General features: G+C 61.7%; 71 protein-coding genes, 1 tRNA gene and 2 pseudogenes (1 of these 74 only partly in view). 46 read left to right on the forward strand and 28 right to left on the reverse strand.

The window, feature by feature from the left end; translation table 11 throughout:
• The 3 genes and pseudogenes from AUL28_RS23015 to AUL28_RS12495 form a co-directional block, all read left to right on the forward strand.
• A pseudogene (locus tag AUL28_RS23015) lies at window positions 1-344 on the forward strand (hypothetical protein); the annotation flags it as partial.
• 175 nt (window positions 345-519) lie between these two features.
• The gene (locus AUL28_RS22105) at window positions 520-1,356 is read left to right on the forward strand and encodes a Crp/Fnr family transcriptional regulator (RefSeq protein WP_192843455.1); all 837 of its coding nucleotides are present in this window, start codon (window positions 520-522) and stop codon (window positions 1,354-1,356) included.
• A gap of 127 nt (window positions 1,357-1,483) precedes the next feature.
• The gene (locus AUL28_RS12495) at window positions 1,484-1,876 is read left to right on the forward strand and encodes a MerR family transcriptional regulator (protein ID WP_062233045.1); all 393 of its coding nucleotides are present in this window, start codon (window positions 1,484-1,486) and stop codon (window positions 1,874-1,876) included.
• Between the two features lie 37 nt (window positions 1,877-1,913).
• On the opposite strand, the gene AUL28_RS12500 is transcribed toward AUL28_RS12495, so the two are convergent.
• Complete coding sequence (locus AUL28_RS12500; RefSeq protein WP_062233047.1) at window positions 1,914-2,867, reverse strand: heparan-alpha-glucosaminide N-acetyltransferase; 954 nt, start codon at window positions 2,865-2,867, stop codon at window positions 1,914-1,916.
• A gap of 97 nt (window positions 2,868-2,964) precedes the next feature.
• Between AUL28_RS12500 and AUL28_RS12505 the strand changes: the two genes are divergently transcribed.
• A complete protein-coding gene (locus tag AUL28_RS12505) occupies window positions 2,965-3,795 on the forward strand; it encodes an aldo/keto reductase (RefSeq protein ID WP_062233049.1) in 831 nt (276 codons plus the stop codon).
• Window positions 3,796-3,876: 81 nt separating this feature from the next.
• On the forward strand, window positions 3,877-4,695 hold the full coding sequence (locus AUL28_RS12510) for a YdcF family protein (RefSeq protein WP_062233051.1): 819 nt from the start codon (window positions 3,877-3,879) through the stop codon (window positions 4,693-4,695).
• Here AUL28_RS12510 and AUL28_RS12515 read toward each other — a convergent pair.
• Both AUL28_RS12515 and AUL28_RS12520 read right to left on the reverse strand, forming a co-directional pair.
• Window positions 4,665-4,928: a DUF3253 domain-containing protein gene (locus tag AUL28_RS12515; protein WP_062233052.1), complete on the reverse strand. Its 264-nt coding sequence runs from the start codon at window positions 4,926-4,928 to the stop codon at window positions 4,665-4,667. The two genes, AUL28_RS12510 and AUL28_RS12515, sit on opposite strands and share 31 nt — an antisense overlap.
• Window positions 4,925-5,638 carry a DUF599 domain-containing protein gene (locus tag AUL28_RS12520; RefSeq protein ID WP_062220187.1) on the reverse strand — a complete coding sequence of 238 codons (714 nt, stop codon included), beginning with the start codon at window positions 5,636-5,638 and terminating at the stop codon, window positions 4,925-4,927. Before AUL28_RS12520 ends, AUL28_RS12515 begins: the two co-directional genes overlap by 4 nt.
• Before the next feature lie 109 nt (window positions 5,639-5,747).
• Here AUL28_RS12520 and AUL28_RS12525 point away from each other — a divergent pair, with 109 nt between their 5' ends.
• Complete coding sequence (locus AUL28_RS12525) at window positions 5,748-6,179, forward strand: DUF1489 family protein (protein ID WP_058635314.1); 432 nt, start codon at window positions 5,748-5,750, stop codon at window positions 6,177-6,179.
• 58 nt (window positions 6,180-6,237) lie between these two features.
• On the opposite strand, the gene AUL28_RS12530 is transcribed toward AUL28_RS12525, so the two are convergent.
• Window positions 6,238-6,465 carry a hypothetical protein gene (locus AUL28_RS12530; protein WP_156419986.1) on the reverse strand — a complete coding sequence of 76 codons (228 nt, stop codon included), beginning with the start codon at window positions 6,463-6,465 and terminating at the stop codon, window positions 6,238-6,240.
• Window positions 6,466-6,622: 157 nt separating this feature from the next.
• Complete coding sequence (locus tag AUL28_RS12535; protein ID WP_062233054.1) at window positions 6,623-8,074, reverse strand: D-alanyl-D-alanine carboxypeptidase; 1,452 nt, start codon at window positions 8,072-8,074, stop codon at window positions 6,623-6,625.
• A 308-nt stretch (window positions 8,075-8,382) separates the two neighbouring features.
• Between AUL28_RS12535 and AUL28_RS12540 the strand changes: the two genes are divergently transcribed.
• The 5 genes from AUL28_RS12540 (at window position 8,383) to AUL28_RS12560 (ending at window position 13,046) form a co-directional block, all read left to right on the forward strand.
• Window positions 8,383-8,742, forward strand: a complete 360-nt coding sequence (locus AUL28_RS12540; RefSeq protein ID WP_058598392.1) for a phasin family protein — start codon at window positions 8,383-8,385, stop codon at window positions 8,740-8,742.
• A 231-nt stretch (window positions 8,743-8,973) separates the two neighbouring features.
• A complete protein-coding gene (clpS, locus tag AUL28_RS12545) occupies window positions 8,974-9,342 on the forward strand; it encodes an ATP-dependent Clp protease adapter ClpS (RefSeq protein ID WP_058598465.1) in 369 nt (122 codons plus the stop codon).
• 8 nt (window positions 9,343-9,350) lie between these two features.
• The gene (clpA, locus tag AUL28_RS12550; RefSeq protein ID WP_062233057.1) at window positions 9,351-11,867 is read left to right on the forward strand and encodes an ATP-dependent Clp protease ATP-binding subunit ClpA; all 2,517 of its coding nucleotides are present in this window, start codon (window positions 9,351-9,353) and stop codon (window positions 11,865-11,867) included.
• Between the two features lie 52 nt (window positions 11,868-11,919).
• On the forward strand, window positions 11,920-12,678 hold the full coding sequence (locus AUL28_RS12555; protein ID WP_244493514.1) for an AzlC family ABC transporter permease: 759 nt from the start codon (window positions 11,920-11,922) through the stop codon (window positions 12,676-12,678).
• Window positions 12,675-13,046: an AzlD domain-containing protein gene (locus tag AUL28_RS12560; RefSeq protein ID WP_062220197.1), complete on the forward strand. Its 372-nt coding sequence runs from the start codon at window positions 12,675-12,677 to the stop codon at window positions 13,044-13,046. The genes AUL28_RS12555 and AUL28_RS12560 overlap by 4 nt, the downstream gene beginning before the upstream one ends.
• A 4-nt stretch (window positions 13,047-13,050) precedes the next feature.
• Here AUL28_RS12560 and AUL28_RS12565 read toward each other — a convergent pair whose 3' ends face one another.
• From AUL28_RS12565 to AUL28_RS12580, 4 genes are read right to left on the reverse strand one after another with little or no spacing between them, the layout of a single operon-like run.
• Complete coding sequence (locus AUL28_RS12565; protein WP_062233063.1) at window positions 13,051-13,476, reverse strand: HIT family protein; 426 nt, start codon at window positions 13,474-13,476, stop codon at window positions 13,051-13,053.
• Window positions 13,477-13,534: 58 nt separating this feature from the next.
• Window positions 13,535-14,752, reverse strand: a complete 1,218-nt coding sequence (locus tag AUL28_RS12570; RefSeq protein ID WP_062233066.1) for a GNAT family N-acetyltransferase — start codon at window positions 14,750-14,752, stop codon at window positions 13,535-13,537.
• Window positions 14,753-14,775: 23 nt separating this feature from the next.
• Complete coding sequence (locus AUL28_RS12575; protein WP_062233497.1) at window positions 14,776-15,492, reverse strand: glycerophosphodiester phosphodiesterase; 717 nt, start codon at window positions 15,490-15,492, stop codon at window positions 14,776-14,778.
• Window positions 15,493-15,506: 14 nt separating this feature from the next.
• Window positions 15,507-15,971: a RidA family protein gene (locus AUL28_RS12580; RefSeq protein WP_062233069.1), complete on the reverse strand. Its 465-nt coding sequence runs from the start codon at window positions 15,969-15,971 to the stop codon at window positions 15,507-15,509.
• 100 nt (window positions 15,972-16,071) lie between these two features.
• Between AUL28_RS12580 and AUL28_RS12585 the strand changes: the two genes are divergently transcribed.
• The 3 genes from AUL28_RS12585 to tsf all read left to right on the forward strand — a co-directional run bounded on the left by AUL28_RS12585 (window position 16,072) and on the right by tsf (window position 18,888).
• A complete protein-coding gene (locus AUL28_RS12585) occupies window positions 16,072-16,878 on the forward strand; it encodes an EipB family protein (protein WP_062233072.1) in 807 nt (268 codons plus the stop codon).
• Between the two features lie 186 nt (window positions 16,879-17,064).
• Complete coding sequence (gene rpsB, locus AUL28_RS12590; RefSeq protein WP_058598383.1) at window positions 17,065-17,853, forward strand: 30S ribosomal protein S2; 789 nt, start codon at window positions 17,065-17,067, stop codon at window positions 17,851-17,853.
• Window positions 17,854-17,961: 108 nt separating this feature from the next.
• Complete coding sequence (gene tsf, locus AUL28_RS12595; protein WP_062233075.1) at window positions 17,962-18,888, forward strand: translation elongation factor Ts; 927 nt, start codon at window positions 17,962-17,964, stop codon at window positions 18,886-18,888.
• Between the two features lie 69 nt (window positions 18,889-18,957).
• Here the strand turns inward: tsf and AUL28_RS12600 are convergent, their stop codons facing one another.
• The 15 genes and pseudogenes from AUL28_RS12600 to AUL28_RS12665 form a co-directional block, all read right to left on the reverse strand.
• Complete coding sequence (locus AUL28_RS12600) at window positions 18,958-20,094, reverse strand: tyrosine-type recombinase/integrase (protein WP_062233079.1); 1,137 nt, start codon at window positions 20,092-20,094, stop codon at window positions 18,958-18,960.
• 14 nt (window positions 20,095-20,108) lie between these two features.
• Window positions 20,109-20,264: pseudogene (locus AUL28_RS23295) on the reverse strand (helix-turn-helix domain-containing protein); the annotation flags it as partial.
• Window positions 20,264-20,641 (reverse strand): beta barrel domain-containing protein, encoded by a 378-nt coding sequence (locus tag AUL28_RS12605; protein WP_062233082.1) that lies wholly within the window; start codon window positions 20,639-20,641, stop codon window positions 20,264-20,266. The pseudogene AUL28_RS23295 and the gene AUL28_RS12605, both read right to left, overlap by 1 nt.
• Entirely contained in the window at window positions 20,638-21,090 is a 453-nt protein-coding gene (locus AUL28_RS12610; RefSeq protein ID WP_062233084.1) for a hypothetical protein, read from the reverse strand. Before AUL28_RS12610 ends, AUL28_RS12605 begins: the two co-directional genes overlap by 4 nt.
• A gap of 219 nt (window positions 21,091-21,309) precedes the next feature.
• A complete protein-coding gene (locus AUL28_RS12615; protein ID WP_062233087.1) occupies window positions 21,310-21,495 on the reverse strand; it encodes a hypothetical protein in 186 nt (61 codons plus the stop codon).
• Complete coding sequence (locus AUL28_RS22660; protein WP_156419987.1) at window positions 21,492-21,719, reverse strand: hypothetical protein; 228 nt, start codon at window positions 21,717-21,719, stop codon at window positions 21,492-21,494. The genes AUL28_RS12615 and AUL28_RS22660 overlap by 4 nt, the downstream gene beginning before the upstream one ends.
• The gene (locus AUL28_RS12620) at window positions 21,716-22,270 is read right to left on the reverse strand and encodes a hypothetical protein (protein WP_062233089.1); all 555 of its coding nucleotides are present in this window, start codon (window positions 22,268-22,270) and stop codon (window positions 21,716-21,718) included. The genes AUL28_RS22660 and AUL28_RS12620 overlap by 4 nt, the downstream gene beginning before the upstream one ends.
• The gene (locus AUL28_RS12625) at window positions 22,270-22,575 is read right to left on the reverse strand and encodes a hypothetical protein (RefSeq protein ID WP_062233091.1); all 306 of its coding nucleotides are present in this window, start codon (window positions 22,573-22,575) and stop codon (window positions 22,270-22,272) included. Before AUL28_RS12625 ends, AUL28_RS12620 begins: the two co-directional genes overlap by 1 nt.
• Window positions 22,572-23,681, reverse strand: a complete 1,110-nt coding sequence (locus AUL28_RS12630; RefSeq protein ID WP_062233094.1) for a hypothetical protein — start codon at window positions 23,679-23,681, stop codon at window positions 22,572-22,574. The genes AUL28_RS12625 and AUL28_RS12630 overlap by 4 nt, the downstream gene beginning before the upstream one ends.
• A complete protein-coding gene (locus AUL28_RS12635; protein WP_062233097.1) occupies window positions 23,674-24,357 on the reverse strand; it encodes an HNH endonuclease in 684 nt (227 codons plus the stop codon). The genes AUL28_RS12630 and AUL28_RS12635 overlap by 8 nt, the downstream gene beginning before the upstream one ends.
• A complete protein-coding gene (locus AUL28_RS23165; RefSeq protein ID WP_202814887.1) occupies window positions 24,354-24,722 on the reverse strand; it encodes a hypothetical protein in 369 nt (122 codons plus the stop codon). The genes AUL28_RS12635 and AUL28_RS23165 overlap by 4 nt, the downstream gene beginning before the upstream one ends.
• A gap of 2 nt (window positions 24,723-24,724) precedes the next feature.
• Window positions 24,725-25,060: a hypothetical protein gene (locus AUL28_RS12645; RefSeq protein WP_062233100.1), complete on the reverse strand. Its 336-nt coding sequence runs from the start codon at window positions 25,058-25,060 to the stop codon at window positions 24,725-24,727.
• Between the two features lie 73 nt (window positions 25,061-25,133).
• Window positions 25,134-25,448 carry a hypothetical protein gene (locus AUL28_RS12650; protein ID WP_062233103.1) on the reverse strand — a complete coding sequence of 105 codons (315 nt, stop codon included), beginning with the start codon at window positions 25,446-25,448 and terminating at the stop codon, window positions 25,134-25,136.
• A 311-nt stretch (window positions 25,449-25,759) separates the two neighbouring features.
• The gene (locus tag AUL28_RS12655; protein ID WP_062233106.1) at window positions 25,760-25,966 is read right to left on the reverse strand and encodes a hypothetical protein; all 207 of its coding nucleotides are present in this window, start codon (window positions 25,964-25,966) and stop codon (window positions 25,760-25,762) included.
• A 471-nt stretch (window positions 25,967-26,437) separates the two neighbouring features.
• Complete coding sequence (locus AUL28_RS12665) at window positions 26,438-27,145, reverse strand: XRE family transcriptional regulator (RefSeq protein ID WP_244493515.1); 708 nt, start codon at window positions 27,143-27,145, stop codon at window positions 26,438-26,440.
• 274 nt (window positions 27,146-27,419) lie between these two features.
• Here AUL28_RS12665 and AUL28_RS22665 point away from each other — a divergent pair, with 274 nt between their 5' ends.
• Window positions 27,420-27,950 carry a GIY-YIG nuclease family protein gene (locus AUL28_RS22665; protein WP_156419988.1) on the forward strand — a complete coding sequence of 177 codons (531 nt, stop codon included), beginning with the start codon at window positions 27,420-27,422 and terminating at the stop codon, window positions 27,948-27,950.
• The gene (locus AUL28_RS22670; protein WP_156419989.1) at window positions 27,947-28,084 is read left to right on the forward strand and encodes a hypothetical protein; all 138 of its coding nucleotides are present in this window, start codon (window positions 27,947-27,949) and stop codon (window positions 28,082-28,084) included. The genes AUL28_RS22665 and AUL28_RS22670 overlap by 4 nt, the downstream gene beginning before the upstream one ends.
• A gap of 2 nt (window positions 28,085-28,086) precedes the next feature.
• On the opposite strand, the gene AUL28_RS22675 is transcribed toward AUL28_RS22670, so the two are convergent.
• Window positions 28,087-28,266 carry a hypothetical protein gene (locus tag AUL28_RS22675; protein ID WP_156419990.1) on the reverse strand — a complete coding sequence of 60 codons (180 nt, stop codon included), beginning with the start codon at window positions 28,264-28,266 and terminating at the stop codon, window positions 28,087-28,089.
• A gap of 47 nt (window positions 28,267-28,313) precedes the next feature.
• Here AUL28_RS22675 and AUL28_RS12675 point away from each other — a divergent pair, with 47 nt between their 5' ends.
• The 14 genes from AUL28_RS12675 to AUL28_RS12740 all read left to right on the forward strand — a co-directional run bounded on the left by AUL28_RS12675 (window position 28,314) and on the right by AUL28_RS12740 (window position 38,447).
• Window positions 28,314-28,793 (forward strand): hypothetical protein, encoded by a 480-nt coding sequence (locus AUL28_RS12675; RefSeq protein WP_062233117.1) that lies wholly within the window; start codon window positions 28,314-28,316, stop codon window positions 28,791-28,793.
• Window positions 28,790-29,293, forward strand: coding sequence for a RusA family crossover junction endodeoxyribonuclease (locus AUL28_RS12680; RefSeq protein ID WP_062233120.1), 504 nt, complete (start codon window positions 28,790-28,792; stop codon window positions 29,291-29,293). The genes AUL28_RS12675 and AUL28_RS12680 overlap by 4 nt, the downstream gene beginning before the upstream one ends.
• Before the next feature lies 1 nt (window position 29,294).
• Entirely contained in the window at window positions 29,295-30,104 is an 810-nt protein-coding gene (locus AUL28_RS12685; RefSeq protein ID WP_062233123.1) for an ATP-binding protein, read from the forward strand.
• Window positions 30,105-30,115: 11 nt separating this feature from the next.
• Window positions 30,116-30,637, forward strand: coding sequence for a DUF669 domain-containing protein (locus AUL28_RS12690; protein ID WP_062233126.1), 522 nt, complete (start codon window positions 30,116-30,118; stop codon window positions 30,635-30,637).
• 106 nt (window positions 30,638-30,743) lie between these two features.
• Entirely contained in the window at window positions 30,744-31,052 is a 309-nt protein-coding gene (locus AUL28_RS12695; RefSeq protein ID WP_156419991.1) for a hypothetical protein, read from the forward strand.
• Complete coding sequence (locus AUL28_RS12700; protein ID WP_062233132.1) at window positions 31,052-31,246, forward strand: hypothetical protein; 195 nt, start codon at window positions 31,052-31,054, stop codon at window positions 31,244-31,246. Before AUL28_RS12695 ends, AUL28_RS12700 begins: the two co-directional genes overlap by 1 nt.
• A complete protein-coding gene (locus AUL28_RS12705; RefSeq protein ID WP_062233135.1) occupies window positions 31,246-32,211 on the forward strand; it encodes a hypothetical protein in 966 nt (321 codons plus the stop codon). The genes AUL28_RS12700 and AUL28_RS12705 overlap by 1 nt, the downstream gene beginning before the upstream one ends.
• A complete protein-coding gene (locus AUL28_RS12710) occupies window positions 32,208-32,660 on the forward strand; it encodes a dCTP deaminase (RefSeq protein ID WP_062233138.1) in 453 nt (150 codons plus the stop codon). The genes AUL28_RS12705 and AUL28_RS12710 overlap by 4 nt, the downstream gene beginning before the upstream one ends.
• Window positions 32,657-32,875: a DUF3310 domain-containing protein gene (locus AUL28_RS12715; protein ID WP_062233141.1), complete on the forward strand. Its 219-nt coding sequence runs from the start codon at window positions 32,657-32,659 to the stop codon at window positions 32,873-32,875. The genes AUL28_RS12710 and AUL28_RS12715 overlap by 4 nt, the downstream gene beginning before the upstream one ends.
• Window positions 32,872-33,519, forward strand: coding sequence for an FAD-dependent thymidylate synthase (gene thyX / locus AUL28_RS12720; protein WP_062233143.1), 648 nt, complete (start codon window positions 32,872-32,874; stop codon window positions 33,517-33,519). Before AUL28_RS12715 ends, thyX begins: the two co-directional genes overlap by 4 nt.
• On the forward strand, window positions 33,516-34,154 hold the full coding sequence (locus AUL28_RS12725) for a GcrA family cell cycle regulator (RefSeq protein ID WP_062233146.1): 639 nt from the start codon (window positions 33,516-33,518) through the stop codon (window positions 34,152-34,154). The genes thyX and AUL28_RS12725 overlap by 4 nt, the downstream gene beginning before the upstream one ends.
• Complete coding sequence (locus AUL28_RS12730; protein ID WP_062233149.1) at window positions 34,154-35,797, forward strand: DEAD/DEAH box helicase; 1,644 nt, start codon at window positions 34,154-34,156, stop codon at window positions 35,795-35,797. The genes AUL28_RS12725 and AUL28_RS12730 overlap by 1 nt, the downstream gene beginning before the upstream one ends.
• Window positions 35,794-36,156 (forward strand): hypothetical protein, encoded by a 363-nt coding sequence (locus AUL28_RS22680; RefSeq protein ID WP_156419993.1) that lies wholly within the window; start codon window positions 35,794-35,796, stop codon window positions 36,154-36,156. Before AUL28_RS12730 ends, AUL28_RS22680 begins: the two co-directional genes overlap by 4 nt.
• Complete coding sequence (locus tag AUL28_RS12740; RefSeq protein WP_082640443.1) at window positions 36,156-38,447, forward strand: bifunctional DNA primase/polymerase; 2,292 nt, start codon at window positions 36,156-36,158, stop codon at window positions 38,445-38,447. The genes AUL28_RS22680 and AUL28_RS12740 overlap by 1 nt, the downstream gene beginning before the upstream one ends.
• A gap of 62 nt (window positions 38,448-38,509) precedes the next feature.
• On the opposite strand, the gene AUL28_RS12745 is transcribed toward AUL28_RS12740, so the two are convergent.
• Window positions 38,510-39,343: a hypothetical protein gene (locus tag AUL28_RS12745; RefSeq protein ID WP_062233159.1), complete on the reverse strand. Its 834-nt coding sequence runs from the start codon at window positions 39,341-39,343 to the stop codon at window positions 38,510-38,512.
• A complete protein-coding gene (locus AUL28_RS12750) occupies window positions 39,340-39,579 on the reverse strand; it encodes a hypothetical protein (RefSeq protein ID WP_062233162.1) in 240 nt (79 codons plus the stop codon). Before AUL28_RS12750 ends, AUL28_RS12745 begins: the two co-directional genes overlap by 4 nt.
• A 312-nt stretch (window positions 39,580-39,891) precedes the next feature.
• Here AUL28_RS12750 and AUL28_RS12755 point away from each other — a divergent pair, with 312 nt between their 5' ends.
• From AUL28_RS12755 to AUL28_RS12830, 15 genes are all read left to right on the forward strand, one after another.
• Complete coding sequence (locus AUL28_RS12755; RefSeq protein WP_062233165.1) at window positions 39,892-40,236, forward strand: hypothetical protein; 345 nt, start codon at window positions 39,892-39,894, stop codon at window positions 40,234-40,236.
• A gap of 62 nt (window positions 40,237-40,298) precedes the next feature.
• A complete protein-coding gene (nusG, locus tag AUL28_RS12760) occupies window positions 40,299-40,877 on the forward strand; it encodes a transcription termination/antitermination protein NusG (protein ID WP_062233168.1) in 579 nt (192 codons plus the stop codon).
• A gap of 122 nt (window positions 40,878-40,999) precedes the next feature.
• Window positions 41,000-41,076 (forward strand) — tRNA-Met (locus AUL28_RS12765).
• Between the two features lie 767 nt (window positions 41,077-41,843).
• On the forward strand, window positions 41,844-43,133 hold the full coding sequence (locus AUL28_RS12775; protein ID WP_062233174.1) for a PBSX family phage terminase large subunit: 1,290 nt from the start codon (window positions 41,844-41,846) through the stop codon (window positions 43,131-43,133).
• 158 nt (window positions 43,134-43,291) lie between these two features.
• Window positions 43,292-44,677 (forward strand): anti-CBASS protein Acb1 family protein, encoded by a 1,386-nt coding sequence (locus AUL28_RS12780; protein WP_062233176.1) that lies wholly within the window; start codon window positions 43,292-43,294, stop codon window positions 44,675-44,677.
• Window positions 44,678-44,692: 15 nt separating this feature from the next.
• On the forward strand, window positions 44,693-45,823 hold the full coding sequence (locus AUL28_RS12785) for a hypothetical protein (protein WP_062233179.1): 1,131 nt from the start codon (window positions 44,693-44,695) through the stop codon (window positions 45,821-45,823).
• Window positions 45,824-45,826: 3 nt separating this feature from the next.
• A complete protein-coding gene (locus tag AUL28_RS12790; protein ID WP_062233182.1) occupies window positions 45,827-46,273 on the forward strand; it encodes a hypothetical protein in 447 nt (148 codons plus the stop codon).
• Between the two features lie 11 nt (window positions 46,274-46,284).
• Window positions 46,285-47,328: a major capsid protein gene (locus AUL28_RS12795; protein WP_062233185.1), complete on the forward strand. Its 1,044-nt coding sequence runs from the start codon at window positions 46,285-46,287 to the stop codon at window positions 47,326-47,328.
• 10 nt (window positions 47,329-47,338) lie between these two features.
• The gene (locus AUL28_RS12800) at window positions 47,339-47,737 is read left to right on the forward strand and encodes a hypothetical protein (RefSeq protein WP_062233188.1); all 399 of its coding nucleotides are present in this window, start codon (window positions 47,339-47,341) and stop codon (window positions 47,735-47,737) included.
• Window positions 47,738-47,741: 4 nt separating this feature from the next.
• On the forward strand, window positions 47,742-48,161 hold the full coding sequence (locus tag AUL28_RS12805) for a hypothetical protein (RefSeq protein ID WP_062233191.1): 420 nt from the start codon (window positions 47,742-47,744) through the stop codon (window positions 48,159-48,161).
• Window positions 48,154-48,552 carry a hypothetical protein gene (locus AUL28_RS12810; RefSeq protein ID WP_062233194.1) on the forward strand — a complete coding sequence of 133 codons (399 nt, stop codon included), beginning with the start codon at window positions 48,154-48,156 and terminating at the stop codon, window positions 48,550-48,552. The genes AUL28_RS12805 and AUL28_RS12810 overlap by 8 nt, the downstream gene beginning before the upstream one ends.
• Entirely contained in the window at window positions 48,552-48,788 is a 237-nt protein-coding gene (locus AUL28_RS12815) for a hypothetical protein (protein ID WP_062233197.1), read from the forward strand. Before AUL28_RS12810 ends, AUL28_RS12815 begins: the two co-directional genes overlap by 1 nt.
• Window positions 48,788-49,840: a phage minor head protein gene (locus tag AUL28_RS12820; RefSeq protein ID WP_062233200.1), complete on the forward strand. Its 1,053-nt coding sequence runs from the start codon at window positions 48,788-48,790 to the stop codon at window positions 49,838-49,840. The genes AUL28_RS12815 and AUL28_RS12820 overlap by 1 nt, the downstream gene beginning before the upstream one ends.
• Entirely contained in the window at window positions 49,837-50,055 is a 219-nt protein-coding gene (locus AUL28_RS12825) for a hypothetical protein (RefSeq protein WP_062233203.1), read from the forward strand. The genes AUL28_RS12820 and AUL28_RS12825 overlap by 4 nt, the downstream gene beginning before the upstream one ends.
• Window positions 50,055-50,510, forward strand: a complete 456-nt coding sequence (locus tag AUL28_RS12830; protein WP_062233206.1) for a hypothetical protein — start codon at window positions 50,055-50,057, stop codon at window positions 50,508-50,510. The genes AUL28_RS12825 and AUL28_RS12830 overlap by 1 nt, the downstream gene beginning before the upstream one ends.
• On the opposite strand, the gene AUL28_RS12835 is transcribed toward AUL28_RS12830, so the two are convergent.
• Entirely contained in the window at window positions 50,488-50,685 is a 198-nt protein-coding gene (locus tag AUL28_RS12835) for a hypothetical protein (protein WP_062233210.1), read from the reverse strand. The two genes, AUL28_RS12830 and AUL28_RS12835, sit on opposite strands and share 23 nt — an antisense overlap.
• A gap of 21 nt (window positions 50,686-50,706) precedes the next feature.
• Between AUL28_RS12835 and AUL28_RS12840 the strand changes: the two genes are divergently transcribed.
• Window positions 50,707-50,880 carry the start of a DUF4128 domain-containing protein gene (locus AUL28_RS12840; RefSeq protein WP_062233214.1) on the forward strand. The gene runs 234 nt beyond the window's last position, so only the first 174 of its 408 coding nucleotides appear in the window; it begins with the start codon at window positions 50,707-50,709; its stop codon lies beyond the right edge, outside the window.

A 50,880-nucleotide genomic window follows, 5' to 3' on the forward strand; every position in this document is an offset into this window, starting at 1 on the left:
GCCGTGAAAGCGCGCCTCCGCCGCGTGAACCGCTTAAAGTAGATGATCGAATGGCTCAGCGACGACGGCTCCGGCACTATCGCCGGCGAACCAAGCACTTGGCACGCGACGCCGGACCGGACCTTGGGGTCGCGCCCGTGGAGAACCCGGAATTCAACGGCATGGCCAAGGCCATCGCGCGCATGATCGAGCGCGATTATGTCCACGTCTCGTGCCTTCCGAATGCTCGAACCGTCATCGATACCGTGCCGATCTGGTTCGAACACGACGATACCGCTCACCCGCACAAGGCGCTCGGTATTCTCTCACTGCGCGAGTTCATTGCGCCCCGACAAGCCCCCTGATCCTGTCGGGTCGTTCCGGACATTAAAAATTCTCTGTTCGGCCTGCCTATCATATAGGTCGCTTTACGAAACTCCATGTCACCTGCCTTCCATTTGGGTTTCGAGCGGACATGTAATCCACTTGAATAGCGGACGTGTCGCCTGCGGGACGCCGCTGCCGTTTCGAGGCCAGACGATGTTCCTCGACGCTCAGGCAAACGGGTCTGGCAGGGCAGGCCCTGTGCTACCAGCTCGCCGCGAGGGCGGAGAAAATCAGATGGGGGGCGAGAACGTGAGTACCGTAATCAATCGATCCGATGATGCCAATGATATGCTGGCGAGACGGTTGCGCGCCGCAGGCTCCCTCAGCACGATGGACGAGGTGATGCTGTCGCGTTTGCATTGGGATGTTGTCGACATTCCCGCAAAGACCGACTTCCTCAACGAGGGAGATCGGCCGAACCGATGCTGCCTGTTGATCGATGGTCTGATCATCCGCTCCAACTTCACACAGGCCGGCGAACGGCAGATCCAATCCGTTCATATTCCCGGTGATATGCCGGACCTCCAGAGTCTCCATCTCAAGCAGATGGATCACTATATCGGAACCGTTTCCCCTTGTAGGGTGGCGTTCATCAGCCACGATGCCATTTTATGCACGCTTGAACGATCCAAGGATCTGACTGCTCGGTTTTGGCGTGAGACGCTGATCGACGCGGCTCTCTATCGCGCCATCATCGTGCGCAACGCGCGCCTTGGATCAACCGAGCGGCTGGCACATTTCATCTGCGAGATGTGGTGCCGCTTCGATGCGGTTGGGCTGACCGACGCTTCCGGCTTTCCCTTTGCGATGACACAGGAAATGGTGGGTCAAGTTCTCGGGCTCAGCATCGTGAGCGTGAACCGATCCATGCAAATGCTTCGTGCGGAGGGTCTTGTGGTCTGGGATCGTGGTCGCATCGACATTCTGGATTGGAATCGGCTGGCTGGTCTCGGACAGTTCGACCCGACCTTCCTTCATCTCAACGATTGATCGGACCGCAAGACGTCTCTAACGGAAGTGCGCTCGATCGGGCCGAACACAGCGGCTTGACACGGGGCCTGCGGATTGACTCGGCCGCGTCCCCACGTCAGACAAAGGGTTCATTCGGACGATTTTCATGCGCGATTATTATACGATCACGGAGCTGACTCGCGAGTTCGACATCTCGACGAGGACGATCCGTTTCTACGAGGACGAAGGGCTGATCGCGCCGATCCGGCGCGGGCGCACGCGTCTGTTTCGCCATTCGGATCGTCATCTTTTGCGCATGATCCTGCGCGGAAAGCGCCTCGGATTTTCGATCGCGGAGATCCGCGAGATCATGGGGATGTACAAGACGCCGCCGGGCGAAGCGGGACAGTTGCGGGCCATCGTCAAGCGTGTGGCGGACAAGCGCTCGGAACTTGAACAGAAGCGCCGCGATATCGAGGATTTACTGGCCGAACTGGATCAGGCGGAAGAAGCCTGCCTGACGCGTATGGCCGAACTCGGAATTTCTCCTTCCAGCTGAGTTCGCGCGCCCGGGGCGATGCGGGCGCAACGACGCCCTATGGCTGCGCGTTGAACGAACAATAATTGACGGTCTCGCTGACGCGGCCCGTTTCGGCCTCGGTTAACTGGCTTCGAAGAAGCCGATCCAGCAGCTGCGCCTCTTGAAGCTTCTGTTGCACGCATCCGCAATAAGCCACACAGAAACTGGCATCCCGGTCTCTCTCGCAGGTCTGGCGGCAGCTTTGCTGAAAGGCCGCAGTCTGATCCGGCGGGGCGATGAAGGCCGCGGCGGCGACCACACCGATCGATATCGGCTGGTGCAGGAGATAGAACAGAAGGGAATGTCGCCCGAGCTTCGAAAGGGGCCATAAGGGGCGGACCGCGCCATTCAGTCCCTCCAGCTTCTTCCAGATGCCAAACCGAGCGAAGGCCTGAGCGATCGCCATGCCGATCAGGATCGGCCCGAACCAGGGAAAGAGAGGAACGAAATCGTTGGAAAGCGGTGGATGCGCTGAAAAGCCGATCCACGCCAACCATCGACTGTCCGTCAACGGGGTCGTAAAAATGAGGGGGAGCGCGATGACGGCTGCGGCCATGGCTGCCGTCAGCCAGAAGGGCAGCCGTAGAAAGGTAAGCGCCAGCAGGCTTCCTAACGCGATGAGATGCAGGATGCCGAAAAACACGAAGCCTTGGGGCGTGAAGGCCAGCGTGGCCGCTGTGATGGCGGCTGCACCCGCGGCGATCTGAAAACAGCGTTTGCGAAACGATGGCCAGCGAATGCCCTCGCCATGGGCCAGAACGAGACCGACGCCAACGAGGATCAGGAAGCTGGAGGCGATCGCTCTGGCGAAAAGCTTCCAGCCGCCCACCTGAGCATAGCCTGGCGGCAGATAACCGAAAAACTCCAGATCCCAGGTGAAATGGTACACGAGCATCGCGATGAGCGCGCAGCCGCGCGCCACGTCGAGACATTCGATCCGGCCGATCGCTCTGTTTTGCGATGTCGTCATGACGCTTCCACTGGTTCGCTGCCCGTTTCGCCTATCTCAATCCAAGATCAAAGGCGACCCGCATAGCGGACAGCCTGACGCCGAAAGAGATCCACGTATGAAGATGATCGAAGCATCGGGCGCTCGTATTCCCGCCCTGGGATTTGGAACCTACAAACTCACCGGCGATCTTTGCGTCCGAATGGTGGAGAAAGCGATAGAAGCCGGTTATCGGCATATCGATACCGCGCGAATGTATGGCAACGAGCGCGAGGTCGGGCAGGGCATTCGAAACAGCGGTCTCGCGCGCAGCGAAGCGTTCGTGACCACGAAGGTCTGGTTCGAAGATATTGGCGCAGATCGACTCGCGCAGTCGGCCGCCGAGGCTGTCGAAGCGCTGGATGTCGGGCCCGTCGATCTCCTGCTGATCCACTGGCCGAACGCAGCCATCCCGCTGGAGGATTCCATCGGCGCGCTGAACGAGGCGAAGGAGAAGGGACTGACGCGTCATATCGGCGTCGCGAATTTCCCTAGCACCCTGATGGATGATGCCGCGGCGATGAGCTCGGCTCAGCTCGTCTGCAATCAGGTCGAATATCATCCGCTCCTGTCCCAGGAGGCGATCCTGCACGCCTGCGAACGCAATGACATGGCGCTGATAGCCTACTCGCCGATCGGCCAAGGAGGCGAGTTGCTCCAGCATCCGACCGTCACGGGTATCGCGAACAGGCTCGGGCGGACCCCTGCTCAAGTCATCTTGCGTTGGGAACTCGATCAGCCTCGCGTGGGCGCCATTCCTCGAACATCCAATGAAGAGCGCCTACAAGAAAATTTCGACGTCTTCTCGTTCGAGCTGTCTGATACCGACCGCCAATCCTTGAACGCGATGACGCAGCAGCGCAAGCGATTGGTGAACCCCAGCTTCGCACCGGCTTGGGATCGGATCTGACACGCGCAGGATCGCATCGCGGGGCAGCGCGTCGATGCCTGTGCCATCCTTGCGTTGACGCTGAAAGGTTTCAACCGACCCATGTTTTTCGCGGTTTCCAAACTGGGCTGGTATCTCGTCCAGCCCCTTGTCGCCATCCTTCTGGCTTTCGGTGTCGGCTTTCTCTGCCTCGCTCTGAAGCTGCCGCGAACCGGCATCACGCTTCTGGCGATCGGATTCGCGAGTCTCGCCATTTTCAGCCTGTCGCCACTCGGGCTCCTCATGCTGGCTCCGCTCGAGAACCGATTTCCCAAGCCGGTATTGCCCGAGCGCGTGACCGGCATCGTGGTTCTCGGCGGCTCGTTCGATACGCTCGTCGCCCGAACACGCGGCGAGCCGGAGCTCAACGACGCGGCTGACCGCATCACGACGACACTCGCCCTGTCTCGCCTCTACCCGGACGCCAAAGTGATCTTCAGCGGCGGGGCCGCGGCGATGTTCGAGGAGGATGTGACCGAGTCCTCGGTTGCCCAGAAGCTGTTTGCCCAACTCGGGCTGGCACCCGAACGCCTCATTCTGGAGGACCGTTCCCGCAACACGATCGAGAATGCGCGCTTCTCGAAGGAGTTGGCCTCGCCGCAGCCAGGTGAGACCTGGTTGCTCGTCACCTCCGCGGCTCATATGCCTCGGTCGGTCGGCTGTTTCCGCACAGCCGGCTTCGACATCATCCCATATCCAACCGACTATCAGACACCGGGCGGCGACATGAAATACCGGCCTTCGACGGCCACGGTGCGCAATCTGGAAAAGGTGCATTTTGCGATACGCGAATATCTGGGCCTATTCGCCTATTATCTGACGGGGAAGACCGATGCCTGGATCCCAGCGCCTCACGCGCCATCCGGTAAGGCCAATCTGTAGATTCCCTTGAAATCGTCCGGATCCACCGGCCGTCCCTTACGCAGGATGCGAACGTCGCCGGCCTTCGCCATTCTGACCGCCTCCGCCCGGATCGGGGTCATCATCCGGCGCCAGACCTTTTCATCCGATCCTGCGAGGCTGCGCGCGATTTCCGAGGGGCAGACGGTCTTGTCCGCGCCCCGCTCCATGACCGCCGACGCGATGGCCTGTTGGATGGCTTCTTTCGACATCATCGAAGTTCCTCCGAGTCAGGGGCCAGACAATCGTTCGCTTCCGAGAAGAACTGGCGACGGGCAAGAATCAGGATGACGATCGTCGTCGTCAGCATCAGCACTTTCGGGCCTAGAAACCAGCCAAGATAGGCCATGCCGAAAAAGATCGCCCTGAGTCCGGAATTGAAGTGGCGAGCCGCGATCTGGTTCATGCGGATCGCGCGACGCACAGCCCGCTCGGCCGCGTCCTGATCGGCCTCGGCCTCTCGCGCCATCGGAACGGCACCGATCAAAATCGTGCAGTAATTGAACAGGCGGTAGGCCCAGCCGAATTTGAAGAAGGCGAAGATGAAGATCGTGACAAGGCCGAGAAGCTTCGTTTCCAGGAGCGCCCGGTCGAAATTGCCTTCCAGCGGAAGGTCGGTGACGACCGAGGCGATATGATCGGCCGCACCGATCAACGCGAAACATCCGCCAATGGCGAAAATACAGGCCGAGGCGAAAAAGCCCGTGCCTTGCTGGAGCCCGGTCATGATGGCCGTGTCGATCATGCGTAGATCGCGCTTCAGCATCGTCCACATCCAGATCTCGCGCTGGCTGTTCATCCGGCGGCTGAGGCCATGGCTGGAGAGAGCGGTGCCGTCCACCGCGAAAGAGTAGATGGCCCAGCCCAGACTGAAGGTGACGAGCGCCAGAAGATTCTCGACATCGAAGATCTGCTGGAAAGGCATGGCGGAGATCCGACGCTGAAGAAGGGTGGCAGCGCTTGCCCCCTAGCATGTTGTGGGAGCGACGTCAGGCGGTCTTGACCTGATCGGTTGTCAGGCGGATGGAGGTTTCATGCCGCTTCATATGATCAAGCTCTGCGTCGGGGTCGAGACAATCGAGGACCTCCAGACGCATGTCGAACATCGTCTGCTCGCTCAGCGTCTCGCTGGCCAGCCGGAAGAGCAGTTCCATGTCACCCGAGTCATGCCTAAACGCGCCGATGACATTGTCGCCGGCGGCTCCCTTTACTGGGTCATTCGCGGGCAGGTTCAGGTTCGTCAGCCCGTCTTGCGGTTCGACCCATTCACCGCCGAGGACGGGATCGAGCGTTGCCGGATCGTTCTCAGGCCTGAGTTCATCGCCACGCAATGGCAGCCCAGGCGCGCCTTTCAGGGCTGGCGCTATCTCGTCTCGGACGATGCGCCGGCCGACCGAGGGGCCGAGGAGGGCGTAGGTCTTCCCCAGCAGCTTCAACGCGAGTTGGCCGATCTCGGCCTGCTCTGAGGGGAAGAGCCGATGCCAAATCCGCGCGGGATCAACTGGAAGCTTCGTCCCCCAGTTCTCAACCGCGCGGGCTGCGCCCACAGGAGATGCGCACGGCTGGCGTGCCGGCAGGTCCGTCGACCTTGAGGTAGATCAGGCCTTCGGGCTGCGCGGCGCGCCAAGCCCGAGCGCCATGGCACAGGAGTAGACCCACCAAGTCCTTCGCGCGAACCCGCGTCTTGCCATCGCGATAGTCGCCCAGACGCGAGGCCGCTTGCTGGAGCGGGTGAAGACCGATCGAAGACACGTTCGAGGCCTTTTCCCCGGCGGACGTGTAACCAAGGATTTCCTGCTCAACCGACATGGGAACCTCGAACTGACTCGTAACAAACTGGCGGGCGAAATAAGGTGAGCGATCGACTGCGAAACCAATACGGATCGCGGCCGAGCCGGTTCAGCGTTGATCAATCAGCGCCGATTGCATAGCAGGCGTAGGAGCGGGCCTTCAGAACGTCACAGGCCGCGTTGGCGGCGGCTTTCGTGTCGAAACCCGCAAAGCGCGCTCGATAGAGGGTCTGGGAACCGCTGGCAACCGCTTCCGTGAACGGCTTGGCGCGGGCGAGCGCCGACCCGCCACGCTGCTTGGCTTCGGCGAGAATATCCAACGCGGTCGACTCGGCCGGCGTGGCCGCGATCTGGACGATCCAGCCTGAGGAGGCGAGGGATGCCGTCGCCACAGGTGGAACGGACGCTCCCGGAATGGCCACGCGCGGACGCGGCGCCCCCGCCAAGGCATTCGAGGTCGGAATTTCGAGAGCGTCCTGACCTTTCTGCCCCATGGCGGCTCGCAGCGCATCCCGGCCAATCGCGGATCGTTCGGGCGCCGTAATGGCGTTCATCGCCCCGGCCGCGTTGGAGCCGTAAGCCTGCGCCACACGCTCGTTGATGGACGAGGCCCGGCGCGTCGGCAACGGGACGCTCTGCGGGACTTCGGCGACGTGTGACGATACGGACGGACCGCGAACAGCCGGCGAATAGGCCGCGATCAAAGGCTCGCTGCCACGCGTGCTCACGTCAGGAAGATATTTGTTGACGAGCTCGACCATGTGATCGTCGCGCGAGCGGGCCGTGCGCCCGCCCATGACCACCGCCACCAGCTTCTTGTTGCCGCGAACGACCGAGGTGACGAGGTTGAAGCCGGATGCGTTGATATAGCCGGTTTTGATGCCGTCGACACCTTGAACACGTCCGAGAAGCCGGTTGTGATTGCCGATCACCTGGCCACGGAAGTTGAAGGAGCGACGGCTGAAGTAGCTGTAATATTGCGGGAAATGCTCACGAAGGGCGATGCCGAGCGTCGCCATGTCGCGCGCGGTCGTCATCTGGCCGGGATTGGGAAGACCGTTGGCGTTCTGAAAATTCGTCCGCGTCATGCCCAGCTTGCGAGCCTTCGACGTCATCATCTCCGCGAACTGGCTCTCCGTGCCCCCGAGAAACTCGCCGATCACCACAGCCGCGTCATTGGCCGATCGCGTGACGAGACCCAGAATGCCTTCCTCCACGGAGATCGTGGTTCCGGGCTTCAACCCGAGCTTAGATGGCGGGCGAGCGGAGGCGTAAGCCGAGACCTTCATCGGGGTGGAAAGCGTCGCACGGCCACTCTCCAACGCATCGAACAGCATATAGAGGGTCATCATCTTCGTGAGCGAAGCGGGATAACGGCGTTCGTCGCTGCTCTTGGAGAATAGAACCTTGCCGTTGTTCGCGTCAATCACGATCGCCGAATAGCGGTCGTCCTTGGCCTGAGCGTGCGCCGCGGGCGCCTGTAGAATGAGCGTGGCGCCAACGAGGAGGGATCCAGCCGTCAAGCCAATCGACTTGGCGAAGACATCGATCCGGGAAGGGGCCTTGAGCATGGGCAGCTCTCTCGTCTCTGCAATTGTCGAGATGCCGCGACTCGACTTCGCAGTCGAACCCTTACCAACAGTGTGGCGTAGCGATCTCATGTGGAGGAAAGATACGCCCGAGGGCCTTACCAATCCGTTTATGGTTGCCGGAACCTTGTGATCGCATGAGGGCATTCGCTTCAAAGTTTATGTGAAATCGGAAGGCTTCACCTTTCTCCTCAAAACCTCCGATTGCAGCTTGCATTCATTGTGCGATGCAATATATTCGGATGCGCTGCAGCGAACTGCGGTGACGGGTTGGAAACGGGAGCATTGCAATGAACATGTATGCGGACGCTGGTCAGGCCAGCAAGGAAGCCATGGACAACGTCCTCAAGTCGATCTCCGCGATGACGAAGGGCTTCCAGCAGATCGCCGCCGAGACCGGTGACTTCACCAAGCGCAATTACGAGACCTCGACCAAGATGTTGGAAGAGCTCGCTCAGACCCGGACGCCCGACAAGGCGATCGAAGTCCAGACGAATTACATGAAGTCCTGCTACGAGGCATGGGTCTCGCAGGCTTCGAAGATCAACGAGATCTACGCCGGCGTCGCTCGCGAGACCTTCAAGCCGTTCGAGAACAACCTGAACAAGGCGGCGAATTTCGCTCAGGACGCTTCGTATCAGGCGGCCTGAGGCCTCTTTCCAACAACGAGCGAGAATGCACGAAGCCCGGCGCCAGCCGGGCTTTTTTTATGTTCTTCGGTGTAGAGCGATACCGCCTCTTGCGGCGACAGCCCGAATCTTGTGGTGTCTGGGATCGCAAGGGTGGCGTTGAGAATTTCGGCTGCGGCGGGATGGCGTCTTAAAATGAGCCAGAGTGCACATACATATCAGCCGAAGGCGAAGGTGACGGCATTGAACGATATGGTCTTGAGGACAAGGACTCCGACATCGAAGGTCCGCCTACAGGCGGGTGATGACGACGGCGTCGGCAACGACCGGGGCACGTCCGTCATTACGCGTACGAAGCCGAAAACCAAACGACCCAATCTTTACAGAGTGCTTCTTCTCAATGACGATTACACTCCGATGGAGTTCGTCATCCACGTTCTCGAGCGGTTCTTTCAGAAGGACCGGGAGGCGGCCACGCGCATTATGCTCCATGTCCACAAGCATGGGGTGGGCGAGTGTGGCGTCTACACCTACGAGGTCGCGGAAACGAAGGTGACGCAGGTCATGGATTTCGCCCGTCAGCATCAGCATCCGCTTCAATGCGTGATGGAAAAGAATTGAGGTGAAGCTTGCCGACATTTTCTCAAAGCCTCGAAAAGTCGCTGCATCAAGCGCTGACCTACGCAAACGAACGCCATCAGGAATTTGCCACTCTCGAACATCTCCTCCTGGCCCTTCTGGACGATAAGGACGCGGCCAATGTCATGCGTGGGTGCAGTGTCGATCTCGACGCTCTGCGCTCGTCCCTGATCGAATATATCGATACCGAACTCGCCAATCTGGTGAACGGCAGCGACGACGATTCCAAGCCGACCGCCGGCTTCCATCGTGTGATCCAGCGCGCCGTGATTCACGTTCAGTCCTCGGGCCGGGACGAAGTGACGGGCGCCAATGTTCTCGTCGCGATCTTCGCCGAGCGCGAAAGCCACGCCGCCTTCTTCCTGCAGGAGCAGGAGATGACGCGATACGATGCCGTGAATTTCATTTCGCATGGAATTTCCAAGCGTCCTGGCGCGTCCGAAGGCCGCACCGTGCGCGGAACGGAGGACGAGCAGTCGGTCATGGGGAATGAGGACGAGGGGCGTCGCAAGTCGACGCAGGACGCTCTAACGGCGTATTGCGTCAATCTCAACGAGAAGGCGAAAACCGGGCGGATCGATCCGCTGATTGGACGCGCCAACGAGATCAACCGAACCATTCAGGTTCTCTGCCGCCGTTCCAAGAACAACCCGCTCTATGTCGGCGACCCCGGCGTCGGAAAGACGGCGATCGCGGAAGGTCTGGCGAAGCGAATCGTTGAAGGCGACGTTCCGGAAGTCCTGGCGGATGCCACGATCTTCTCGCTCGATATGGGAACGCTCTTGGCCGGTACGCGCTATCGTGGCGATTTCGAGGAGCGGTTGAAGCAGGTCGTCAAGGAACTGGAGGAGTTTCCAGGCGCGGTTCTTTTCATCGACGAGATCCACACGGTGATCGGGGCAGGCGCGACCTCGGGCGGCGCGATGGACGCGTCCAATCTTCTCAAACCTGCGCTGTCTTCGGGGGCGATCCGCTGCATCGGCTCGACCACCTATAAGGAATATCGCCAGTTCTTCGAGAAGGACCGGGCGCTCGTCCGTCGCTTCCAGAAGATCGACGTAGCCGAGCCCTCCGTCGAGGATGCGGTGGCCATTCTGAAGGGATTGAAGCCTTACTTCGAAGATTTCCACCATGTGAAATTTTCGAACGAGGCCATCCGTTCGGCCGTGGAATTGTCGGCCCGCTACATCAACGATCGGAAGCTGCCGGACAAGGCGATCGACGTGATCGACGAGACAGGCGCATCGCAGATGCTGCTGCCCGAGCCCAAGCGCAAGAAGAGCATCGGGGTCAAGGAGATCGAGGCGACCGTCGCGACGATGGCGCGCATTCCGCCGAAATCGGTGTCCAAGGATGACGAAGAGGTTCTCTCGAACCTCACCGAGCAGTTGAAGCGCGTCGTCTATGGTCAGGACGCCGCCATCGAGAGCCTGACGACGGCGATCAAGCTGGCGCGCGCGGGCCTGCGCGAACCCGAGAAGCCGATCGGCTCCTACCTCTTCTCGGGCCCGACCGGCGTCGGCAAGACGGAAGTCGCCAAACAACTGGCGTCCGCACTCGGAATCGAGCTCCTGCGCTTCGATATGTCCGAATATATGGAGCGCCACACGGTCTCGCGGTTGATCGGCGCGCCTCCCGGCTATGTCGGCTTCGATCAGGGCGGCCTGCTGACGGACGGGGTCGACCAGCATCCGCATTGCGTGTTGCTGCTCGATGAAATCGAGAAGGCGCATCCCGATCTGTTCAACATCCTGTTGCAGGTGATGGATCACGGGAAGCTGACGGATCACAACGGAAAGAAGATCGACTTCCGCAATGTCATCCTGATCATGACGACCAACGCGGGCGCGTCAGAGTCTCAAAAGGCTGCGATCGGCTTTGGCTCGACCAGACGGACGGGCGACGATGTGGAGGCGATCAACCGCCTGTTCACACCGGAATTCCGCAACCGCCTCGATGCGATCATTCCGTTCGGCCCGCTGCCCACGCCGGTGATCCACGAAGTCGTCCAGAAGTTCGTGATGCAGCTGGAAGCGCAGCTTTCGGAGCGCGGCGTGACCTTCGAACTTCATCCCGATGCCATCGCATGGCTGGCAGAGAAGGGCTATGACGAGCACATGGGTGCGCGGCCGCTCGGCCGTGTCATTCAGGAATATGTCAAGAAGCCTCTGGCTGACGAGGTTTTGTTCGGCAAGCTCAAGCGCGGCGGAACGGTCAAGGTCACGGTGGTGACGGACGAGGCGGGTGCCAAGAAGCTCGCGCTCGAAGCCATTGCGGACGAATCCTTCACCAAACCTCGCAAGGCGAGCGCAAAGCGAGCCAAGGTCGGACCGAACGGCGAAGACGTCATCGAAGAAGACGAGGACGAAGAGTTCGAACTCGACGACAATCAGGATGTCGCGGAGTCCGGCGAGGCACAGGAGACCGTTCGTCCAGCTGACGAGCCCTCGTCTCGCGGTGGCAAAAGGGCCGGAACCGTCCCGAAAATTCCCCGCAAGCCGAATTGATGGGTTAAGGAAAGGCCGCCTTCCGGGCGGCCTTTTTCATGTCGCCGCCCTGTTGATTCAATCGGGCGATGGCATGGACCGTTTGCAAGAGCACGAACAGGACGAGACGCGGCTTTGGGTCTGGCGAGGAATTCGCCAGATCGCTTCTGCGCCGGCGCTGATTCTGGTGACGGCACATCTGGGTTTCGCCGGTCTGGCGCGCGATGCCGGGCTCAACTGGTTCGAGGCCTCGTTTATGGTCTTTTCGATCTGGGCGCTGCCGGCCAATCTCATCCTTCTGGGTTCGATCACCGCAGGCCTGTCGTTGGTGGCGACGGCTTTTGCCGTCGGGTTGTCTTCCCTGCGGCTGATGCCGATGGTCATGTCCTTGATGCCGGACCTTCGCGCGAAGCGAACACGAACGAGCACACTTCTTGTCCTGTCCCATTTTGTGGCGGTCACAGCCTGGGTCGTGGCGATGGAGCGCCTTCCCGATATTCCACGCCGCTACCGAACAGCGTTTTTCGCGGGGTTCGGCATCACGCTGACTGTCATCAACACGTTGATCGTCGCGTTCGCTTTCAATCTGATGGGTCAGTTTCCGGCGCTCGTCACTGGCGCCCTGGCTTTCTTGACGCCCGTTTATTTTCTCACATCGCTCTACGGCTCCGCTCGTGACGTGACCGGCCGGTTGGCCTTGTTTCTCGGGATGGTCGCCATCGTTCCAGCCAATCGGCTTGCGCCCGATTTCGACATTCTGATCGCCGGGATTGCGGCCGGGCTTTTGTCCCTTGTGATCGGTCGTCTCATCGCGTCGAGGTCCCCTGAATGAGCCTCGATCTCAACTACGGCGCCATGGCCGCCCCATGGTGGCCCTTCGTATTCATTCTTCTGGCGGGATGGTTGCCGACCGACATCTGGCGTTGGCTGGGTGTCCTGTCGTCGGGACGGATCAGCGAATCATCGCCGCTGATCATCGGCGCAAGGGCTGTTGCGACGGGGCTGGTCGCCGCCGTGATCGCGCGGCTTGTGCTATTTCCCGGTGGGTCATCGCTGGCCGCGATCCCGGATTGGATCCGGATCGCGGCTCTGGGAGGAGGATTCTGTGCCTACCTCTGGCTCGGGCGTCAGACGCTCGTTGCCATCCTCGTCGCCGAGATCATCCTCCTCGGTTTGCCCTGGATGATGGGTATCATCTGATCCATCAAGCCAGGTGCTCGCGAATCCGTTCGGCTTGTTCGGCGAGAACGGAAGGGTCCGCCATCCCAGATGCGCCGTGCCCCTTGAGCACCGAACCTTCGTAGCGCGGAATCACATGAAAATGCAGGTGAAAGACGGTCTGCCCGCCCGCCGCTTCGTTGAACTGCATCACCGAAACGCCGTCCGCACCGAAGGCTGACTTCGTGGCGCGTGCGAGACGAGCAACCTCGACCATCGCGGACTGAAGCGCTGCGTCTTCGGCGTCGAGGAGATTGCGGGACGCTGACTTCGGGATGACGAGGCAATGCCCTTCGGATTGCGGCATGATGTCCATGATCGCGAGAACGGCATCCGTTTCGTAGATCTTCGTGCTGGGAATCTCTCCGCGTAGAATCTTCGCGAAAATATTAGTGTCGTCATAAGGCATCATGGCCAGCTCGAATCCTCGGGTTACGATCCGCCGATCTTAATTGCGAGGCGTATCAGGTCTAGCTGCCGCCGTGGTCGCCATCGTCGTTTTTGCGGAAGGGCGTATGATCCGAAAGGAGCTCGTGCATCCGCTCGACATCCCGTCGTTCGCGCCGGAGATATTGTTCGACAGCGGCGCGCAAACCGGAATGGGCGATGTAATGCGCGGAATGCGTGGTGACGGGCTCATAGCCGCGCGCGAGCTTATGTTCGCCCTGCGCGCCCGCTTCCACAACCTCCAGCTTGTGCTCAATCGCGTAATCGATCGCCTGATGGTAGCAGACTTCGAAATGCAGGAAGGGATGCTCCTCGATGCATCCCCAATAGCGACCGAAGATGCGACCGGCGCCGACAAGATTGAGCGCACCGGCGATATACCGCCCTTCGCGCTTCGCCATCACCAGAACGACGCTTGGGCCCATGCGCTCGCCAAGAAGCGAGAAGAAGCGACGGTTGAGGTAGGGCCGACCCCACTTCCGGCTTCCCGTGTCCATGTAGAACGAGAAGAACGCGTCCCACGCACTTTCGGTCAGCTCTCGTCCGCTCAGGCGCTCGATGCTAATGCCGTTGTCCAGCGCGTCCCGGCGTTCCTTGCGCAGGCCCTTGCGCTTGCGGGACGCCAGGGTCTCCAGAAACTCGTCGTAACTGTCATAGCCGCGATTGACGAAGTGGAACTGCTGGTCGGTCCGATGCAGAAACTCGTCGTCCGACAGCGCGGCGAGATCGTCCGGCGTCAGGAAGGTGGCATGAGCCGACGAGACTCCCGCCGCCGCGACATAGCCCTTGATGGCTTGCGCCATCATATGCCGGCAAAGTCCTGTCTCGTCGCCGCTGCCGACCAGAAGCCTTGGGCCGGTCACCGGAGAAAAGGGTGCGCTGATCTGGAGCTTGGGATAATATCGCCCACCCGCCCGCTCGAAGGCGTCGGCCCAGCCATGATCGAAGACATATTCGCCCTGACTATGGCTCTTGAGATAGGCGGGCGCGACCGCGACGATCCGCCCCGAGTCATCGGACAGGGCAAGGTGCTGCACTTGCCACCCAGAGCGCGGTCCGACGCAGCCGGCATCCTCCAAGCAGGACAGGAATGCATGAGAGATAAATGGGTTGATCGTGCGGGCTGAGTCGACCTTGGCCAACCCGTCCCACAGCTCTGGATCGACGCTCGATATGGCGTCGATCACGCTCAGCGTCATGCTGCCTGGCGTCTGATCGACGCCGTCGCTGCCATCGTCCATAGGACCTCCACGTTTGGAGGAAGTCAGCGCGGCGGCGTAAATCCCTCGAATGTCATCTGATCCGCATGGAGCGAACTGCGCTCCACCTCGTCCGGTGTGCGCACCGTCCAACTGATGACCGGAGCGCCGCGTTCCGTACGAACCCAATCCACGAATGCGTTCGGAAGATGATGAACGTTATAGGACGTGAAGTCGCATCGACCGTCGAAAATCCGCCGATGCGCGTCCAGAATTTCCGGGCGGATCCCTTCGGCGGTCAAGCCGAGGGGATAGAGCCCGCCGAGATCATCGGACTGCTCCAGCAGCCAATGATCGAAGGACATGAAGGCGAGGGGGCCATTATAATCTTGGGCCACCGCTGCGACCGCCCCGACGAACCCCTGATCACTGGCTGGATCGATGCCCTTCAACTCCACGATGAGGGGAACCTGGCCACGCACGAGGGCCAACAGGTCCGCGAGACTCGGGATCGTGTCGGAGCTGGATCCCAGACGCAACGCCGATAGGGCATCGGCCGAGCGAGCGCGGATCGATCCCGAGCTACCCGTCAGCCGCTCGAGATTTTCATCATGAAACACGACCGGCACCCGATCGGCCGAGAGATGCACGTCGCACTCAATGGCGTATCCGGCGTCGATCGCGGCCTGAAACGCCGACATCGAGTTCTCGAAGACGGCAGCATTCCCGTCATGCAACCCCCGATGCGCGATCGGGCGATCCTTGAGCCAGTCTGCGTTCATCCCGGCCATGTCGTTCAGGCGATCTCGAACAAGGCTTCGATCTCGACGGCCGCATCCATCGGAAGCGCGGGAACACCCACCGCCGAGCGTGCATGACGGCCCCGATCGCCCAGGATCTGAACGAGGAAATCCGACGCTCCGTTGGCGACTTTATGCTGATCGGTGAAAGCCGCATCGCTCGCCACGAAGACCGTGAGCTTCAGGAGGCGGCCGATCGATTCGAGGTCTCCAAGAGCGGCTTGCGCCTGCGCCAGGATATTGATTGCGCAGTACCGCGCGGCAGCTTGGCCATCTTCCAGGGAAACGCCGGCACCGAGCTTGCCAGCAACCGCGATCTTTCCTTCCGCCAGGGGCAACTGACCCGAGGTCTGAAGCAGGTTGCCAAACCGAACCCAGGGCACATAATTGGCAGCCGGTGCGGCGGCCTGCGGCAGCTGGACACCTGCGTCGGCCAAGCGGCTGGCGATCGTGCTGGTCATGCGAATCCTCATCGGTTGATGCCTCGAAGCGACCGCTAGCAGGTTTTGGCCGAGCCTTCGATACGCGCCGAAGGCAATCTCTAGCGAAAGTTCGAACCGCATGTGGATCCGTCCCCTCATCCTCGGCGCCGTCCTCCAGACGGCTGCGCTCCTGCCGGCGACAGCCGCTGCTTTGCGTCCTCATGAGGCGGTCTACGATCTGACACTCGATCGCTCGGACTCGGACATCAGCGGAGCGCAGGGACGGATCGCCCTGCAATTGAAGCAGGATGCCTGCGAAGCGCTGAGCCTCGACTACCGGTTTCTGGTGCGCTTCCAGCAGGAAACCGAGACGACCATAACCGATCAACGCACGCTGTCGCGGGAGACGGTCAAAGGCGATCGGTTCGAGTTCGAAACGCGGAACACGATCGACGGAGCCGAGCAGGAGACGGTTCAGGGCAAAGCGGAGAACGGCCCGGGCGGAACCCGTATCGCCTACGAAAAGCCCGTGGCGCGGGAGGTCGAGATCGAACTCGCGACCTTCCCTTTGCATCATACAGCTCAGATTATCGAGAAGGCCCAAATGGGCCAACGCATCTTCGAAACACGCCTGTTCGACGGCGACAACGAAGCCGACAAAGGTCTGACGACAACGGCCCTCATCGCCCCCTTCGTGGAGAAGCCGGCGGACAAGCCCAGCGAGGCGGTCGCGACCCAGTTGGCAGGCCTGAAATCCTGGCTAATCATCGAGTCCTACTACAACAAGGATAGCGATAAGGACGGAATGCCGATCTTCGAGACGCGCTATCGTCTTTATGAAAACGGGGTGTCCGACGACCTGAAGCTCGACTTCGGCAGCTATGCGCTCAAGGGGCACCTTTCGCACCTCAGTCTGATGGAGGCTTCCTGCCCAACGACGCGATGACAGGGGCTCTCGCAATCCGGCTTCGGCCTTCCTATCTTGCTCAGCAGGGCGGGATGGTGTAAGCGCCCGCCTATTCCACACACGGATTTCGAGGATCGACGGTCCCAAGCGACCATTCTTTCTCGCCGGTGGCAGGTGTTTCCCTGCTTCTGTCCGTGGAGGTTCAACCGGTCAAAGGACAATTCCATGGCTCTGCCTGATTATTCCATGCGTCAGCTCCTCGAGGCGGGCGTCCACTTCGGACACCAGACTCATCGCTGGAACCCGAAGATGTCGCCCTTCATCTTCGGCGCACGCAACAACATCCACATCATCGATCTCGCGCAGACCGTGCCGATGCTGCACCGCGCGCTCCAGGCGGTGTCGGACACCGTCTCGCGCGGCGGCCGCGTTCTGTTCGTCGGCACCAAGCGTCAGGCTTCCGAGATCATTGCCGATGCGGCGAACCGTTCGGCTCAGTACTACGTCAACGCCCGCTGGCTCGGCGGCATGCTGACGAACTGGAAGACGATCTCGAACTCGATCCAGCGTCTTCGCAAGCTCGATGAGCTTCTGTCCGGCGAAGCCCAGGGCTTCACCAAGAAGGAGCGCCTCAACCTGCAGCGCGAGCGCGACAAGCTCGACCGCGCTCTGGGCGGCATCAAGGACATGGGCGGCGTGCCGGACATGATCTTCATCATCGACACCAACAAGGAGTCGATCGCGATCGACGAGGCCAAGCGTCTCGGCATTCCGGTCGTCGCCGTGGTTGATTCGAACTGCGATCCTTCCCGCATCGACTTCCCGATCCCGGGCAATGACGACGCCGCGCGCGCCATCTCGCTTTACTGCGATCTGATCGCTCGCGCTGCGGTCGACGGCATCGCCCGTCAGCAGGGGTCGATGGGCGTCGATATCGGCGCGATGGAAGAAGCGCCGATCGAGCCCGCGCTCGAAGAGGCTTCGGCCGAGACCGAAGCTTCCGCTGCGGCCTGATCGACCGAACGATCGAGCATCCCGGCGGTGCCTGCGCGCCGCCGAACCAAACGGCGCACCCTTCCTCAGAGGTTTGGTGCGCCAATTTTTTAAGACAGAGGCCAATTCATGACGATCTCCGCTTCGATGGTGAAGGACCTGCGCGAGAAGACCGGCGCAGGTATGATGGACTGCAAGACCGCGCTGGCCGAAACCAATGGCGACATTGAAGCCGCGATCGACTGGCTGCGCGCCAAGGGCATTGCCAAGGCGGACAAGAAGTCGGGTCGCACCGCGGCTGAAGGCCTTGTCGGCGTCGCGGCCGGCGACAACAAGGCCGTCGTCGTCGAAGTGAACTCCGAAACCGACTTCGTTGCTCGTAACGATGCGTTTCAGACGCTGGTTCGCAACGTCGCCCAGGTCGCTCTGGCGACGGACGGCACGGTCGACGCGGTTGCAGCCGGGACCTATCCCGCATCCGAGAAGTCGGTCGCCGACACCATCAAGGACGCGATCGGCACGATCGGCGAAAACATGAACCTGCGTCGTTCGGCGCAGCTCAGCGTGTCCAACGGCGTCGTGGCGACCTACATCCACAATCAGGTCGTTGAAGGCCTCGGCAAGATGGGCGTTCTGGTTGCGATCGAGTCGGACGGCGATAAGGCGGCGCTGAACGCATTCGGTCGTCAGGTTGCCATGCATGTCGCCGCTACCAACCCGCTCGCTCTGGTCGAGACGGAAATCGATGCCGCGACGGTCGAGCGCGAGAAGGCCGTGTTCTCGGAGCAGGCCCGTCAGTCCGGCAAGCCGGACGCGATCGTCGAGAAGATGGTCGACGGTCGTCTGCGCAAGTTCTACGAGGAAGTCGTTCTCCTCAAGCAGGCTTTCGTGATCAATCCCGACCTCACGGTCGAGAAGGCTCTCGAAGCCGTCGCCAAGGAAGCCGGCGCTCCTGCGAAGATCACCGGTTTCGTCCGCTTCGCGCTGGGCGAAGGCATCGAGCGCGAGCAGAGCGACTTCGCCGCCGAAGTTGCGGCGGCAGCTGGCAAGAAGTAAGCGGGAAGCCGCCTTTCTTTCTTCTTGTTCGATATTCGGGGCGCCCGCTTGAGAAGCGGGCGCCCTCATCTAGAAGTTCCTTTTCTTTTCGCTAGTTGCGGCGACTTGTTCGTTTTCCGTGGCGTTTTGCGTGGGACTTCTCGCAGTCGATACGGCTTCTAGGGCTTGTCGAAGGTCTTCGTGGGTGACGTGGGCATACCGCGTCGTCGTCGTTATCTTCGCATGTCCTAGGAGCTTCTGCGCCAGTTTTATGGACCCCGTTGCCCGCACCAGCCGGGTCGCGGCTGTATGACGCGTGTCGTGAAATTTGAAGTTCGGCACCTTCCCCCGAACATTGCGGCCCCAGGCATTCGACAGCCCTGACTTCGTGATTGGGTACCGGAGCCCTTTCTTTCTGCCATCCCGTCCTGAGTAGGCTACGTAGGTGAAGACTGATTCGGGATGCTTGCCGAACTCACCTTTCAGGAGATCAAAGACCTCCTGCGTCATCGAGATTGTCCGAGATAGGCCGCCCTTGCCCGTCACCCGAAAGTCACGGGAGAAGAAATTTACGTCCTTCCACGTCAAACCCAGAAGTTCAGCGCGCCGGCACCCCGTAAGGATGGCGAATTGGACAGCCTCTCTGTAGCCTTCAGGGACCAGCGACAGAATATCGCTTTCCTCGGCCTCACTCGCCTCTCTGACGCGCTCTTGCGGCTCCTTCAGGCGCAGCTTGTTCCATTCGATCCGCTGCACCCGTATGCCCCATACGTTCTCGGCGCGAAGCATGATAGAGCGCAGAGGCTCCAGCATGTTCCTGTTCACGGTGCCAGCGGCGACAGGGGCGAGAATGACGCCGCCATCCGACTTCATCTTTCGCCGATCGCCTCGCCTTAGGGCCACGAGGCGGGCGACGAGAGCGCCGTCGATCTCGGTGATGGGCGTGTCGATGCCGATGTGCTTCTGAAGCCAGCCCATGATGCTGGATACCGATTGAGGACGGGATCGATGCTGCCCGACCTCTTCCCAGTACATCGTGACAGCCCGCCCGAACGTCAGGGTCTTGCCTGGGTCGGCTTGGATGGCCTTGACCCGCTCTTTCTCGGCCTTTTCCCACTTCTCGGCATCGCGTTTGGTAACGCACCCTGTAGAGCCGTGAAATCGATGACCTCGCCAGCGAAAATCGAAGGAATACGTTTCCGCGCCTGCACGCTTGTAGACTGACATTTCCGAGCCTCGATGAAAGCTTCCAGGTCCTCCGCTGTGTATCGCCGCGTTTCTCGGTCACGCTGACCGATGTTCACGTAGAGGATGCTGCCTGCTCGGGTGAGATCCCGAAGCTGGCGGGTTGAGATGGCGAGATATCGCGCTGCTTGGTCTGGCGTGAGGAGGCCCATCACCGTCCCTCCTCACGGGAGAGGGCGGCTCGGAACTCGGCCACGTCATAGCCAAGAAGCGATATAGCCTGTTCGATCTTCTCTATTGTTGTGCTCGGCCGTCGCGCTCCGAGAGCCCTGAATTTTCCTTCCAGAAGGCTCCAAGCGCAAGCCAAACGGAACTCTTCCTCGTATTCCTCTCGGCTAAGGTAGAACCTGTCTTGGTAGCCGTAGCCGCTTTGTGTACGGAGGGTTTCGATATGGATACGGTCGCGCTGTTTCGTCGTCGCCCATTTCCTGCCAACCGACTCGATCTCTACCCACCCAGCGTATTTGCGCTGGCGAGGTTCGCCCGGCACTTTCCAGAGTTTCTGCCCGACCGTCAGCCTCTCGCTCATGCGCGCTCTCCTTCGGTGCGGGGCAAGCCCTGCCGGTCCAGACAAGCTTCCAAGGCGTCCTGAAGCAGGAACTGCGATAGTTCGGTCAGCCCCTCCTGCGTCGAGGCGACGTTCATGGCTGGCAAGCCGAGATCGGACCACCGGATTTTCGAGGCGATGGTGTGAAGCCGGGCGAACCGCGCAGCCGTTGCGTTGCGCTCGCGCTTCCCCGCCTCGACCTCTGCCTCTAGGCGGGCGATGGTGGCGAGGGCGTTCTGAGAGATCGCCTCAAGCCTTTCGATGTAGGCTTTGGCGCTATCGAGATAGTCGCCTTGGCACCACTTCTCCGGGCCGTGCTGGCAGTGGAAATAGCCCTTCTCCAGCCAAGACAGGAGGTGCGTGTTCTTCGCGCCGTGGCGGTCCTCTGCGACAGCGCGCAGTTCCTCGATCAGGTCGTTGCGATCGCTCATCGGACGCCCCCTTTCTCAACGGGACGCGGGTCAACAAACCCGTTTTGAACGAGGACGCGGATCATTTCCTCGCGCGCGTCCCGAGCCGTGCTTCCCCAACAGTAGCCGGGGAAGCCGGGGTATTCGGCGCTGAATTTGTATTCCGATCCCCTAGTCCAATTCACAGAACGGGTCACGGCGATCTTCTTACGGCTGATCGCACGACAGGCAGACTTGCGCTCACTCGCCATCGGTCGGGCTCCCGGCCATGTAGGGTTTGTCGTCATCCCACCACTGTCCGATTATTGTCAGGCTGAGTTCGCGGATCATTTCAGTGGTGAGGTGGCATCCGGTGCCACGATCGTTGGCCCGCTTCATCCGATCGAGAGCAGCTTGGGCTTGAGGTAGTGGGTTCTCAAGCTTCATCGGACTCCCTCCCTGGATGCGGACTGCGTGGCTGTACGCTGGTCCTCCCGATCCGAATTACTGATGATTATTGCGCCTCCGGCTATGGATATGATTATGAAGGCTGCAAGAAGAAGGTAGGATCGCTCCCTGCTCTCAAAACACCAGACTAAAATTATTCCTATAAGTGCTCCAAGCGCATAGATGGATGCTACGAAGGCGGCGGACATGAGAATTGCGCTCATCGGACGCCATCCCTGGATGCGGAGCGGGCGGCGGGCATGGTCGCCAAAACGCCATTAAGCTCCATCCAGATTCCATCCACGAGGCGCCGGCTTTCCTTCACCGTCATGAACTCGGTCTCGCCGTTGTTGGTAAGAAAATGCCCGTTCGTCTGGCAATTGAAGCTGGAGAACATCCGCTTCGTGGTTATGATGCGCGAGATAGCCTCCCGCACCGTCTCCATCTCTGCCCGTAGCTCGGAGAGTTGCTGTTCGGCGGCCAGACGTTCGGCGTTCGCCTTGTTGAACCATTCAGCGAACATACACCGGTCGGCAATGACTCGCCCCAACTCTGCCTGCAACGCGGCGGTCTTCGCGAGCGCAGAAAAGCCGGCCATGTTGATTTCGACCAAGATCAATTCTTGAATCTGTCCGTAGCGGTCTGCTTGCTCGTCTGCCGTGCTGCCGCGAGCCCAATCCAGCTGCATGATCTTGGCTGCAAGGATGCTTGGAAGGTCGGGGGTGGCCTGAATATCCTCCGGCACCGTGCCTGCCTGTGTGGTGGGCGCGCTCATCAGCAGACCTCATCGAAGTAGGAGTTGAGAAGCTCGTCCGTGAACGGCGGTGCAGCCATCAGCAAAGCCACATGCGCCTCATCATCAGCGCAGCCGCAGCAAACCTCATCCAGATCGGCCTCTGACAGGCTGGAAAGCCATGCGTCGATCGGCTCGACCATCTCGGCTGGCTGCTTCGCCAGCCACTTCCGCATCTCGCTGCCTTGCTTGGCGACTGAGCGACTGCGGTTGATCCCGCCGTTGTCGAGTGCGATGAGTTGGCAGGCCGCTGCGATGCCGGGATATTCTCCACCGGGCGCGCTCATGTGCGGGGCTCCTTGGGCTGGGAGAGGGCGGCGCGACGGCGAGCCTCAAGAGTGGCAATGAACTTTGAGAATTGCGAGCCGTTGCCAATGCGAAAGCTCACGCTGTCCGGTTCGTTGATGGTCAGGTAGGCTTCGCTGTAGAAGCTGTCGGTGACAGTGAACTTGAAACTCTCCGCGAACCGCCGCAACGCATCATCCCCGGCCGGGGCTGGAACGGATGCGAGGGCGGCGCGAGCCTGACGCATTTGCCCGAGAGTGAAATGGCAACCCCACGCCATTAGGTGGTCGTCATCCTCCGGCGGGTCGTACTTATTGGCGGCTTCCGCGAATGGCTTTAGCGCCTCCCGCACGGCCTCTCCCGGCTGGGCCGCGACCGGCACCGCCTCGGCAGTCTCCGGGGTGGCACCGCCCCCGAATTTCCGAATGGCCGCTTCTAATTCGTCCATCAATGCCGCTACGTCCGCGAGGGGCTGCGACATGGTGGCGTTAGCCTGTTCGTTCACCTCCTGTTGCGCATCAAGAAGGCGATGCAGGAGGCAATCCAGATATGGCGTGCCTGTTGGGTTCGCGATATCCGGGTTTGTGACCTTCGGGGCAGGCCATTTTATCGCCTCGGCAGTCTCCGGGGCGAGGGCGGCGAACAGCGCCGTGTCGTAGAAATCGCTGCGCTCTGGCGAAGCCCAAAATATGCCTTCGCACTCCTTCGCTTTGTATTGTCTTAGATGATCCCCATTCATCCATGCGGCTGGCTCACCCTTGCAGGTTATTGCTGGCTCCAATGCGGCGAGGCGGACCAATGCCTCTCGGATTGCATCAAGACGATGTGGGTGCTCTGCTTTTCCTTCCTCGATCCATGACACCTGACAAAGCGCCATCTGTGCCAGTTCAGCGTTGCTGACCTTCACCGCCCCCGCATCCGTCCCGGCCGTAATGGCTGGACGCGCGGCGAGGGCGAGATACCCGGCCAATTCGTCGCGCGTGATGAGGGCGTGATCCGGGTAATCCTCGGGGGACGTGCGGTCGTCCTTCTCAACTAGGTCTTCCCAGCATCTATCCAGCACTTCTGCCGGCACGGTGACAGGGGCCGTCGTCATGCGGTCAGCCATGGTGGGACTCCTGTCGTATGTGGCGATGTCGGATGGTTTCGTGCAGACCCTGCTCAAGCTTGGCGAGGGCCATGACGGTTGGCTTCAATTCGTCAGGCGCGGCGTCATAGGCGAGGCGTGTCTTGTGCCTTCCGCCGTTCAGGCGAGACAGCACGCCACGCGAGACCATCGCCCAGTTCGCCGGATCGCAATTCAGCCTGTCTCCGTCCAAGCACTTCAGAGCGTAGCCATCTGGAATGAGGCCGTGGGTGCCTTCCCAATTGATGCGCTGGACAAGCTGCCAGCGAGATTGCATCGGTAGGCCGTCGTGAATTTTTCGCTCGCGATATCCGTCCTTGCTGATCCGCTCCGTTCCGATGGGCTGATAGTTGTCGTTCGCGCGGCCGGTACGGTTGCCCTGCTGAAACTGCGTCTTCCGAGCATTGGGGTGACGTCCGCCAACGCCTTCAGGACAGGCAACGCCCTTGTTGTGCGGCTCGCTCCCCTTTGCGAACTGGCCCGTCCTGCCGGTCTTCCAGCCGTTGCGCTTGCGGAAGGCGTGAATGTTCGCGGCCGACACGTCGTCGCGCCGAAAGGTGGCGCAGAAAGCGGCGTGATATTCGCTGATAGGCAGGAGCCTATTGTCGTACAGCCAAGCCTTTTCGGCTAAGCTATAGGCGACGCTGCGACCCTTCATTGCATAGCCTCCTGGCGATCCCATTCCTCGCGCTCTTCGTTTATCTCGCGAGCTGCGCGCCTCGCGCTCGCCTCGGCGCGTTCGGCCTCCTGCTCCGTCATCGACCGCCCGGCCCTGCGGTGCTCAATGCTTTTCCCGGTCAGGCTTTCGGGGATCAAGTCGACCAAGCCGCGTCCATGCTGCGCAACAAGTTCTGCCGCCTTAAACTGGAGCGCTGCGGCGCCAATGATTTGGCTCGATACGCCAGCGATCGCCTTGGCGCGTTCGACCTCGCGCTCGACCTGTTCAGCAGTCAGGTCTTCGTCGGATAGCCGCTCAAGCTGCGCGAACAGGTGGTCGTTCAAATCTGAAAGACGGTTCTTCATGCTCAAGCCTCCTTCGATGAGCGGGCGGCGAGGGAGAGCGCTTGAGCGTCGCCGCGCCGATAATCGGCCCAAGGATCATTGCGAAGGGAATGATAGGTCTCGACCCGTGAGGTGGGATCGTTGCTGTCGGCGTCTTCGGTCGTTGTGTATTCCGGCTCGTCGCGCAGCACGTAATATCCGGGCGTCACCAGACCGGCATCGTCGGCCTCCTTTAAAATCGCCTCCAGCCGGTTCTGCCATTCCAGCGGCATAGCTTCGAGAGCCAAGCGAGGCATGACGAGGTAAGGCGTGCGATAGAGGCGCGATGCGAGCTTATTGAAGGGCGTATCGGTGCTCATCGAGAAATCTCCCGGCCCGTGCGGCGGTCAACGACACGCCCGTCTAGGCACTTCTTGAGGGTGGGGTGGTCGGTCATTCCGCAGCCTCAAGAGCATCTCGACGCTCGTCGTAGGCGATGTCTGCCAGATCGGCGGCGCTGAAGTAGCGGCGGCTCGGTTCGGTGTTCGTCTGGTGAGGCTTGAGAGGCTTGGGCCGCTCTACGAGGTCGAAGCCGAGAAGCTCGGCCAACTGGTGCGCCTGCTCGCGCATCGTCGCGATATGCAGGCCGGTGATGTCGCCATTCGGCTCGAACCAGCCGGCCACCTGGGCGACCTTGGCCATCTCCGACATGATGTGCGCGCGCTCTGCGATCAGACCGAGCGTCTGGCTATTTGGTGTGGAGGCCATGTCAGGAGGCTCCGAGCACATAGGCCGCAGCGGCAACGCCGCAGATGACCAGGCTGGTGATCAGGGTGAAGGAGGAGATGCGGATGGCGCTCATCGACCGGCCCTCCGCGTGATGGCGCGCGCCTTGCGAGCGGCCTTCGCCTTGGCACGGCGCTTGGCTTTCGCTGGCGGTACTGGCGCGGGTTTTGAGCGAGGCCAGTATTTCGAGCGGTCGAAGTGGAAGGGGCCGTCAGCCCCAAACAAAGGCCCGGAGAGGCCCAGCATAGCGCCCATGGCGATCAGCGGAGACTTGGACATTCGGCCGCCCAGGATCATCGCACACCCGCCGACCGGTACGAACTGCCCAGCGTCGTCTCCTGCCGAGCGGCAGAGCTCGAGCCGTAGAAGTCGTTGCAGAGGGAGAGGGCGGCGCAGAACAGCGAGGCAATGCCGGCTGTGCTGATCAGGCCCACGATGATGCCGCGGGGCAGGTTCAGCGGATCGTCATAACGGTCGGGTGTCGGGGGAATGGGGCGCATGGCGCTCGGGCTCCATCAAGGGCCGGTGTGGCTGGGGTGATGGATACAAACGTAGCGCACCTCGCTACCGAGCGCAACAACAAACGTAGCGAAAACCGAAAACTGATGTAGCGGCGCAAAGCCGTGTTTATCCACAGCGATCCACAAGCCGATCGCTACGTCTCTGGATTGTTCTTGTTATGTTCTTGTTTGGGAGTCAGCTTGCCTTATCGATCACAAGGAGGCAGCAATGGCTCAGACCACATATTACGTCGTCCAGTCTTTCGAGTCGGGGAGCAAAGGTGGCTTGGTCGCGGATATTCCGGTGACCCTTCCAAGCGCGGACGGGGCTCGCCGAAGGGCTGAGCGCTTAGCGCTCTCGAAGGCGGGAGTTGTGGCGTTCTCCCGGACCGGAGATCCATCTACAGGCGATTTTGAGGATGCGCAGATCCTCTTCGCTCACGGCAATGTGCCGGGCGAGGTGGATGCGGCTTAGCGCGCGGAATATTTGCCGACGACGCGGTGGCAGATCGGCCATTCCTGCCGGAACTCGGAGAACTGCTTAGGCGGATTGTACTGTTCGAGCGTCCATTCGCGGTCATTGAAGCCCACGAGCGTCTTAATGATAGCCTCCGCCTCGCCGGTCGGCGGGGTGTGATAGAGCACCACCTCTGTGTCGCGGGCGGGCTGGAGATGAGGGTGCATCAAGGCGATATCGCCTGGCCGGTACATTGGGAACATAGAACTGCCGGTGATGAGCAGGCCGTAGCCACCCTTCACATTGCGCAACGGTTCTGGTCGCTTCACCCACTCGATAGCGTCGAATGTCACGATCACATGCCCGTCACCGCCTTGCGCCGCAGCGTAGACCGGAAGGTCGGTAGGGCCGACGAGTTCGGACCCGGGGATAGGCGCTGGCGTAAACACGTCAGCGGGCCGATCGACTACATCTCGCGGTGCCCTTGCATCTAGAATGCGTTCAGCCGCGGCCGCCTCATCGGCATCAATACCTCGTTTTCCGCTAAGCATCTTGTTGACCGCAGCTCGATCGATAGAGCGGCCAAGCTCAGCCGTAAGGCGCCGGGCCAATTCTGCCTGGGTCATCCCACGGGTTTTGAGCGTGTCTGAGAGCCATTCTCGCACCATTTCGAACGTGTAGCGCGCTACGCTACATTCGGCGCGTTCTAAAATCGCTACCAATGTTGTTGCCTTCTGCAGCGTTGTGCGCTACAAACGTTGCTATGGAACCTGCTTCATCAATCATTGACGCCCTTGGCGGCCCGACTGCAGTGGCGAAGATCGCTGGTGTGCATCGGACTCGAGTCTCGAACTGGCGACGCCCGAAAGAGAAGGGCGGAACTGGGGGAATGATTCCGTTCAAGCACATACCGATACTGCTTCATGCCGCTGAGCAATCTGGCTGCCATCTGTCCGTAACGGATTTTCTGCCAGTCTCCATGTCGGGGCTCGCAGCATGATTTATTTCGCCCGTTCCGCCTCAAGCGCTTCGATCAAGATCGGAGCTACTTCTAACCTCTATCGCCGGCTTCAGACCCTCGCTGCAGCACGTTGCGAGAAGATCGAATGCCTGGCCACGATCGACGGAAGTTGGAGGGAGGAAGCCTTCCTTCATCACGCCTTCGCTCCGAGTTGTGAAAAGCTCGACTGGTTCTGTGCCTCGCAGGCTATGTCGGACACGATTGACGAAGCTGCCGCTGGTCGCCTTGCATGGCTTCCTGCTTTCTCTGAAATACCGAAAGGCTGGGCATCAGTTGAAGCTCGCCGGATGTTTGGAACTCTGAAAGCTGCTCGATTGGCTCTCGGGTACCAAGAGACTTCGGTTTTGACCGATGCAGAAGCGATCCTGCCTCGCCTGATGCTCTTCAAAAGGGTCAGCTCCAAGGAGCTTCCGGCCCGGATTCTTGAGCTGCACGCACACGGTATCGTCTTCCATCGGAAGGGCAAGACTGCTTCTAGCCAGCGCAAATCGGCGGTAGCAGCATGACCCAGCCGCGCAGCTATACCCGGCCCGATGACACGATCATGATCGAGGTCGAGACACACGTCTTCGTCGCGCAGGACATCGCCAAGCGCCTCGGCTTGAAACTCGCAACCCCTGCGAAACAGGCGGTTCGATGATGTCATTGGCAGCGCTTCATCATAATGGACATGCGGGTAACGCAGGTCGAACCGCGCCGATCATTGGCCGCGCCGCAGGACATGGATTTAACCTGCAGGCCGTGACCGGCACGCAATCCGCAATTCTCATTCGCCGCCGTGATCGCCGTTTTGGTCATGCCCGCATTTTGGGGCGCGATCACGCGAGCGTCATTGAAAACGTGAGTCCTCGTGTTTCGGAGCGCGGCCGATGATCGACCTTCGCAAATCGACGGGCGACATGCGACTGGCGCTGAAGGCCGCCGTTCGGCGAGCGATCTCCCTCTCGGGTGGCGGGCGGTCGGTTGAGAATTCAACTCGGGTCAGCCATTCGGTTCTCAGCCGTTACGGCCTTCCCGAGCATCCCGATCAGCATTGCCCCCTGGACGTTGCAGTTGATCTCGATCTCGAGGCCGGCCAGCCGATCATCCTGGCCGCTTTGGCAGAGGCGCTTGGCTACGACATCGTACGGCGCGAGCCGGTGGCACCCAGCGACATGCCTTGGTGCGCCAAGATCAGCATGATGGTTCAGCAGGACGGGCGGGTTACCTCCGCTATTCTGGATGCGGTGGCAGATGGTGAGATTTCCGCAGCCGAGGCGCGTTGCATCGTGCCTGAACTGGAGCGCGAAATAGACCTCCTTCGCCGGGTCCGCGATCGCGTGATCGCTGAGAGCGGGGTTAGGTCGTGATCGCGGCCGCTATCAAATCGCAGCCCGTGGTGGGGCGCGGTGAGCAGACCGGGGAGGGCATCCCGGTGCTTTCTCCGGTCACCTTCTCCTGCCCGGTGCCGCCAAGCGTCAACGCGATGTTCAAGAACACGCGCCGCGGCCGAGCTCGCACAGAAGCCTACGAGGTCTGGAGAATGGAAGCTGCCGCGGCGATCCGCCGACAGCAGGTTCCGGCTTTCAAGGGCCGGGTGCTCGTCAATATGGCGTTCGAAATCGATCTTCTTCGAGCCGACGCCGACAACCGCATCAAGGCGATGAACGACCTCTTGGTCGAGATCGGCGTCATTCAGGATGACAGCCTGATCCCCGGAGGCCTGTTCTCCAAGCTGCCGCCCACGAATGGGACGGCGCACATCCAGATTTGGCCGGCGCAGTCCGTGACGGCCACTTTCTATCCCTCGCAGGACGGCATGGGCGGCGGATGGATCATCAACATGCCAACCTCAGAACAAGGAGACTGAAATGGCGATCAGCCTTTCAGACCTGCGGACCGTGCGGGCCGACCAGCCCCCGCGAATCCTGATTTACGGCAACGAGGGCGTCGGCAAGACCACGCTGGCCTCCGAGTTCCCGTCCCCGGTCTTCCTCCAGTGCGAGGAAGGAACGCCTGGCGAAGTCGAGCTTGAATCGTTCGGCGTCCTGCCCGACTTCGCCAGCGTGATCGACTCCATGCGCGCCCTCTATGACGAAGACCACGAGTTCAAGACCGTGGTCGTGGATTCGGTCACGGCACTGCAGGGAATGATCTTCGCCGAGACGTGCCGGCGTGGTGACGAGCATGGCAACGCGAAGGCCAAAATCGAGGACTTCGGTTATGGCAAGGGCTACGTGAACGCCAAGACGGTTCTGCGCGAGTTCCAGGATGGGTGCGACGCGCTCCGCCGCGACCGCGGCATGGCGATTGTGCTCATCGCGCACAGCGTCGTGACGACCTTCAACGACCCCGAGACGGCCAGCTACGACCGCTACGAGATCGATCTGCATAAGCAGCTGAACGGGCAGATAACCCGCGACCTCGACGCCATCCTGCTTTTGAAGAAGCCGGTCAACATGAAGGTCGAGGACGGCAAGGGCTTCAACCAGAAGCGCACCCGCGCCGAAGGATCTGCCTCGACCGTTCTCATCCATGCGGTCGGCAAGCCCGCCTTCGTTGCCAAAAACCGCTACGGCATCCCCGAGAGCGTGCGGTTCGATCGCGGGCAGGGATACGACGCCCTGGCCCCGTATCTGCCGCAGGCCGGCACCTCCACCCCTATCAAGAACGCTGCGTAAGGATCACGATCATGGTCGATATTTCTGGTTTCAATGCTGCCGAGCACGAGCCGACGCAGGAGTTCGAGGCGCTGCCCGAGGGCAAGTATCACGCCGAGATCGTGGACAGCGAAGAGCGCGACATCGGGCAGAGCGGCGAGAAGGGCTCCAAGCTCACGTTCCGCTGGAAGATTCTGTCGGGCGCCTGCGAGGGCCGCATCATCTTCCAGGACATACTGCACGGCTACAACGTGCAGGGCGAGAAGGGCGACAAGACGCGCGATATCGCGGCCCGCAATCTGTCGGCCATCTGCCACGCCACGGGAAAAATGGCACCGCGCAATACGGAAGAGCTGCACCACATCCCTTGCGAACTCTCGATCGGCTTCCAGAAGAAGCAGACACCGCAGGACCCGACCCGCAACGAGGTCAAGGGCGTGAAGGCTTGGGGCGGCGCGAACAGCGCCCCCGGACGCGGCCAGCAGCAGTCCAGCAGCGCGCCCCAGCAGAAGGCTGCGGCCGGTGGCGGTGGCTGGGCTCGACGCGCCGGCTGATGAAGCGGCCGGGCGGGTAGAGGCCTAGGAAACCAGCCCGCCCGGCACCCTCACAAACCACGTCTTTCAACGTCGTTCGGAGATCGAAACGATGAACGGGAATGCTTTGCCCGAGATCGGGCGCCATCACAATCGTCACCCCGTCGATCAGCTCGCCCTGGTCCGGGAAACCATCAAGAACCTGCAGGAGCGCGAAGGCGAACTGAAAGCCGAAGTGGCTGAGGCCATGGGTACGGCCGACAGCCTGGGCGGCTCGGAGTTCATCGCGAAGCAGACCGTCAGCGAGCGCAAGGGCGGTTTAGACGAGAAGGCCATGAAGGCCGCGGGCGTGGACGTGGACAAGTTCCGCAAGCCCTCCACGACCGTCTATGCGATCCGCGTCGAGCGTCGCGCCTTCGATGAGGAGGCAGCGTGATGTCAGCCTTTATCATCGGCTCGGTCATCGAACGAGACCGCGGCTGCCAATACTGCGGTTCGGTCCTCTTCCAGGTCGAGAAGGGAACGCAGATCCACGCTTTCCACCTTCGCTGTGATGGCTGCGGAAAGGGCGGGCTTTGGATCGGTAAAAAGGAAGCTGACCGCGCTGCGCGAAACGGGGTGGCAGCCTGATGCCCGCTCTCAACCTCCCGCCACTCTCAGCCACGATCGCAGCGATCGACAGCGCACTGGCCGCCCGTCAGCGGCCTCGGCATCAGCGCCGCTTGTCCGGATCCATGATCGGTAAGGCCTGCGAGCGCGCCATCTGGTATCAGTTTCGCTGGGCCTACGAGCCGGAGATGTTCTCGGGCCAGATGCTTCGCCTGTTCGAGACGGGGCATCACCGTGAGCCTCGAGCCTTCGCCGAGCTTCGCGCCGCCGGGGTCAAGGTTTCAGACGCCGACCCTGAGACCGGCGACCAGTGGACGTTCACCGAGCTCGACGGCCACTTCGTCGTCAAGGTCGATGGCCGAGGAACGGGCTTCCTCGAGGCCCCGAAGGCCGAGCACCTGGTCGGCGTGAAGACCATGAACGCGAAGAACTTCGCGCAACTGCAGAAGCATGGCATCGCGGTCGCCAAGCCGGACCACATGGCACAGGCGCAGACCGAAATGCACTGCAGTGGCATCCATCGGTTCTTCTACTACGCCGTCAACAAGGACACCGACGAGCTTTATGCCGGCGCTGACGTTCGCATTCACTATGACGCGACGCAGGCGATTGCCCTTATGGCAAAGGCAGAGCGTGTCCTGCAGGCTGCGCGTCCGCTCCCTCGCATCTCGGAAGATCCGCAAAGTCACCTCTGCCGCTTCTGCAAATCGCATGGGATTTGTCACGGCACTGACTTTGCGCCCCGGAACTGCCGCACCTGCCTGAACTCCACGCCTGAAATGGGCGGCGAGGCGGCTTGGCGCTGCAGCCGCAACGGCAGCCTGCTTTCCGTCGAAGATCAGGAGCGTGGCTGCGCCTTCCACCTGTTCATTCCCGATCTCGTGCCGGGCGAGCAGGTGGATGCCGATCGGAACGCCGAAACCGTCACCTACCGGATGCCAGACGGTCGCGCCTGGGTGGACGGCGCGGAAAGGGAGGCGGCATGACCGTCCTATCAGGCCCTACCATTCGCAAGCTCCAGCCGGTCAGCCCCTTCATCGAGGCGGTGAAGATCAATGGCATGACGGCGGGTCTCTCCCACTGCGGATACGACATCCGCATCAAGGACGGCTTCATCCTGCAGTCGGGAGAATTTCGCATCGCCTCCACGGTCGAGCGGTTCGACATGCCTTCCGATGCCATGGGCGTCGTCCATGACAAATCGACTTGGGCACGCCGCGGCCTCTCGGTCTTCAACACCGTGATCGAACCCGGTTGGGCTGGGTTCCTGACCCTTGAGTTGGTCAACAACAGCTTCCGGCCGATCCAGATCGCGTCCGGCTCCCCCATCGCGCAAGTCATTTTCCACCGTCTGGACGAGCCGGTCATCGGCTACGTGGGCAAGTATCAGAACCAAGAGGATCGACCCGTCGCGGCGATCTTGGAGGGTGCATGACCGACCTCATCAACCATCCGCCGCATTACACCTCGCATCCCTCCGGGGTCGAATGCGTGACCATCGCCGAACACCATAACTTCAACATCGGAAATGCGATCAAGTACCTCTGGCGCGCCGGCCTCAAGACCGAGAACCCGGTCGAGGATCTGGAGAAGGCGCGCTGGTACGTCGAGCGTGAGATTGGCCGTCTCTGCAAGGGAGCGGCGTCATGAACACTGTTCGTCTCGTCGCGGCGACGCAGCCACTGGTGCCAGAATGTGAGACCGGCGGGGATTTCGTAGCCTACGCCGCCCGCGTCTCCAACCCCAGCAACCAAGCCAATCGGGAGACCGCCCCGCGCCTTCTGGAGTACCTGAAGCGTCACAAGCACTGGTCACCCTACGAGCACGCCTCTGCGACGGTTGAAGCGACAACGACGCTCGATATCGCAATGCAGGTGCTGCGGCATCGCTCAGCCAAATTCCAGCAGTTCAGCCTTCGGTATGCCGAGGCGATCGGCTTCGTCTACCGTCAGGCGCGCCGGCAGGACGAGAAGAACCGGCAGAACAGCATCGATGACCTCCCGTCTTCCACCCATCGCTGGTGGCGCATGGCTCAGTGGGTCGTGATGAAGGCTTCGGCTTGGGCCTATCGGGGCGCTTTGAAGCGCGGAATCGCCAAGGAATGCGCCCGCTGCGTTCTGCCTTACGGCAACACCGAAACCCGCATGTACATCACGAACGACTACCGATCGTGGCTGCACTACCTCGACGTTCGCGAAGAAGCCGGCACCCAGCAAGAGCATCGTGAGCTTGCCAATGCCATTCGCGCCGCTCTGGCTGAACGTGAACCTCTGATCTTCGGAGAAGGTGCATGAGCGCCATTGCACCTGACCTCATCAACACTGCTGCTGCCCTCTGGTCCGAAGGTTTCACTGCGACCCAGATCGGCGAGCGTCTTGGCCTCACCCGGAACAAAGTCATCGGCCTTGCCAGTCGGAACCGGCAGCTATTCCCCGGTCGGACAGAAGGCGCGGCCGAGAAGGAGCAACAGGAACTCGCGCAAATCGAAAGCCTCTGGGGCACCGGTAAGACGCAAGCTGAGATTGCCCAATCGCTTGGAAAATCCTTCTCGACCGTCAACAAGATGATCCGGTCTTGGCCGGAACGCTTTCCGAAGCGATCGAAGAAGGATCTGAACAGCGTCAAGGCCGCCGCCAAACCGAAAGCCGTCGATGTTCCGTCGCCGCCGCCGCGGCGCAAGCCCGATCCATCCGTGTTCTCACCGATCGAAGGCACAACGCCCGTGCTCCTATGGGAGGCACCGAACAGCGCCTGCCGCTGGCCGGTCTCGACCGCTGATGCCCCAGAGAAGGCTGTCTGCCTTCATGTATGCGGTGTCGATGCGGTCCACGGCCGCTATTGCGCCCATCATGCCAAGCTTTCGTTCGGCCCCGGCACTGCTTCGGAACGTGAAGCCGATCGCCTTCTTCTCGCTCTTGGGGGTGCGTAATGGCCCTGCAGCTTCGCCCCTATCAGCGCGCAGCCCTTGATGCGCTCTATGCCTATTGGGAGGGGAACGTTGGCTCCCCCCTCATCGTGCTTCCAACCGGCGCCGGAAAGTCGCTGGTCATCGCAAAAATGGTGCAGGAACTGCTCGAGCAGTTTCCGATGCTCCGCGTCGCCATCATCACCCACTCGAAGGAACTGATCGTCCAGAACTTCAAGGAGCTGATCGGTCTCTGGCCTTCGGCGCCCGCCGGCATCTACAGCGCCAGCGTCGGCAAGCGCGACACCCACAGCCGCATCCTTTTCTGCGGCGTCCAGTCTGTCTTCAACAAGGTGGATGCGATCGGACCGCGCGATCTGATCATCGTGGACGAGGCGCATTTGATCCCGCGCAGCTCATCGACCATGTACGGCAAGTTCTTTGAGAACATGGGCGACATCACTGAAGACATGCGGGTCTGCGGTCTGACGGCTACGCCGTATCGCATGGACTCGGGGCGCTTGGACGGCGGGGACGGGGCAATCTTCGACCAGATCGTCTACGAGGCCAACGTCGCCGACCTCATTGAGGACGGATATCTGTCGCCCCTCATCTCGAAAGCTACGGTCGCACAGATCGACCTGCGCGGGGTCGGTACGCGAGCCGGCGACTTCATCGCTTCCGAGCTTGAGGCGGCGGCGATGCGAGACGATCTCGTAGATCGGGCCGTGGCCGAGATGGTCCGGTTCGGGCAAGACCGTCGCGCCTGGTTGGCATTCTGTCCTGGTGTCGCCCATGCCACTGCGGTTCGGGATGCCATCCGCGATCAGGGCATAACGGCCGAGGTCGTTCATGGCGGGCTGAATCAGGGCGAGCGGGACGCTATCATTGCGCGATACCGCTCCGGCCTCGTTCGATGCCTGACCTCCGTCAATGTGCTTTCGATCGGCTTCAACGTCCCGCACGTTGATCTCGTAGCCCTCATGCGCGGCACGAAGAGCACTGGCATGTACGTCCAGCAGGTCGGCCGCGGCTTCCGTCTCGCACCCAACAAGGAAAACGCCCTTATCCTGGATTTTGCGGGCGTCATTCGAATGCACGGGCCGGTAGACGCCGTTTCCATCATGCCCGGAAAGGCCAAGGGTAAGGCCAAGGAGGAGAAGGCGGACATCAACGACGTTCGGGCCAAGGAGTGCCCGACGTGCGAAGCCTTGGCCGCGCTCAACGCCATGACGTGCAAGGTCTGCGGCCACGAATGGCCGCGAGAGGAAAAACCGGCGCATGAAGCGGAGGCCGACGCCAGCGTCGGCATCCTTTCGTCCGAGCAGACCAAGCCCCAGATGGTGCCGGTCCTCTCCTGGATGTGGAAACGCTGGGAGAAGGAGGGATCGCCAGACTCCATCCGCGTCACCTACATGGCCGGCCTCAGCCAGTACAACGAGTGGGTTTGCCCGGAGCACGGGGGCTATGCCGGCCAGAAGGCGGCCGAGTGGTGGGTGAAGCATGGCGGCGCGATGCCCGCGCCGAAGTCGGCGGACGAGGCGATCGAGCGCCGCTCGGAGCTCGCGATTCCTCAGACCATCTCGGTTCGCCCAGCCAAGGCCAACCCCCGCTACTTCGACATCGTGAGCCGGACCTTTGCACAGGCTGCGGGACGGGCAGCGTGAGCGCCGATCGCTTCGACCCAGCAGTCTGCGGTGTGTGCGCCCGCAACGCGACCGGGCACGGCTATGCGCCGAAATGGCCTTATGGGCGACCCCCGCCAAAGCCGATTTGGCTCTGCGACGATCCAGAATGCATCGCGATCGCAAGGAACACCTACGACATGAAACAGGACGAGTTTGACCGCTTGGAAAGCCTCGCCACGGTCGAGGCCGGCCACAAGCTGGAGACCTATTGCGACGCGATCGGCAAAACCGATTTCGCTCAGTTCACACAGACCGAGTTCGAGCAGGCCATGCGTGAGGTCGTGGCCGAATATCGGTTCGCCATGAAGGTGAAGCTGCGCGATGAGGCGCCGTTCTGATGGCGTTCGGTCTCAAAGCTCAAGATCCACCGGGAGAGGCAACCAACCTCGGCGTTGCCCTGTCGCTCGCCGCGCGTGGTCTTTCGGTCTTTCCCGTTCACGCAGGAGGACCGAAGGTCAAGCAGCCAATGCCCTTCTTCCGCTGGCGCGATCAGTCTTCCACGGACGAGCGCGCTATCCGCGACTGGTGGCGCCGCTGGCCGGATGCGGCCCCCGCAATCGATCTCGGAAAGTCCGGGCTCTTCGTCGTTGACGCCGATCGGCATGATGTCGAAAACGATGGCGTCGCAGCGTGGGCCAAGATCATGGCACAGGAGGGTGCGTCGCCGGATGGCATCCCTCTCGTCGCTACACCGAACGATGGCAATCACTGGATCTTTCGTCAGGACGGATCGCTCGGCAACGGCAAGGGCCGGCTGCCGCAGGGCATCGATGTGCGCGGCACGGGCGGCTATGTCGTCGCGCCAGGTGCCATCATGGCCGATGGTCGTAGCTATGAAGTCCATGGCGATCCTGCGGCCGCCCCGCCGGTCCCGACATGGCTGACCAAATGGCTGATGAAGGAGGGACGGGCCGAACAGCCGACCACGAACGTCGTGCCGCTGCGATCGGAGAGCCGCGGTGCTGAACTGAACGAGGTGGCCGACCTTCTCGGCCACATCCCGCCGGACTGCGGCTATGACGAGTGGGTGCAGGCTCTCATGGCGGTTCATGCCGCCACGGGCGGCTCCAGCGCCGGTCTTTCGCTGGCCGACCAGTGGAGTGCGGGCGGGTCGAAGTACAAGCGGGGGGAGGTGGCGCGGAAGTGGGCCAGCTTCCGCAATCAGGGCATCAACGGTGCCACCCTAGCCGCGCTAGCCCGCCAGTACGGCGCCGACCTGTCCGCGATCCGGGTCCAGCATATGGATCGGGACGAGGGGCCGGGGACGGCCGAGCATGGACGGCAGGTCGCGGCCGCTCTGTCGGTGCGGCGATTGTTCGAGCAGAATGACGGCACGATCACGGACGAGGATGGCGTGATCATCGATCCGCCCAGCGCTCCCGCGCTGACGCCGGCCAATGCGGTCGCTTTCCCGGCGGGTCTGGTCGGCGCAATCGCCCAGTGGATCTGCGAGACCTCCAGGCGGCCGCAGCCCAGCCTTGCCCTCGGTGCGGCTCTTGCGATCGTCGGGACTGCGGCCGGGCGGCAGTTCGTCGGGCCGACCGGCTCAGGCGTTCACCTATATGTGCTCGGTCTCGCGCCAACGGGGCAGGGGAAGGATCACGCCGTCCAGCAGATCAGCCGCATTCTACGGGCCGCCAATCTCGGTCAGCACATCGGGCCATCGGAGTTCATCTCCATGCCCGCGGTCATTAACTTCCTTCTGCGCTCACCCCTATCTCTCTGCCCCATGGACGAGTTCGGCGACTTCATGGCCCGCATCCTCCACAAGAAGGCTTCATCCTTCGAGCGGTCGGTGGCGAAGATCCTGCGCTCGATGTGGGGCATCAGCTTCGGCGAATACCAGTCGCCGGAGTGGGCGGGCCGTCAGGCCGCGACCATCTTTGCGCCGGCCATGTCGATCTATGGCGTGTCGACCCCGGAGCAGTTCTGGCGAGCGCTGGAGGGAGCGGCGGTCGAGGACGGCACGGTCAACCGCTTCCTGCTGGTCGGCGGCGACACGAAGAGCCAGGATCGCGACCCCGGCGTTTCGGCGCAAGATGTTCCTTCGCAGATCGTGTCGGCACTCCGCGCCCTCTACGAGGCGTCGGGACCGATGGCTTATGCCATGCGCAACCAGTCCGACATGGACCCGGCCCAGAACCGGAGGCAGGTCGGATGGGACCATGGCGCCGAGGAGGTTTTCGCGGCGCTGAAGGCCGAGATTGAGCCCCTGTTGGAAGACCCCGACGCAGGGGCGTTCTACGCCCGTACGGTAGAGATGTCGGTGCGGATCGCAACCATCGTCGCTTTGGGCCGTGGCGGGCCGCTGGCGGCCGTTTCGCAAGAGGATATGGCATTCGGCGTCGAGACGGCAAAGGCCAGCGCACGGGCCATGATGGCCGGCGCAGAGGACTATCTATCGAACAGCGAACACCAGTCAAACGCGCAGCGCATCAAGCGCATCATCAAGGGCAAGGGCGGTCGCGTGAAGCGGTCGGCTCTGATGCGATCCATGCAACACTCCGTCAGGGCTCGAGATCTCAACGATCTTCTCAAGGCCATGGAGGAAGCGGAGGAAATCGTCTCGGAGAAGATCGTGCCGTCAGGCGGCGGCACAGCAGTTCAGTGGTACTGCTTGGCGGGGTGAAAACCCCGCCTTTTCTTTGACCAAAAGTCCGCCGGATCGCTCGGGGGTGGGTGAACCTTATATCAGCGGTAGAAGTCACTGATGAAAAGTCGCTCCATGGCTCCATCCTTGAGGGTCGGCTTTGCCCGAACCTTGATAGGACGGCGAGCGGCCATAGCCGAGACATACGGATTGTTCGGCTGGGCAAAGACTGGATCGGTTATCCGCCCCAGGATGCGTGTATCAAGGTCATCAGCAAGGGATATGCGACACGTTCCCGTGTCCATGTCTAACTCGCTGATAAGGACCAAGAAGTCTCGCTCATCGCCTACCTCAACGTCCGCATCTGACAGGATGGCGTCACGCTCGGCAGGGCCAATCCTTACCGCTGGATTGCTGGCAGTCCCGCCCACGCTTAGGGACGAAGCGGTTTGACCAATAGGCGCAACCGCCTGTCTCACCGCAGGGCGAAGTGCGTCCGCCATCCGATCAATGGTCGTGAGCAGCCGATCGATCTGACTTTGATCGCGGTGTCCCAGTTCCTTGATAGCCTGATCCAGGCTGTCTTTGATCGCTTTCATTTCCTCACGCTGACCAGCAGCTCGCTTGAAGATATATGTGATGAGAGTAGCAAAAACCCCGGCCAATGTGCCGGAAATAAGCGGCTGCTCTGTGACCCATTTCAGGCTGGCCAGGAGTTCGAAGCAATGGGCTTCTGGAGGTCGGACCACGACCTTTACAGCCATCGCGTCCCGATGCTGAATGTAGCGGTCCGTAACGACAAAATTGCCTACGACACCTAGAATGCGGGAAAGACCCTTAAGGGATTCGGAAAGGGCACCAAGCTCGATTTCGTGGTTGCTTGCGTCCATCCCGTCATAGCGGATGAGCGTGTCTTCGACTTCGATTTGGCTCACGCTTCACCCATCTCCCGCACAGCCCGCCCCTTAGCCGTCAGTCTGAACCAGGCTGTATTCCGCCAGCCAATTTCCGATGTCGCGAGCCCGAGCGCGATCAAGCCGAACACCCCGGCCAGCATCGGATCGGACAGCTCCCCGATTTCGCGCCCGACGCTATCCTCGACACCGCCCGGTGTGTCGAGCTTGATAAGGGCGCGGATCTGGATGGACGAGAGGTCGGAAAGGGCGGTCATTTTGGGTCTTTCAACGCCGTGCGAATCATGACCCGCGGTTGCTCGATCAGGCCACCATACAACCCAAAAACAGTCTTCACATCAATCCGTGAAGACCGTGAAATCTGTTGCGCGATCGATGTGAAGACTGTCGATTTCATGTGAAGACTGTCAGCTCATAAAATGACATAAAAAACAGTATGTTATGAATTTGAAAGTTCAGTCTTCACAAAAAACGAGTCTCTATCATTCTTGGACAGAAAGCTTGATTTTTGGGGGTTTCTGTCCGAAATAGCTCGAAGAGTCTAATTATGTGAAGACTGCGGTTTGGGCATGGATCGGGTCCTGGAGCTGGAGGCGAGGGTTGCGGAACTGGAAGCGCTGCTGACAGCTCATGGCATCGCTCTGCCGGGTGCCGAGCCGGCACCCCCGGCATCGCCGCCCGACTATGCCATGAGAGACCGCATCGCCCCGGTTGCCGCTCGCCTCCTGATGGACGGCCCTGCGAGCCATTCCGCCATCAGCCGGAAGGTGAAGGCCTTCGCCACGTCTGGTGAGGTCGAGGCCGTGATGGTCTGGATGGTCGAGGGCGGGGACGTGGTGCGCGAGGTGAGGAAGCCGGAAACGGGTCGGCCATCCACGATCTATCGCCTTGCGGCGTCATCCAGCGCAGGCTAGAATCAACCTCGCTCACCGTGCCTGCCACGGGTTTCTCGCCACCACTCGAGGAGCCCGACCGAATGCAAATCACCGATCAGCCGTCCTGGTTCGTCGCGCGCTGCAATCCTCGCTGTGAGGAGAAGGCGGTGGCTCGCCTTCAGGCTTTGGGCTTCCACGTCCATCTGCCCCGCGGCATGAAGCTCATCCGTCGTCGGCACCTGCGCGCCAAGCAGGCCATCTCGTTCCCGCTGCTGACCAGCTACGCGTTCGTCGGCCTCTCGACGGCAACGCCCAGCTTCTACCACCTGCGCCAGGTGGACGGCGTTCATTCGGTGCTGGGTCGCACGGTTCAAGACCCCAACGACAAGCGTTGCCGTTACCTGTCCATTCCCGCTGCAATCGTGGACGAGTTCCGGCGTCTCGAGGCCGCTGGTCGGTTCTCTGAGGTCAAGCCGGAAGTGGGGAAGGGGCCTGTTGTCGCCGCAGCCCGCCATTTCGAGCCGGGCGACAAGGTGGAGATCCTGTCCGGCCCGCTTGCTGGCACGACGTTCGTCTTCGATGACTATTTCGGCCGGAACTCGGCCAAGGTCATCGCGCAACTCTTCGGATCGCTTTGCCCCATCACAGTGCCGCTTGACGCGATCCGGGAGGCAGCTTAGATTCGTCATGCTTCGATGTGCGTCGATCCTCGCGGAACCCGAATGGGCGGACCGCAGGACGCCAGAGGCGGTAGCAGGAGATCGCTCCTGCGGCCCCGTGCGAAGCTATGCCCAACATTCTCAGCAGAGTGGAGCAATCCGGTAGCTCGCTAGGCTCATAACCTAGAGGTTGCCCGTTCAAATCGGGCCTCTGCAACCAAACCTCGCATTACGGCTGGACGAAAGCACCAGATACGGGTGCGGCGGGGCATCACCCCGTGATGGTCTACGGACCATGGCATCACAGATCAGGACGGCGGCGCTGAAGGAAGCGCGCGACCGAGCCAGGGTACGAACCCGTATTGCGAGAGCACTTCGCGGGCAACGTGCAGGAGCCCTGAAGCCGGTATCAAGCCCGGCCCGTCCTGACAGAATGCCCGAGAGGGCGCATAGGTGAGAGCGGCGGCGTGGAAGGACACGCAGCGCGGCCCCGGCGCGGGCCGAGGTGGACGACGCCGGTTTGTATGCCACCGTCAACGCACCGGCAGTCAGTGTCGAAACTGGCCCGCTCTCACTTTTGCAAAACGGGACTGAATTATTCAGTTCCTATTCCATACAGCGCCGGCAGCGAATGGACTGCCGACAGGTGGGCCGAGCCCAGCCCTGAGCAATATGCAAAAAATGCATACAGCCCCGTCCGCTTCGGCAGGCGCGACTTTTGATTAACAATCAAGGAATTCAAGATGGCCCAGCATGGCGGGGCTCGCCCCGGAGCGGGTCGGAAGACGGGCGCCGTAAGCCAGGCTAAGCGTGACATTGCCGAGATGGCAAAGGAGCACGCTGAAATGGCGTTGCGCACTTTGGCGCAAATCGCGCAATCGGGAGAGAGCGAGGCCGCCCGCGTGTCTGCGGCAAATGCGATCTTGGATCGCGGGTACGGAAAGCCAGTTCAGGGGATGGAGCATTCCGGCCCGAACGGAGAGCCACTTGGCCCAACGATCATTCACCTCGTCCCAGCCGAGAGCAGCCAATCTAGCTCTGCCGCCTAAGCTGCTGCCAGTCTTCGCCCAGCCTCGTGGAGCAGTCCAGTATCGAGGTGCATACGGCGGGCGCGGCTCCGGCAAGAGCTTTAATTTCGCGAAGATGGCAGCCGTATGGGGGTACGTGGAGCCGCTGAGAGTTCTCGCGACCCGCGAGTTTCAGGCCTCCATCAAGGAAAGCTTCCATGCCGAGTTGAAGGCCGCGATCGCATCTGAGCCATGGCTTGATGCCCATTATGACGTGGGCGTGGATTATCTGCGCGGTCGCAACGGGACGGAGTTCATCTTTCGTGGCCTTCGCCATGGCGTCTCCTCTATCAAATCGCTCGCCAAGATCGACCTGACGATCGTGGAAGAGGCTGAGGATGTGCCCGAGGCGTCCTGGTTGGCGCTTGAGGCGACCGTTTTCCGCCAGCCCAAGTCCGAGATGTGGGTCATCTGGAACCCGCGCAGGGAGGCATACCAAGAGAACGGGCAGTGGACCGGCTCGCCTGCTGACGCGCGCTTTCGCAAGAGGCCTCCTGCGTCCTCGCAGATCGTGGAGATGAACTGGCAGGACAATCCGTTCTTTCCGAGCGGGTTGGACATCCTTCGGCGTCGCGAGCTTGAGCGCCTTGATCCGAACACCTACGCGCACGTTTGGGAAGGAGGCTATCTCACCAACTCCGACGCTCAGGTGTTCGCAGGGAAATGGGAGATCCGCGAGTTCGAGCCCGAGCCGACATGGGATGGCCCATACCAGGGAGGTGACTTTGGCTTTGCGCAAGACCCCACAGCGGGCATCCGCTGCTATGTCTCTGAGGAGACGCTCTATGTCAGCGACGAAGCCGGTAAGGTCGGCCTGGAGCTGGATGATACCGCGCCATTCCTGATTAAGCGCATTCCTGGTTTTGATCGGTATGTGACGAGGTGGGATAGCGCCCGGCCCGAATCCATCAGCCACCTCAAGCGCCACGGGTTGCAGCGATCCGAGGCGGTGGAGAAGTGGAAGGGCTCTGTCGAGGATGGCATCGCGTTCCTTCGATCCTTCCGGCGCATTGTCATTCATTCACGCTGCGTCGAGACGGCCCGCGAAATGCGGCTCTACTCGTACAAGGTTGACAGGCTGACCGGAGACATCCTGCCGACGCTGGTGGACGCGCATAACCACTATATCGATGCGCTGCGGTACGCGGTGGCGCCGATGATCAAGCGCGCGGGCGAAGTCGCCATGTTCCTGACCCGCCGCAACCGCTGACGCACTGTCTCAAAACGGTGGTGTGACGCTTTCTGCTGAATCAGAAGGGCAAACGGACCCTTTTGAGACGCTCGGGGCCACGAACCTGAGACGGCGCGCACCGGTACACCCATCAAGGCAGGCACGGGCTGCCTCATCTTTAGGAATAGGGTCCGCGCATGACCGCTCTACGGCTTGTGGTCAACGAGGCCACCCGCAGCCTTGGCCGCATGTTCCCGGGCTTCTTCCCGGGCATGGTCAAGCACGACCACAACAAGGACTTCGGCTATCCCGACACCCTGACCTTCGATCTGCTCTACCGCATGTATCGGCGCAACGGCATCGCCAGCGCGGGCGTCAACAAGACGATCCTGAAGACGTGGCAGCAATCACCATGGCTCCTTGAGAAGGAACGGGACGGTAGCGAGGGCGGCACCAAGAAGGAAACGCCGCTGGAGCGCGACATTCGCCAGCGGTTCGAAGACCTCCGGGTGTGGCAGAACCTTGCCGAGGCCGACCGCCGCTCGCTGGTGGGGCGATATGCCGGCGTGGTCCTGCGCCTGGCCGATGGGCAGATGTTCGATCAGCCTGTGGGCCGCGTGCCCGGCGGGCTGGACGGCATCTTGGAGCTCATCCCCGCATGGGAAGGGCAGCTCGAGGTAGCCGAATGGGACCAGGACCAGCGCTCGCCCACCTATGGCGAGCCGACCATGTACCAGTTCACCGAGGCGGCGGTCGGAGACAGCAAGGTCAAGCGCCTGGCGCGAATCCATCCGGATCGGGTCATTGTCTGGTCGGCGGATGGCACGCTGAACGGGGAAAGCTATCTAGCGCCCGGCTACAACGACCTGATGACGCTGGAGAAGGTCTCCGGGGCCGGCGGCGAGGGGTTCTGGAAGAACGCTAAGAGCGCCCCGGTGCTGGAGGTGGATAAGGAGGCGCAGATCACGCAGATGGCGGCTGCCATGGGCGTCCAGCCATCCGAGATCGCCGATGCCATGAACGAGCAGGTTGAGGCCTACCAGAAGGGCTTCGACAACCTGCTCATGCTCCAGGGCATCCAAGCCAAGACGCTGAGCGTGAACCTGCCCAGCCCCGAGCACTTCTTCGCCGTGGCACTCCAGAGCTTCGCCGCGTCGATCATGATGCCGGTGAAGATCCTGGTCGGCAACCAGACCGGGGAGCGCGCCTCGTCTGAGGATGCAGCCGATTGGGCACAGACCATCATGTCCCGCCGGGCGACGGTGGTGATCCCGAACATCATGGAGCTTGTGAATCGCCTCGAGCGGTTCGGCATCCTCCCTGAGAAGGACTGGTTCCTCGACTGGCAGGACCTCACCGAGGCGTCCATGGCCGAGAAAATCGAGCGCGCCAGTAAGATGGCCGACGTGAACCAGAAGATGAGCGGGTCGGGCGAGATCATCTTTACCGGGGACGAAATCCGCGAGGCGGTCGATCTGGAGCCGCTGAGCGACGCGGACAAGTTCCGCGACGAAGGCGAGGACGACCCGACAGCGGCGCTTCCGCCCGATCCACAGTCAGACACCCGGCCACCGGCCGAATAATCGGAGACATCATCCGTGAGCCAGGTCCGAGTGAACATCCGCTCGGTCGCGAACGCTCGCGCCGTGCGCAAAGAGAAGCGCAACGGCCGAGATGTCGTGATCGTGCCGAGCGCCACGCTGCCCGACAACATCGTCATGAACGGCATCCTCTACCCGGCGGAGGAGATCGAATCCTCCTTCCGCTCGCTGGAGCGTACGCCGGCCCCGTTCGGCCATCCCAAGGTCAACGGCAAGTTCGTCTCAGCCCGCGACCCGGAGGGGCTGAACGTCTCGCACATCGGCGCGCACAACGAGAACGTTCGGCGCGAAGGCGGCCGGGTGCTCTTGGACAAGGTGATCGATGTGGAGGTGGCGAACCGATCGGCTGATGGCCGGGCGGTGCTCGCAGCGATCGACGCTGGCGGTCCGGTCCACACGTCCACCGGCCTGCTCTGCACCTTGGATGCGGTCAACGGTGCCGACCACAAGCACATCGCGCGCGCCATCCGCTTCGACCATGACGCCATCCTGCTCAATGAGGAAGGCGCGGCCACCCCTGAGAAGGGGGTTGGTATGCTGGTCAATGAGAAGGGCGAGCGCGAGGACATCGAGGTCATCAATTCGTCCCTGACGGACATGGCCGATCAAGAGATCGACTACGCGGGAGCCCGCTTGGTCGAAGCTCTCCAGCGCAGGCAGAGCCTGTCGGTCTGGGAGCGCGTGAAGTCCGCCATCATGGACGCCATCGGCGCTCCCGAGCGGGAACCCACCACAAACCAAAAGGAAGACCCCATGGCTGTCTCCGATGAGCAGTTCAAGGCGCTTTCCGACGAGGTGAAGACCCTCTCGGAAGCGCTCAAGCCCGAGGCGCTGGCAACGGCGATCGGCAACGCGGTGGCGACGGCTGTGAAGCCCATCACCGACGCGCATGAGCAGATGGTTGCCAACCAGCGGACCAAGGATGACGCCGAACTCACCGGGCTTCGCGACAAGATCGTTCGGGCGAACCTCATGGACGAGGCCGCTGCTGGCGAACTGACGTTGAACGCAGCGCGCGCGCTCGCGAAGTCGGCCGAGCCCAAGGGCGCGCCGGCGCTGAATGGCGCCTTCCGAGGCAACAGCCAGGACAAGAACGGCGGCTTCAAGCTGCCCAAGGCGGAGGCCTGATCCATGCCGCGCTACAACAAGATTTTCGGCGGCCCGGTCAGCGAGACCTTGCCACAGGTGCATGAGGCGATCTGCGATGCCGCAGTCCTGCCCGGCACAGTCGTCGCGCGCTCGGGCGGCAAGTTTGTCCAAGCTGGCACATCCAGCAAGGGCCGGCTCTTCATCGTCCAGGACAACTATCTCGCGCTCAAGGGCGTCGATGATGCGTGGCCGGCGGGTGATCGCATCGTCGCCATGGACTTGCTGGACGAGCAAGCATTCCGCGCTCGCGTCCCGACCGGCACCAGCATCGTGCAGGACGCCGCGCTGTCAGTGAACGCAGCGGGCAAGCTCGTCCCGGCCACGTCCGGCACTTGGGTTGTCGCCTTCGCAAGCGAGACCTTCAACAACACCACTGGCTCCGACCAGCTTGTCAGCGTCCGCGCTGCCAAGGGCTACGCGTTCGCCTAAGGAGGGCTGACATGCGCTACTTTGACGAACAGCTCGTCGCCAACTCTCGCGCGCACGCGGAATGGTGGGGTGAGGTCTGCGTGAACCGTGAGTGGTTCCACCAGACCGAGGACGCTTTCGCCGCCCTCTACAACTCGGCCGCCGTGCTCCCGCGCGATGCGTGGCAGGACCTCGACGGCATCACTCGCCGCGTCATGCGCGCCGATGAAGGCCAGACGTGGATGGCCGACCTCATGCCGCTGGCCAAGACGGTCAACATCGGCAAGATCGTCAGCCTGAACCGCGTCTCGGGCGACGCCGGCTCAGTGACCCGCTCGCTGTCCGGTCAGGTGCCGATCGGCATGGACAAGGTGACCTACGACTATCGTGGGACGCCCGTGCCGATCTTCTCGACCGCCTATGGCCGTGAATGGCGCGAGTGGAACGCCCTTCAGTCCGAGAACTTCGACGCTCTGGCCGACGACCAAGAAGCCCATTCGGCGAAGATCCGCCGCGACATGGCGCTCTATGCCCTCGACGGCGACCAGACTATCAAGTTCCAGGGCTACACCGGCTACGGTATCCGCACCTCGCCGTTCTCCAAGTCGATCAATCTCGGTTCGGGTGCCGGTGGCGCCAACATCGACCTGACGACGGCCGATTGGCCGGCGATGGATGCGTTTTTCAACGGGCCGTTCGGCGCGATGCTGGATGCGAACTTCATCGGCGTGCCGGTGAACCTGTACATCTCGCCGGAGATCGCGCGGAACCTCGACAAGCAGGTGAACACGTCGGCCGGTCAGGCTCTCGGGTCTCGGCTCGAGCAGCTTCGCCAGAACCGCCGCATCGCCAAGATCGCCGTGTCGTTCGAGCTGACGGGCAACCAGTTCTTCGGCTTCGTGCCCAGCGGCGAATACATCCGCCCGCTGGTCGGCATGGCCGTGAACACGACCGCGATGCCCCGCACCTATCCCACGGCGAACTATCAGTTCCTGATGATGGGCGCGATGGGCCTCGAGATCCGGGCCGACATCAACGGGCGCTCCGGTGTCTTCTACTCCGTCGTTGTGAACTGAGGAGCCTGACATGCGCATCAAGATCACGCAGCCGGGCATCTACGGCAATGACGGCGAGATCGCTGTCGGCACCGAGTTCACGGTCAAGGACGGGCCGAAGGGCTGGGCTGGCCGATACGAGGTCATCTCGGGCGGTGATGAGGGAGAGCCCCACATCATCAACCCCGAGATGGGCGAGGTGAATATCGGCGACACGACCGAGAACCCGAAGACGGGCGAAGGCGTGCCGGACGGCCAGAACAGCGGCAAGTCGACCTACGCCGTCAAGGACAAGGGCTCCGGCTGGTACGCTGTGACGGACGGCGAGAAGGAAGTCACCAAGTCCCTCCGCAAGGACGCGCTCGACGGCTTCAACGGCCTGACCGACGACGAGAAACGGGCCTTTGTGGAGGCCAACAAGCCGGAGTAAGGCGATGTACGGCACTCTGGAAGGCTGGCGGGCCTATGCGCAGGCGAGGGGTGACCAGCGCCCGACGCAGGCGACGGATGAAACGGCCAATGCCGCGCTCACCCGTGCCTCGGACTATATCCGCTTCCGCTACGTGGCCCGCCTCATCCCAGGGTACGACGAAGCCAGCCTGCCCATCATCGTGGAGGCGACCTATGTGGCCGCCTCCCTCGAGCTCGCCACCCCCGGCTTCTTCGCCAAGACCTACACCCCGGCGGAACAGAAAGTTCTGACGGAGGTCCGTGGAATCAAGTGGACCGTGACGGGCGACGCCAGCAAGCCGGGTTCGGCCTCGCCGGTCTCGTCCATCATCGAAGATATGTTCGCCCCGTATGTGCGTCCGCTCGGCGCGCCGGGCTTCATGCTGAGGTCGATCGGTGGCTGAGGGCTGGAACGCGATCGCCGCAGAGGTGGCCGAAGCCATCCGCTCGGTCTCCGATATCTCCCAGCCCGGCGGCTATCCGGCGGTGCTGCGGCGGGCCGGGCCAGCCTCGGGCGACGAATGGAACCCGACGCCGAGCGCGCCGACCTACCTGACCATCCACGTCATCGAAGACAGTCGCGAGATGCGGGACGCCAACGGGACGCTGATCGGCCAGACAGTGCGCACCCTGACCACGACCGCCGTGCCTGGCATCGTGCCCAGCGATGACGACACAATCGCCGTGGGTGTCACCGATGGCGCTTCGGCGACCGAATGGCTTGAGATCGCCGCCGTTCGCCCGATCGCGCCAGCTGGCGTGGCGGTGCTCTATGAAATTGATCTGAGGTCGTGATGGACGCCCAAATCCCGCAGCTTCTTGTGCTGACCTCTTTTGCTCTTCGCGCCACCGTGCCGTTGGTTGTCAGGACTGCGATCGGCCTTGACGGCATCGTTAGGATGCGGCGGAGGCGGGCCGCCAAGATCATCGCACAGCCCGTCACGAATCCTTGGTTCTTCGGAACCTGGATCGGGCAGCGCTTGGGCGACGCCATTTCGATCGGCGTCTTGATCTGGGGCGGATTTTTCTGATGCCTACCACCCGCGAGAAGATCGAAGCCCTGCTCGCCACCTATGACGAGCGCGTGCGTGACGCCTTCCTCGAATGCCTAGATGACGTCCGATCGGCCATCGTTCTGAAGATAGTCATCGAGCGATTGGAGAAGGGCGATATACAGGGCGCCATCGACGCCATGCAGATCGAAGCGGATGCCTATGCGCCGCTCGAGCGCGCCATCGCAGAGGCCTACGACGCTGGCGGGCAGGGGGCAGTCAGCGACTTGCCCCGCGTCACAGACCCAAACGGCCATCGTGTCGTCTGGCGCTTCGGCATTCGCAACCCGGCCGCCGAGGCTGCGCTGCGCGAGCATTCATCCAACCTAGTCGCGCGCATTGTCGAGGATCAGAAGCAGGCCATTCGGATCGCACTGGAAGAGGGGCTTGCCGCCGGCCAGAACCCGCGTGCTACGGCGCTCGAAGTGGTCGGACGCATCAACCGTGCGACCGGCAAGCGCGAAGGCGGCATCATCGGCCTGACAGCGCCTCAAGAGCGCTATGTCGCGACGGCCCGCGCAGACCTTTTGTCCGGCGACCCGGAACGCCTGAAGCACTATCTGACGCTGGAGCGGCGAGATAAGCGGTTCGACCGCTCTGTGACCGCCGCCATTCGGGCAGGGAAGCCCGTGGACGCGCAAATCGTTGCCGCTGCGACCGGACGCTACTCCGACCGTTTGCTCGCGCTTAGAGGTGAGTTGATCGCCCGCACCGAGACCATGACCGCCATCGGCCGCGCGCGGGAAGACGCGATGCGCCAGCAGATCGCGGCGGGCAAGATCGAATCGCAGGACGTGACGAAGGTTTGGCACTCTGCGGGCGACAAGCGCGTCCGTGATACGCACCGCCTTTTGAATGGCCGATCCGCCGAATTGGATGGGGTCTTCCACAGTTCCAGCGGCGCGGTCCTGCGCTATCCCGGCGATCCGAAGTCTCCGGCGAGCGAGATCATCGGCTGCCGTTGCTGGATGGAATATCGGGTGGATTACGTGGGCGCCGCCGTTCGGCGATTTAAGGCGGAGGCAGCATGACAAACGTCGTAAGCATGGGCGATCGGGTAGTCGGCGACGCCTTCTCGATCTCGCCTGATCGAGTGCTCCAGGAAGCAGCGGGTAAACTGCTGTCTTGTGTGATTGTCGGTATGGATGAGGATGGCGCACTATACGTCGCCTCGTCTGAGGGGCGGGCGAATGCGGCTTTCCTTATGCAGCGCGGCATCGCAGATTTAATCCAGAGTCTCGACTGATGACCACCACCTCGTTCTCGGCATCTGTTGGAGCGTGGGCGCAGAAGGTGGAAGGGGCCGTTGAGGCCGTCTTCAAGCAAAGCGTGCAGGAACTCGTACGCGAGGTGCAGAAGACCCGGAACGAGGGCGGGCGAATGCGGGTCGATACCGGTTTTCTCCGCGCCTCGCTTCTTGCATCCACATCCATGATGCCTCGCATCAATCCCGCAGCGAAGCCGGCGAAGGATGCTGGCCCGAACTCCGTCCCGTACAATTTCGGGACCATCGAAGCTGTCATAGCCGGCTCGGAACTCGGGCAGACGATCTATCTCGGCTACACAGCGTCCTATGCCGGCTATCGCGAATACGGGGTCAACGATCAGCCAGGCGACGCCTTCGTGCGCACCGCCGCACAGCGCTGGTCCAGCATCGTGGAAGCGGAGGCTGCGAAGGCTAAGGCTCGCTTTGGCCTTTAGCGGCTTTGTCTGACGCTACCAGCAATCCAAGCTGAAGCATCCGCAGAGATCGGCGCGCGGCTTCCAGCGCCGTGTTGCCGTGGATCGTCGCGCCTGGCGCCTTGCCGAGCGCATCCAGCGCCGCGTGCAGCCGATCGTAGGCAGCCATGTCTTCGAGCGGGTCTTTGTCGGCCATCAAACACGCAGGTAGCACGGAATGGCGATCGAGACGACGATCATGGAGGCGCTTTTCGAGCGTCTCGAGGCAATGCCTGACCGGCTCCCGACCGCATGGCCGAACACAAACTTCACCCCGCCGACCAACAATCGCTTCCTGCGCGTCCAGTTCATTCCGAACCAGACCGAGCGTCTATTCGTCGGCTCGAACGAA

This window comes from Aureimonas sp. N4 (genome assembly GCF_001463925.1).
GTDB lineage: Bacteria > Pseudomonadota > Alphaproteobacteria > Rhizobiales > Rhizobiaceae > Aureimonas > Aureimonas ureilytica_A.

Bases quoted from the DNA above. Each gene is read 5' to 3' on its own strand.
- AUL28_RS22105 (WP_192843455.1), top strand. From the start codon at position 520: ATGTTCCTCGACGCTCAGGCAAACGGGTCTGGCAGGGCAGGCCCTGTG.
- AUL28_RS12790 (WP_062233182.1), top strand. From the start codon at position 45,827: ATGCCGCGCTACAACAAGATTTTCGGCGGCCCGGTCAGCGAGACCTTG.
- AUL28_RS12515 (WP_062233052.1), bottom strand. From the start codon at position 4,928: ATGATGTCGAAAGAAGCCATCCAACAGGCCATCGCGTCGGCGGTCATG.
- AUL28_RS12710 (WP_062233138.1), top strand. From the start codon at position 32,208: ATGACCGTCCTATCAGGCCCTACCATTCGCAAGCTCCAGCCGGTCAGC.
- AUL28_RS12520 (WP_062220187.1), bottom strand. From the start codon at position 5,638: ATGCCTTTCCAGCAGATCTTCGATGTCGAGAATCTTCTGGCGCTCGTC.
- AUL28_RS12505 (WP_062233049.1), top strand. From the start codon at position 2,965: ATGAAGATGATCGAAGCATCGGGCGCTCGTATTCCCGCCCTGGGATTT.
- AUL28_RS12750 (WP_062233162.1), bottom strand. From the start codon at position 39,579: ATGACCGCCCTTTCCGACCTCTCGTCCATCCAGATCCGCGCCCTTATC.
- AUL28_RS12685 (WP_062233123.1), top strand. From the start codon at position 29,295: ATGGCGATCAGCCTTTCAGACCTGCGGACCGTGCGGGCCGACCAGCCC.
- tsf (WP_062233075.1), top strand. From the start codon at position 17,962: ATGACGATCTCCGCTTCGATGGTGAAGGACCTGCGCGAGAAGACCGGC.
- AUL28_RS12635 (WP_062233097.1), bottom strand. From the start codon at position 24,357: ATGAAGGGTCGCAGCGTCGCCTATAGCTTAGCCGAAAAGGCTTGGCTG.
- AUL28_RS12805 (WP_062233191.1), top strand. From the start codon at position 47,742: ATGTACGGCACTCTGGAAGGCTGGCGGGCCTATGCGCAGGCGAGGGGT.
- rpsB (WP_058598383.1), top strand. From the start codon at position 17,065: ATGGCTCTGCCTGATTATTCCATGCGTCAGCTCCTCGAGGCGGGCGTC.
- AUL28_RS12835 (WP_062233210.1), bottom strand. From the start codon at position 50,685: ATGGCCGACAAAGACCCGCTCGAAGACATGGCTGCCTACGATCGGCTG.
- clpS (WP_058598465.1), top strand. From the start codon at position 8,974: ATGGTCTTGAGGACAAGGACTCCGACATCGAAGGTCCGCCTACAGGCG.
- AUL28_RS12510 (WP_062233051.1), top strand. From the start codon at position 3,877: ATGTTTTTCGCGGTTTCCAAACTGGGCTGGTATCTCGTCCAGCCCCTT.
- AUL28_RS22660 (WP_156419987.1), bottom strand. From the start codon at position 21,719: ATGAGCGCAATTCTCATGTCCGCCGCCTTCGTAGCATCCATCTATGCG.
- AUL28_RS12820 (WP_062233200.1), top strand. From the start codon at position 48,788: ATGCCTACCACCCGCGAGAAGATCGAAGCCCTGCTCGCCACCTATGAC.
- AUL28_RS12705 (WP_062233135.1), top strand. From the start codon at position 31,246: ATGCCCGCTCTCAACCTCCCGCCACTCTCAGCCACGATCGCAGCGATC.
- AUL28_RS12605 (WP_062233082.1), bottom strand. From the start codon at position 20,641: ATGAGCGAGAGGCTGACGGTCGGGCAGAAACTCTGGAAAGTGCCGGGC.
- AUL28_RS12825 (WP_062233203.1), top strand. From the start codon at position 49,837: ATGACAAACGTCGTAAGCATGGGCGATCGGGTAGTCGGCGACGCCTTC.
- AUL28_RS12755 (WP_062233165.1), top strand. From the start codon at position 39,892: ATGGATCGGGTCCTGGAGCTGGAGGCGAGGGTTGCGGAACTGGAAGCG.
- AUL28_RS12725 (WP_062233146.1), top strand. From the start codon at position 33,516: ATGAGCGCCATTGCACCTGACCTCATCAACACTGCTGCTGCCCTCTGG.
- AUL28_RS12565 (WP_062233063.1), bottom strand. From the start codon at position 13,476: ATGATGCCTTATGACGACACTAATATTTTCGCGAAGATTCTACGCGGA.
- AUL28_RS22670 (WP_156419989.1), top strand. From the start codon at position 27,947: ATGACCCAGCCGCGCAGCTATACCCGGCCCGATGACACGATCATGATC.
- AUL28_RS12715 (WP_062233141.1), top strand. From the start codon at position 32,657: ATGACCGACCTCATCAACCATCCGCCGCATTACACCTCGCATCCCTCC.
- AUL28_RS12495 (WP_062233045.1), top strand. From the start codon at position 1,484: ATGCGCGATTATTATACGATCACGGAGCTGACTCGCGAGTTCGACATC.
- AUL28_RS12675 (WP_062233117.1), top strand. From the start codon at position 28,314: ATGATCGACCTTCGCAAATCGACGGGCGACATGCGACTGGCGCTGAAG.
- AUL28_RS12645 (WP_062233100.1), bottom strand. From the start codon at position 25,060: ATGAGCACCGATACGCCCTTCAATAAGCTCGCATCGCGCCTCTATCGC.
- AUL28_RS12610 (WP_062233084.1), bottom strand. From the start codon at position 21,090: ATGAGCGATCGCAACGACCTGATCGAGGAACTGCGCGCTGTCGCAGAG.
- AUL28_RS12570 (WP_062233066.1), bottom strand. From the start codon at position 14,752: ATGGACGATGGCAGCGACGGCGTCGATCAGACGCCAGGCAGCATGACG.
- AUL28_RS12780 (WP_062233176.1), top strand. From the start codon at position 43,292: ATGACCGCTCTACGGCTTGTGGTCAACGAGGCCACCCGCAGCCTTGGC.
- AUL28_RS12525 (WP_058635314.1), top strand. From the start codon at position 5,748: ATGCCGCTTCATATGATCAAGCTCTGCGTCGGGGTCGAGACAATCGAG.
- thyX (WP_062233143.1), top strand. From the start codon at position 32,872: ATGAACACTGTTCGTCTCGTCGCGGCGACGCAGCCACTGGTGCCAGAA.
- AUL28_RS12830 (WP_062233206.1), top strand. From the start codon at position 50,055: ATGACCACCACCTCGTTCTCGGCATCTGTTGGAGCGTGGGCGCAGAAG.
- AUL28_RS12575 (WP_062233497.1), bottom strand. From the start codon at position 15,492: ATGAACGCAGACTGGCTCAAGGATCGCCCGATCGCGCATCGGGGGTTG.
- AUL28_RS12700 (WP_062233132.1), top strand. From the start codon at position 31,052: ATGTCAGCCTTTATCATCGGCTCGGTCATCGAACGAGACCGCGGCTGC.
- AUL28_RS12620 (WP_062233089.1), bottom strand. From the start codon at position 22,270: ATGAGCGCGCCCACCACACAGGCAGGCACGGTGCCGGAGGATATTCAG.
- AUL28_RS12560 (WP_062220197.1), top strand. From the start codon at position 12,675: ATGAGCCTCGATCTCAACTACGGCGCCATGGCCGCCCCATGGTGGCCC.
- AUL28_RS12730 (WP_062233149.1), top strand. From the start codon at position 34,154: ATGGCCCTGCAGCTTCGCCCCTATCAGCGCGCAGCCCTTGATGCGCTC.
- AUL28_RS12815 (WP_062233197.1), top strand. From the start codon at position 48,552: ATGGACGCCCAAATCCCGCAGCTTCTTGTGCTGACCTCTTTTGCTCTT.
- AUL28_RS12795 (WP_062233185.1), top strand. From the start codon at position 46,285: ATGCGCTACTTTGACGAACAGCTCGTCGCCAACTCTCGCGCGCACGCG.
- AUL28_RS12740 (WP_082640443.1), top strand. From the start codon at position 36,156: ATGGCGTTCGGTCTCAAAGCTCAAGATCCACCGGGAGAGGCAACCAAC.
- AUL28_RS12580 (WP_062233069.1), bottom strand. From the start codon at position 15,971: ATGACCAGCACGATCGCCAGCCGCTTGGCCGACGCAGGTGTCCAGCTG.
- AUL28_RS12800 (WP_062233188.1), top strand. From the start codon at position 47,339: ATGCGCATCAAGATCACGCAGCCGGGCATCTACGGCAATGACGGCGAG.
- AUL28_RS12690 (WP_062233126.1), top strand. From the start codon at position 30,116: ATGGTCGATATTTCTGGTTTCAATGCTGCCGAGCACGAGCCGACGCAG.
- AUL28_RS12650 (WP_062233103.1), bottom strand. From the start codon at position 25,448: ATGGCCTCCACACCAAATAGCCAGACGCTCGGTCTGATCGCAGAGCGC.
- AUL28_RS12625 (WP_062233091.1), bottom strand. From the start codon at position 22,575: ATGAGCGCGCCCGGTGGAGAATATCCCGGCATCGCAGCGGCCTGCCAA.
- nusG (WP_062233168.1), top strand. From the start codon at position 40,299: ATGCAAATCACCGATCAGCCGTCCTGGTTCGTCGCGCGCTGCAATCCT.
- AUL28_RS12585 (WP_062233072.1), top strand. From the start codon at position 16,072: ATGTGGATCCGTCCCCTCATCCTCGGCGCCGTCCTCCAGACGGCTGCG.
- AUL28_RS23165 (WP_202814887.1), bottom strand. From the start codon at position 24,722: ATGAAGAACCGTCTTTCAGATTTGAACGACCACCTGTTCGCGCAGCTT.
- AUL28_RS22665 (WP_156419988.1), top strand. From the start codon at position 27,420: ATGATTTATTTCGCCCGTTCCGCCTCAAGCGCTTCGATCAAGATCGGA.
- AUL28_RS12655 (WP_062233106.1), bottom strand. From the start codon at position 25,966: ATGCGCCCCATTCCCCCGACACCCGACCGTTATGACGATCCGCTGAAC.
- AUL28_RS12615 (WP_062233087.1), bottom strand. From the start codon at position 21,495: ATGAAGCTTGAGAACCCACTACCTCAAGCCCAAGCTGCTCTCGATCGG.
- AUL28_RS12540 (WP_058598392.1), top strand. From the start codon at position 8,383: ATGAACATGTATGCGGACGCTGGTCAGGCCAGCAAGGAAGCCATGGAC.
- AUL28_RS12630 (WP_062233094.1), bottom strand. From the start codon at position 23,681: ATGGCTGACCGCATGACGACGGCCCCTGTCACCGTGCCGGCAGAAGTG.
- AUL28_RS12600 (WP_062233079.1), bottom strand. From the start codon at position 20,094: ATGTCAGTCTACAAGCGTGCAGGCGCGGAAACGTATTCCTTCGATTTT.
- AUL28_RS12500 (WP_062233047.1), bottom strand. From the start codon at position 2,867: ATGACGACATCGCAAAACAGAGCGATCGGCCGGATCGAATGTCTCGAC.
- AUL28_RS12535 (WP_062233054.1), bottom strand. From the start codon at position 8,074: ATGCTCAAGGCCCCTTCCCGGATCGATGTCTTCGCCAAGTCGATTGGC.